Consider the following 54,918-nt stretch of genomic DNA (forward strand, 5'->3'; position numbering starts at 1 on the left):
TCCGGCGTGCTCGGCGACCCGACGACCGCGACGGCCGAGGACGGCGCCCGGCTCCTCGACGAGTTGATCGGCGATGTGGCCGGACGACTGTGCCCGCAGGAGGTGCGGCCGTGATCGACTCCAGCGGACGCGTCGCCCTCGTGACCGGGGCGGCCCGGGGGATCGGTGCCGCGACCGTACGGGCCCTGTGCGCCGAGGGGTATGGAGTGCTCGCGCTCGACGGGTGCGCGGGCAGCGGTCCGGACCGGGGCGCCGGAGTGGACTACCCGCTCGCCGACCGTGAGGAGCTGGAGAAACTCGGTGCGGAGTATCCCGGCCAGGTGCTCGTCGAGGTGGCCGACGTACGGGACCGGGACGCGCTGGACGCGGCGGCGGCCAGAGCGGTCGCACGCTTCGGGCGGTTGGACGCCGTGGTCGCCGCGGCGGCCGTCATCTGCGGTGGCGAACCCCTGTGGGAGATCCCGGAAGCGCATCTGCGGACCTTGTGGGACGTCGACGTCATGGGCGTGTGGAACACCGCCGCGGCCTGTGTGCCCCACCTGCTCGACGGACCCGCCCCGAGCGGCTGCCGGTTCGTCGCCGTCGCCTCGGCGGCCGGCACCCGCGGCCTGTTCCACCTCGGCGGCTACGGCGCCGCCAAGCACGCCGTCATCGGGCTGGTGCGTGGGCTCGCGGCCGACCTCGTCAACACCGGGGTGACAGCCGTGGCGGTCTCCCCGGGCTCCACGCGCACCGCCATGCTGGAGGCGACGGCCGCGCTCTACGGCCTCGACGACGTCGAGTCGTTCACCGACTCCCAGCTCACCGGCCGGCTGGGCGAACCCGAAGAGGTCGCCGCGCTCATCGCCTTCTGCTGTTCCCCGCAGGGCGCGGTCGCCAATGGCTCCGTCATGAGTGCGGAGGGGGGATTCCGGGGGTGAGCGCCACACTGCCGCACGGGTCCCTCGTCGAACTCGGGCCACAGGTAAGGGAGTACGACGCAGGCCGCATCCTGGTCGGTGGGGCGCCGCCCCGGCTTGTACGGCTCGGGGCGAGGGCCCTGCCGCTGCTGAAGAACCGCCGGATCCGCCTCGACGACCCGTCCTCCGTACGGCTCGCGGAGCGGCTCCTCGCCCTCGGGATGGCGCACCCGGTGACCGCCGAACTCCCGCCCTTCGACGCGTCACAGCTGACCGTGGTCGTGCCGGTCCGGGACCGGGCGCGTGAACTCGACCGGCTGCTGTCCGCCATCGGCGGCGGAACGCAGGTGATCGTCGTCGACGACGGCTCGTACGATCCGTACGCCGTGGTCCGTGTCGCCGCCCGGCACGGTGCCCGGATCGTGGTCCTCGACGTCAACCGGGGCCCGGCGGCGGCCCGCAACGCCGGTCTGCGGCAGGTCCGTACGCCGTATGTGGCCTTCGTGGACTCGGACGTCGTCCTCGGCCCGGACGCCTTGCTCGACCTGCTGCGGCACTTCCACGACCCACGGCTGGCCCTCGTGGCCCCGCGGGTCCTGGGCCTGGACGGCTCCGGTGGCTGGGCCGCGCGGTACGAGGCAGCGCGTTCCTCGCTGGACGTCGGGCCCGAACCCGCTCTCGTACACCCCCGTTCGCGTGTGTCGTGGATCCCGAGCGCCTGTCTGGTGGCCCGTGTCGACGCGCTGGGGCACGGGTTCGACGAGGGGTTGCGGGTCGGTGAGGACGTCGACCTGGGGTGGCGGCTGGCCGGCGAGGGGCGGCGGGTCCGCTACGACCCGTCCGTGACGGTCCGGCACGACCATCGCACCCGCGTCACCGACTGGCTGGCGCGCAAGGCCTATTACGGCTCCGGGGCACACGCGCTGGCCGTGCGGCACGGCTCCGCGATCGCCCCGGCCGCCCTGACACCCTGGGCGGCGGCGGTGGCGGCCGCATTGCTCGCCCAGCGTCGCTGGTCCGTGCCGGTGGCGGCGGCGGTGCTCGCGACGGTGTGCCGCGGGTACGCGCGCGATGTCACCGCCGGCAGCGCCGACCCGCGGCGGCTCGCCGTCTCGCTGACAGGGCTGGGGCTGGCCGCCACGGCGGGACAGACGTCGGCCCTGCTGCTGCGTCACTGGTGGCCGCTCAGCGCGGTGGGCTGCCTGGTGTCGCGCCGGGTGCGCAGAGCGACCCTGGTCGCCGCGGTCGTCGACGGGCTCCTCGAACACCGGCGCCTCGCCCCGGACTTGGACCCCGTCCGCTTCGTCCTGGCGCGGCGTCTCGACGACCTCGCATACGGCGCCGGGCTGTGGGCGGGTGCGGTCCGGGGGCGGTCGCCGCGCTGTCTCCTTCCCGAGATCCGCGGGCGCGTACGGTGAGCGAGGCTCCCGCCACGACCGTACGGCGATGGCTGCGCACCCTCGGCGACGTCGCGTACCCGACCGTCGGACCCACCGCCCCGGGGTGCCCGCTTCTGGACTGGGCGGCGTCCGGCGCCATGGCGCTGACCGGCGAGGCGGACGGCCCGCCCGTGCTGTCCCCGGGGCCGATGCTGTCCCTGGTGAGCGAGGTCGGCAGCGCGCTGCACCGGTTGACCGCCGGGTCCGGACGGCCGGTGCACGTCGGCTCCGCCCTGCTGCTCGGCGCACGTGCGGGCGCCCTGGGGCTGACCCGGCGCGGGCGTACCTCCGCAGGGGGCGCGACGCGGCTGCTGAAGTCGGCGGACGGGTGGTGTGCGGTGACCCTGAGCCGCCCGGACGACATCGACCTCGTGCCCGCGATGCTGGGCCGGGTGGACGTGAGCGACCCGTGGCAGGCGCTCGCGGCCGCCGCACACGACTCCGGGGCGAGCGAACTCGCCACGCACATAAGGATGTTCGGGGTCCCCGCCGCCGCTCTGCCGCAGGAGCCGCCCGTCGTCGACGTGCCGTGGCAGGTCTCGTCGCTCGCCGCTCCCGACCCGAACCCGCGGCTGGAGGGAGCCCTCGTCGTGGACTTCTCCTCCCTGTGGGCAGGCCCCCTCTGCGCGCACCTGCTGAGCCGGGCCGGCGCTCGGGTCATCAAGGTGGAGAGCACCCGGCGCCCCGACGGCGCACGGCGCGGGAACCGGCGGTTCTACGACTGGCTGCACGCCGGGCACGAGAGCGTCGCCGTCGACTTCACCTCGGCCGAAGCCCGCGCGAAGCTCGACCGGTTGGTCCGGGCCGCCGATGTCGTGATCGAGGCGTCCCGGCCGCGTGCCCTGGCCCAACTCGGGTTTGCGCCGGAGAAGTTGGAGCATCGTGCGGGCAGGGTGTGGGTCAGTGTCACGGGATATGGCCGCGCCCGGCCCGACCGGGTCGCCTTCGGTGACGACGCGGCGGTCGCCGGCGGGCTGGTCGGCTGGTCGAACGGCCGGCCGGTGTTCAGCGCCGACGCGATCGCGGACCCCCTGACCGGGCTCGTCGCCGCGCTGGCCGCGGTCGGCTCACTGGTCCACGGCGGCGGGCAACTGATCGACATCTCCATGCGCGACGTGGCGGCAGCGTTCGCCGGAAGCCCGCCGGTCGACCACGGACCACATCCCCTGCGGACGGACGCCGCCGGGCAGATGGTTGCCTGCCCGTCGCTCGGCCGCACCCAGGCGGTCCTCGCACCCCACGCGCCGGAGCCGGACGGTACGGCGGCCGCCATGGGCGCCGACACCGACCGGATCCTCAGGCGAGATTTTTCGTTCCGTGTATGACCTGTCCCTGGATGATGGTGGCGTGCACGTGGGTGGAGTGTGGCGTCCGTAGCGCGGCTGTCAGTGGCCGGTGGGGTGGGGCGAGGACTGCTGGTTGCCTCGCCGGTACCGGACGGTACGGCGGCCGCCATGGGCGCCGACACCGACCGGATCTTCAGGTGAGATTTTTCGTTCCGTGTATGACCTGTCCCTGGATGATGGTGGCGCGCACGTGGGTGGAGTCCGGTGTCCGCAGTGCCTCTGCCAGTGGCCCGTTGAGCAGGACCAGGTCCGCCGGTTGTCCTGGTGTGACGTGTCGCGGTGGGCCGCCGGGGTCGTGCAGGGGGGAGAGGAAGCCCCGTAGGACCGTCTCTGCCGGGGTTCGTTCGTCGTGGCCGAGGGTGCGACCGGACGGAGTCAGCCGTTCGGAGGCGGCGCGCAGGCACGCCCACGGGTCGGGGTCCCCGTACGGGGCGTCGCTGCTCGGAGCCACCGCTACGCCCGCCCGCAGCAGGCCGGCGTACCGCCACAGGTCCGGCCGGTCCCGGGGCTCGGCGCGCGCCCAGTAGTCGTCGCCGCGTCGGGCCGCCAGCGCCGGCTGGGTGACCACCCGGATGCCCCGCGCGGCCAGTTCCTCGGCGGCGGACAGGTCCGCGACGGCGCAGTGCTCCACCCGGTCGCCGTCCAGTGCGCCTGCCTGGTCGAACGCGGCCAGGGTCAGCGCCAGTGCCGTGCGGGTCACGCAGTGCACGGCCACGGGTCGGCCGCCGGTGTGCGCCCGTCGTATCCGCCGGGCCAGCTCGTCGAGGTCCGGAAGCGCATGGTCGGCGACCACCAGCTTCACCGGGCCGACGCTCAGCCGCCCACCACTGCCCGGCCCCGCCCCGTCGGCCATCACCATCACGTGCTGGGGCAGTTCCTCCCGCCGTACCGCGTCCGCGACGGCCTCGGCGGCACCCGCGTCGGGGGTCGCGTCCGCGACATGGGTGACGCCGAGGGCGGCCAGCCGTGCGCCCACCGGCCGCAGGGACGGCGGACGTCCGCCGAGGGCGTCGCGCAACCAGGCGTCGGCACGCCACAACCGCCCGGTCGGCCGTCCGGTGCCGTCGCGCTCGACGCCGTCGTGGGCGGCGGTCCGGGCCCCGAGGAGTTCCAGACCTGGAGAGTTGACCAGCCACAGGGCGCCGGAGCGGTGTTGCACCCGCACCGGCACGGCGCGGTTCCAACGGTCGAGGGCGTCCCGGTCCAGGCCGCCGTGGAGCACGTCGTCGTAGCCGACCGCTCGTACCCAGCCGTCGTCGCCGGTGGTGGCCCGTGCGAGGGAGGACGCGAGAGCGTCCCGGGACAGCGCGGACAGGTCGAGGGAGGTGTACAACGCTGCCATCGCCATCAGGTGCAGGTGATGATCGGCGAGGCCGGGCAGCAGTGCGCCGCCGTTCCCGCGTACGACGAACTCTTGGGGCTTCGCGCGCAGTTGGCGGCCGACTTCCGTGACGACACCGGCCGTGATCCGGCAGTCGACCGGTCCCCGTAGCCCCGCCAACTCCACGCCGTGCAGAAGCAGATCACCCGTCACCGGTCGTCGACCTCGTCCACCAGCCCCCACTCCAAGGCGGTGGCCGCGTCGACCCGGGCCCCGCTCAGCATCATCCACGCGGCCCGCCACCGGCCGATCCGCCGCGGTACGCTCACCGTTCCGCCGGCGCCCGGTACCAGCCCCATCTCCACCTCGGGCAGGTGGAAGAACGTCCCCGGCGAGGCCACCACCCGGCCGGCGAAAGCTGCCATCTCGACGCCCGCGCCCACCGCCGCGCCCTGCACCCGGACCGTCACGCTCTCCCGCATCCGGTCGATCAGCCGCCACGGCGCCCGGTCCAGCCGTACCAGGTACGCCGCCACGAGATCGCGTGCCGTACCGAACTCGGCGAGATCCCCGCCGCTGGAGAACACCGGTCCGGTACCGGCCAGTTCGACCCGGTCGATCGTGTCGTCGAGGGCGGCGAGTTCCAGGGCCTCGAACAGTTCCTCCCGCATCCGGAAGCTGAACGCGTTCCGCCGCTCCGGGTGGTCGAGCAGGATCGACAGCGTGCCACCGTCCCGCCGTACGCGGACGAGCGGCCGGTCCTCTGCGGCGGCGGCGCGGCGCGTGCCGCGAGTGGCCGGCCAGGCGGCGAACTCCGTCCCGCCGAGCAGCATCGAGTACGCGGCTGCCTCCGCTGCCAGCCCCTGAAGCGTGCCGAGCGTCGGTGTCTGACGCAGCAACTGGCCGAGAGTCAGGCAGGCTCGGGGGCGCCGCTCGACGACGTCGGCGAGCTCGGCGAAGGCCTTCTGCGGGTCGTCCACGCGCACGAGTTGCCGGGGCTGCCGCGAGGCGTGCGGTCCGGCCAGGGTGAGGGTGAGCGCCTCCAGCAAGGGGGCCAGCCGGTCCGGCATCGGCCGAGTCGCCACGCCGATGACCAGTGACAAGGAGTCCGTCACCCGGGCGACAGCGTCCGCGACGCTCTCCGGACCGGCGCGGTGCCAGTCGTCGAGGACCAGGCGGCGCACCGGATTTCCCGGCCGCCCGTCGGGGCCGAGCAACAGGCCCTCGTCGCTCTCCACCCGGCTCATCGGCCCAGGGTAACCACGCCTCGTGCCGCCGCTACCCCCGCAACCGTTCGGCTGCCGGCTCACGGAGATCGCTTGACTTGATCTTCGCGCTGCCGGTGAGCTTGCCCTTCCAGAAGAGCCGGTGTCGTCGAGATACCCGCCGTCACCGGTGGGGAAGAAGCCTTCGGCGTCGAGCGTCTCGTCGAGTGGTGTGCCGAGGTGGCCCAGCATGAGGGTGGGGCCCTTGACGCAGATCTCCCCGTGCTCGCCGCGAGGGACCATGGCGCCCGTGAGCGGGTCGATGATCTTGAGGGTCACGCCGGGCACGGTCTCCGTGTTGCCGTAGGCGTGGCCCGGCTCGTGCCACTTGGCCGAGACGGTGGGGTGGCGCGAGATCGGGGTGTTGAAGTCCGATTCTCCCCAGTGGTATTGGCATTCTCTTTTTCCGCAAGTAACGTAATCGAAGATGAATGACTTCGCCGAGACCTCGTCCGGCATCCCGCTCAAGCCGGTCTACGGACCGCAGGACCGGGGCGCCGAGCCGCCTGAACCGGGCACGTTCCCCTTCACGCGCGGCAACTACGCCACCGGTTACCGGGGGCGGCTGTGGACGTTGCGCCAGTACTCCGGCTTCGGCACGGCGGAGGAGTCGAACCGCCGCTACCGCTATCTGCTCGACCAGGGCGGCACCGGACTCTCGGTCGCCCTCGACCTGCCCACCCAGTGCGGTTACGACTCCGATGACCCGGAGGTGAGCGAGGAGGTCGGCCGGGTCGGGGTCGCCGTCGACACACTCGCCGACGCGGAGATCCTCTTCGAGGACATCCCCCTGGACCGGATCAGCACCAGCTTCACCATCAACGGGACGGCGGCGATCCTGCTCGCCTTCTACGTGGCGGCCGCCGAGCGCAGGGGAGTGCCCCGGGCCAAGCTCACCGGCACCATCCAGAACGACATCCTCAAGGAGTACGCCTCACGCGGCACCTGGATCTGGCCTCCTGAACCGTCCCTGCGGCTGATCGCCGACACCATCGAGTTCTGCGCGGCCGAGGTGCCCAGGTTCAACGCGATCTCCGTCGCCGGCGCGCACTTCCGTGACGCCGGGGCCAACGCCGTGCAGGAGATGGCGTTCACGCTCGCCGACGGAGTCACCTACGTCGACACCGTGCTCGCCCGGGGCCGTATGACGATCGATCAGTTCGCCCCGCAGGTCTCCTTCTTCTTCTACACGCACGGCGATTTCTTCGAGGAGATCGCCAAGTACCGGGCGGGCCGCAGGCGTTGGGCGACGATCGTCCGGGAACGCTACGGCGCGGCCTCCGACAAGGCCGCCATGTTCCGCTTCGGCTGCGTCGCCGGCGGCGCCTCGCTCTACGCCCCGCAGGCACGCAACAACGCCGTCCGGATCGCCTACGAGGCCCTGGCCTCCGTACTCGGCGGCGTCCAGTCGATGTTCACGGCCGCCTGGGACGAACCCTTCGCCCTGCCCAGCGAGGAGTCGGCGACCCTTGCGCTGCGCACCCAGCAGATCCTCGCCCACGAGACCGGCGTGGCCCGCGTCGCCGACCCGCTCGGCGGCTCGTACTTCGTGGAGGCGCTCACCGACGCCACCGAGGAACGCATCGCCGAGATCATGGACGACCTGGAACGGCACGGCGGCATGGTCCGGGCGATCGAGGACGGCTACCTCCAGGGGCTCATCGCCGACGAGGCCTACCGGCTCCACCAGGACATCGAGGCGGGTACCCGGCCGGTCGTCGGCGTCAACCGGTACGTCGCCGAGGACGAGCCGCCCCCCGACATCGCCACCTATGAACTCGACGCCAAGGGCCGCGAAGTGCAGCTGGAGCGGCTCGCCCGCGTCAAGGCCGACCGCGATCCGGCGACCGTCCGCGCCCGCCTCGCCGACCTGGCCCGCGCGGCGGAGGGCGACGACAACCTCATGCATCCACTGATCGACTGTGCGGGCGCCTACTGCACGGTGGGGGAGATGGTCACCGCCCTCAAGGACGTGTGGGGCGAGTTCCAGCAGCCGGTGGTGTTCTGATGGGAACCCGGATCCTGATCGCCAAGCCGGGTCTCGACGGCCACGACCGGGGCGCAAAGATCGTGGCACGCGCCCTGCGGGACGCGGGCTTCGAGGTCGTCTTCACCGGCATCCGGCAGCGCATCGACGACATCGTGTCGACCGCCGTCCAGGAGGACGTCGCCATGGTCGGTCTGAGCATGCTCTCCGGCGCGCATCTCGCGCTGACGGCACGGACCGTCGAGGGCCTGCGGGCCGCCGATGCGGGCGACATCAAGGTCGTCGTCGGCGGCACCATCCCGCCGGCCGACGTGCCGCGCCTCAAGGCCGCGGGGGCGGCAGCCGTGTTCCCCACCGGAACCCCCCTTGACGTCGTGGTGGCGGACGTTCGCGCCCTCACCTCACGCTGATCTGAAGGAGTGAACGTGCGGATCGGAGTGATGATCGGGCCCGAGCGGGGTGACTCCGCGCGGAAGGTCTCGCGCATGCTCGCCGACGTGGAATGGGCCGAGTCCGCCGGGATGGACACCGCCTGGGTGCCCCAAATACCCACGGACTTCGACGCGTTGACCGCCATAGCCCTGATGGGCACCCGCACCACCCGGATCGAGCTCGGCACCGCCGTCGTACCCCTCCAGGCCCAGCATCCGATCGCACTGGCCCGGCAGGCACTGTCCACGCAGGCCGCCACCGGAGGCAGACTGGCACTCGGCATCGGCCCCTCGCACCACTGGATCATCCGCGACATGCTCGGCCTCCCCTACGAGCGCCCGGCCGGCCTCACCCGCGACTATCTCGACGTACTGGACGCGGCCCGCAGCGGCCCCGGCCCCATCGACGTCGAGAACCGCACCTACACCGTGCACAATCCCGTCGACCTCGCCCCGGTCGCCCCCCTCCCGGTCCTGCTCGCCGCCCTCGGCCCGGTCATGCTGGCGCTCGCGGGGGAGCGGGCCGACGGGACCGTGCTGTGGATGGCCGACGAACGGGCCGTCGCCGACCACGTCGTCCCGCGGATCAGCAAGGCCGCCGAGGCGGCGGGACGTCCGGCGCCGCGGATCGTCGCGGGCATCCCGGTCTGCCTCTGCCGCCCGTCGGAGATCGACGCGGCACGCGAACGCGCCAACCGGATCCTCGGCGAGGCCGAGATCTCGCCCAACTACCAGCGCCTGCTGGAGTACGGCGACGCCAAGGACGTCGGAGACCTGTGCGCGGCCGGGGACGAGACGGCGATCGCGGCCCGCTTCCAGCGGTTCGCGGACGCCGGGGTCACCGATCTGTCCGTACGGCTGCTGCCGATCGGCAACGGCCGTGACGAACTCGTCGCCTCCAAGCGCCGTACCAGGGAAATGATCGCCGGACTCGCGGCGGAACTCCGATGAGCCCCGGCCCCCTCGCGGGGATTCGCATCCTCGAAGTGGGGCACATCCTCGCGGGCCCGTTCGCCACGATGCTGCTCGCCGACCTCGGCGCCGAGGTCACCAAGATCGAACCGCCCGACGGCGACCTCTCACGGCAGGTCGGCGACACCTACTTCGCCAGCCTCAACCGCAACAAGCGCAGCATCTGCCTCGACCTCACCTCGGAGGAGGGACAGGAGCACCTGGGCGAACTGGTCGCGGAGGCCCACGCACTGCTCGTCAACCTCAAGCCGTCGGTGATACGACGACTCGGGCTGACGTACGACAGCCTGCGCCGGCGGAACGAACGGATCGTCTGCGTCGCCCTGACCGGCTACGGCCTGGACGGCGGCGACGATCCGGCCTTCGACTACGTCATCCAGGCCACGACCGGCGTCGCCGCCCTCACCGGCGACCCCGACGCGCCGCCGACCCTGCCCGGATACTCGTCCATCGACAACTCGGCGGCACTGACGGCCGCGCTGGGCCTGCTCGCCCAGATCGTGTCCGGGCGCGGCGGCCAGGTGGACGTGGCGCTGCGGGACGTGATCCTGGCCCAGCTCAACTACCGCGCGTCGGCCTGGCTCAACGAGCGTGTCGAGCCGCGCCGCCTGCCGTACGGGGCGCACTCCTACTACGTGCCCGCCCAGTTGTTCCCCACGGCCGAGGGCCATATGGCGCTGTTCATCACGCACGACCGCTTCTGGAAGACCTTCGCCGACGAGGCCGGGATCGACGGCTTCCCGACGATGGCCGAGCGGGCGGCGCGCCGCGACGAGGTCCTCGCCGTCGTCACCCGAGCCCTCGCCGCCGACACGGCCGCGGGCTGGGAGGCGCGGCTGCGTCCGCTCGGTCTGGCCGCGGCGGCCGTACGCACCCTGCCCGAAGCGCTGGACGCCACCCCCGGGATGATCGTGGAGGCCGGTGACTTCCGGCTGGTCGGCAGCCCGGTACGGATCGCCGGGTACGAGCCCGAGTACCGGCCGCCGCCCCGCCTGGGCGAGCACGGCGGCATCCCGGTCGTGCCTCACTCGTAGTGCACCGTCACTCGTAGTTCACCGTCACTCGTAGTGGACGGTCACCGACCCCGCGTCCGGCACGCCCTGGCAGGTGAGGACGTATCCCTCTTCGACCTCGTCCTCGGTGAGGGCGTCGTTCACGCGCATGGTCGCGCTGCCTTCCGTCACCTTGGCCATGCAGGTGGCGCAGTTGCCCGCCTCGCAGGAGAACGGCGGGGTGAGACCGGCTCGGCGGGCGCTTTGCAGCAGGGTCTCGCCGGCGCGTTTGGGGACCGACACCCGCTGGTTGCCCAGCACGATCGTGACCGTGCCTGCGTCTTCCGGCTTGGCGCGGTCGGGCTCGGGCGGTGTCGCCGTACCGCCGAACCGCTCGCTGAACACCCGCCCCGGCCCCGGCAACGCGGACTCCACGAGTTCCATGAAGGGCTCCGGCCCGCACACGTACGCGTCCCCGGCCCCGTCCGCCCCGACGAACTCCCGCACGGCGTCGGCGGTGACCAGCCCCCGCTCGGCGTCCAGATGACGCACCACCGTCAACCGGCCGGGATACCGCGCCGCGAGATCCGACAGAGCCGACTCGAAGATCGCCGAAGAACGGTCGCGGTCGGCGCACAGCAGCCGGACGTCGCGGTCGGTGGTCGCGAGGGTGCTCTTGGCCAGGGACAGGACGGGGGTGATCCCGCTGCCGCCGCTGAACCCCAGCAGCGGGGTCTGCGCCGGACGAAGGCAGAACTTCCCCCTCGGCAGGGTCAGTTCGAGCTCGTCGCCCTCGGACACCTGGTCGTGCAGCCAGTTGGAGACCTTGCCGCCCGGCACCCGCTTGACGGTCGTCATCAGTTCGGCGTCGGTCTCCGGGGCACTCGACATCGAGTACGAGCGCAGCACGTCCCGGCCGTCGACCGAGACCCGGAAGACGCAGAACTGCCCCGCCTGGTAGGAGAACGGACCTTCGTGCGGGTCGAGCACGAAGGTCCGGGCGTCCTCGGTCTCCTGGACGATCTTGATGACGGTCGCGCGCTGGAACAGGGCGGGGATCGCCATGGACGCCCTCCTCTTGCTCTGGTATCAAGGTTCTGTTGCAGCGAGAATACTATTCTCGCCAGGGAGATGGGACCCTCTCCAATGGGTGGAGATGAGAGATGAGCGGACGGGCAGCCCTGGTCTTCGAGGGCAGGGAGTACAGCCTCGCCGAGCTCGACGCCCTCGCTGACGGGCTGGCCGGGACGCTGGCGCGGCGCGGGGTGCGGGCGGGAGACAGGGTCGCGCTCATGTCGTCCAACCGGCCCGAGTTCGTCGTCGCGGTGCGGGCCGTGTGGCGGCTGGGCGCGGCCGTCGTGCTGCTCAGTCCGGCGTGGAAACGCGCCGAGGTCGAACACGCCCTGGCGATCACCGAGCCGGCCCACGCGGTGGGCGACCACGCGGTGCTGGCGGAGCTGCTGCCCATGCTGCATCTGGACGAGCCGATCACGCCCAAGGGCGGCTCCTTCGCGCCGCCGGACCCGCGGGCCGATGCCGTCCTGGTGTTCAGCTCCGGCACGACCGGCATGCCGAAGGCGGTCCGGCACACCCACGCCTCGCTCGCCGCCGCCGTACGCCACTGGCGCGACGCCCTCCGCCTCACCGACCAGGACCGGATCCAGATCACGACGCCGCCCTCGCACATCCTGGGTCTGCTCAACATCGTCACGGCCCTGGAGGCGGGTGCCTGGCTGCGCCTGCACCGCCGTTTCGACCTGGACCGGCTGCTGCACCACATCGAACTCGACCGCGTCACCGTCGAGATGGCCGTGGCGCCGATCGCGCTCGCCCTCGCCTCCCATCCGAAGCTGGAGTCGTACGACCTGTCCTCGCTCCGTTTCATCATGTGGGGCGCGACGCCCGTCACGCCGAGCGTCGCCGAGACCGTCACCCGGCGCACCGGGATCGGCTGGGTGCCCGCCTACGGGGCCAGCGAACTGCCCGTCATCGCCGTCAATCCGCTCGACGGGGCCCGCCTGGACACCCCGGGGCGTGCCGTGCCCGGGGTGAGCGTGCGCGTGGTGTCGCTGGAGACCGGGGTGCCGGTGGGGAACGGTGAGACCGGGGAGATCGAGGTCCGTTCGGATTCCCTGATGGCCGGCTATCTGCCGGCCGAGGAGAGCGCGGACGCCTTCCACGACGGCTGGTACCGGACCGGTGACGTCGGCAGCGTGGACGCGGACGGCTGGCTGCAACTCACCGACCGCGCCAAGGAGATGATCAAGGTGCGGGCGTTCCAGGTCGCGCCCGCCGAGGTCGAGGCCGTGCTGTACGGCCATCCGGCCGTCGCCGACTGCGCGGTGTTCGGCGTCCCCGACCCGGCCGACGGGGAGGCGGTCGTCGCGGCCGTACGGGCCGGCCGGCCGGTCGAGGCGGCCGAGCTGATCGCACTGGTCGGTGACCGCCTCGCCTCCTACAAGCGGCCGAGCCGCGTGGAGTTCGTGGCCGAGATCCCCCGACTGCCGTCCGGGAAGGTGCTGCGCCGCGTACTCAGGGACCGGCTCCTTGCGGAGCTGAGCGGCCTGGGTGAAGCGCCCCAAAGGGGCGCGAGGAACGGCGCGACCAGCCACGACGACGCCGCAGACGATCGACGGCATTTCGCGGCTTCCCAAGCGGAGCGCTTGGTCAGGGAGGAGGGCCATGGACGTACGTCTGACGGCTGAACAGCGTCAACTGCGCGACGCGGCCGCCCGGTTGGCGTCCGCCCTCGGCCCGGGCTCGGTCCTCGACCTGGACGACGCCGACCGGATCGCCCGACTGGAGAAAGCGGTGGAGACGACCGGCTGGCGGACGCTCCGCTCCGACGGCGCGTCCGGGGTCGAAGTCGCCCTGGTCGTGGAGGAGTTCGGACGGGGGCTCGTCGATGTCCCGCTGCTCGGCCCGGTACTCGCCGATGACATCAGCCGGCACGTCGCAGGGGAGTGGGGGTCCGCAACCGTCGCCGTGGAGTCCGAAGCGGTGGACGCCCGAGGCATGCGCCAAGCCCTCTGCCTCGAAGGCGACCAGGTCCTGGCGGGCGACGTGGGATCGCTGACCGTCTGCGCAGACCTGACCCGACGTAGCGCCGAACTCCCCGGCCCCCTGCGACCGATCGGAACCCTCTCCACCGAAGCCGTCGCACGCAGGCAGGCGCTGGCGCTCGTCGCCACCACCGCCGACCTGCTGGGCACGGCCCGCGGCGCGCACGAACTCGCCTGCGACTACGCCAAGATCCGTGAGCAGTACGGCAGTCCGATCGGGTCGTACCAGGCCGTGGCCCACCCCCTTGCGGAAGGCCTGGCCCTGATCGAGGGCTCGGTGAGCGTGCTGCGGCACGCGGCCTGGGCGGTCGACGAACTCCCCGTCGCCGAAGCCCTCCGCGCCGCCCGCATAGCCAAGCTGTACTGCGCCCGCGCCGCCCGCACGGTCTGCGAGACGGCGGTGCAGGTGCACGGCGGCATCGGCAACACCTGGGAATGCCTGGCCCACCTCCACCTCCGGCGGGCCCTGACGTCCACCGACCTGTTCCCCGTGCGCCTGGAGGAGATCGACTGTGGACTTTCGTGACTCGACCGAGGAGGCCGCCTTCCGCGAGCGGCTGCGGGACTGGCTCACCGAGCGGGCCGGGACGTTCCCGGCCTCGGGAGACGAGTACTGGGCACGACAGGGCGACTGGCACCGGGCGCTGCACGCGGCCGGGTTCTTCGGCCTGTCCTGGCCGCGGGAGTACGGCGGACACGAACTGCCGCCCGTCTACGATGTCATCCTCGACGAGGAGCTGGCCCGCGCGGGCGCACCGCCCCGCCCCAGCCTCGGCTACCTGGTCCAGGGCCTCGGCCGGCACGGCGGCGAAGAGCTGCGACGCCGCTTCCTCCCCGGCATGGTCGACGGCACCGAACGCTGGTGCCAGGGCTTCAGCGAACCCGGCGCCGGCTCGGACCTCGCGTCCCTGACGACGACGGCCACCCGGGACGGGGACACGTACGTCGTCCACGGGCACAAGATCTGGACGAGCTACTCCGACGTGGCCGACTGGTGCCTGCTGCTGGCGCGCACCGAGCCGGACGCACCCCGGCATCGCGGTCTCTCGGCGTTCGTGATCTCGATGGACCAACCAGGCGTCGTGCAGCGCCCGTTGAAGATGATGAACGGAGTCACCCGGGAGTTCGGGCAGGTCCTCTTCGACGGTGCGCAGGTCCCCGCGGACCAGATGGTGGGCGCGCCGGGGGAGGGCTGGGCGCTGGCCATGACCGTCGTCGGACACGAGCGCGAGCCGGCGACGCTCGGCTACTCGGCCCGGTACGGCAAGCTCGTGCGCCAGCTGGCGTCCCGGGTACGGGGAGCCGCAACGCCGCCGGAACTCGCCTGGGCCGTCGTCGAGACCGAGATGCTGCGGCTGCACGTGCGGCGGCGGCTGTCCGAACAGCTCGACGGCGTCTCGCACGGCCCCGAGGGCTCCCTCGACAAGCTCCTCATGACCTGGACGGAACAGGCGGTCGGACACGCGGCCTTGGCGGTCGGCGGCACCCGCGACCCCGAGCTGCTGAACGCCTACCTCTACAGCCGGGCGCAGAGCGTCATGGGCGGCACCTCACAGATCCAGAAGAACATCATCGCCTCGCGGATCCTCGGACTGGGAGCCTGAAGTGACCGACACGCAGAGCCTGTACGGCATGCCGGACGAGATCGACGTCCGCGCGGACGGCCCCCTCAGGATCATCACCCTCAACCGTCCCGACGCGCTCAACGCCGTCAACGACGCGCTCCACACCGGTCTCGCCCGGCTGTGGCCACGGCTGAGTGAGGACCGGGACGCACGCGCGGCCGTCCTCACGGGCGCCGGCCGGGCCTTCTCCGCGGGCGGCGACTTCACCTACCTCGACGAGCTCAGGCGCGACCCCGTCCTGCGTGCCCGGAGCATCGCGCACGGCCGGGACCTCGTCCTCGGCATGGCGCGCTGCCGGGTGCCCGTCGTGGCCGCGGTCAACGGCCCCGCCGTGGGCCTCGGGTGCAGCCTGGTCGCGCTGAGCGACATCGTCTACATGGCGGAGTCCGCGTATCTCGCCGACCCCCACGTCCAGGTCGGCCTGGTCGCCGCCGACGGAGGCCCGCTCACCTGGCCCCTGCACACCAGCCTGCTGCTGGCCAAGGAGTACGCCCTCACCGGCGCCCGCATCCCCGCCGAACGGGCCGTGGCGGTGGGGCTCGCCAATCACGCGGTAGCAGACCCGGTCGCCGAGGCCCTCGCCTGCGCCAAGCGCATCGCGGGCCTGCCCCGGCAGGCGGTCGAGAGCACCAAGCGCGTGCTCAACATGCACCTGGAGCGCGCGGTCCTGGCCACCCTCGACTACGCGACCACCGCAGAGGAACAGTCCTTCCGGACCGAGGACTTCCGCGCCACGCTCGCCCGCCTCACGGCGCGAGACGACTGAGTCCACCCGGCCTTCACTTCGGCGGGAACCTCAACGCCCCGTCCAGGCGGATGACTTCACCGTTGAGGTAGTCGTTCTCACAGATGTGCTCGATGAGGGCGGCGTACTCGGGAGAGCGGCCCATCCGCCGGGGGTGCGGGACCTTCGGGCCCCAGTACGCCTCCAGTTGGTCCCCCGCCTTTCCGTACGCCGGGGTGAGGAACGTACCGGGCGCGACGGTGACGACCCGGATGCCCAGGGGGGACAGGTCACGCGCGGCCACCAGGGTCATGCCCACCACGCCGCCCTTGGCGGCCGCGTAGGGAAGCTGGCCGATCTGACCCTCGTACGCCGCGATCGACGCGGTGTTGACGATGACGCCCCGGCCGCCCTCCTCGTCCACCGGCTCCTGGCGGGCCATGGCGGCGGCGGCCAGGCGCATCACGTTGAACACCCCGGTCAGATAGATGTCGACGGTCTGCCGGAACCCGGCGAGGTCCAGGGGTTCGCCGTCCTTGCCGACGAGCCGTCCGCCGGTCGCGGGGCCGCCGTGCGCGTCCACCGAGATCCGCAGCGGGGCGAGCGCCTCCGCCTCCCCGACGGCGGCACGGACGCTGTCCTCGTCGGTGGCGTCGGTCCGTACGTAACGGACGCCCAGCTCCTTCTCCAGAGCCGTGCCCTTGTCGTCGGCGAGGTCCGCGACGACCACCGCCGCCCCCGCCGCGTGCAGCCGGCGTACGGTCGCCTCGCCCAGGCCGCCCGCGCCGCCGACCACGATCGCGGAACTCCCACCGATCCGCATCTGCGTCCCCTCCCTTGCGTATGCCATTCTAGTTTTGGGAGAGTAGCATTCTCATCGCGCGATGTGATCCTGTCCGACCGGCCGAGTTGGAGAGCCGTCCATGACCCAGGCAGTCATCGTGTCCGCCCTGCGCACGCCCGTGGGAACCGCCTTCAAGGGGACCCTGCGGGACACCACGGCCTTCGACCTGGCCCACCACATCGTCGGCGCCGCGGCGAAGGGCCTCGACCCGGACCGCGTCGACGACGTGATCCTCGGCGAAGGCCTCTACGGCGGCGGCGTCCTGGCCCGGCACGCGGCGCTGACCGCCGGACTCACCTCCGTCCCCGGGCAGGCCCTCAACCGGCACTGTGCGGCAGGCCTCGCCGCCGTGGCGGGCGCGGCCGCGAGCATCCGCGCCGGGATGGACGACCTCGTGATCGCCGGAGGCGTCAACTCGGCGTCCACGGCGCCCAAGTCGCGGTTCCGGATCGAAGGGGAGTGGGTGGAGCCCTGGATGCCGCCCACCCACCCCGACCGCCCGGACGCTCCCAACACAGACATGTCGATCACCATCGGCTGGAACGTCGCCCAGCGGGCCGGCATCAGCCGCGAGGACATGGACGCCTGGGCGCTGCGCTCGCACCGCAACGCCGTACGCGCCATCGACGAGGGCCGGTTCGACGCCGAGACCGTTCCCGTCGAGACCGTGCACGGACTGTTCTCCGTCGACGAACACCCGCGCCGCAACACCTCGTTGGAGAGGCTGGCCGGGCTCAAGGTGCTGCACCCGGAGATCGACGGGTTCAGCATCACCGCGGGCAACGCCTGCGGCGCCAACGACGGCGCCGCCGCTCTGGTGGTCGCGAGCGACAGCGCGGCGGACGGCACGGGCCTGCCCGCCCTGGCCACCGTACGATCCTGGGCGTCCGTCGGCGTCGATCCCGCCGAGACCGGGCTGGCGCCGGTGAAGGCGATCCCCAAGGCACTGGCACGGGCGGGACTTTCGACCACCGATGTCGATCTGTTCGAGATCAACGAGGCGTTCGCTTCGGTGGCCGTGGCCGCCGTCCGCCTCCTCGACCTCGACCCGGACCGTGTCAACGTCAACGGCAGCGGCTGCTCGCTCGGCCACCCCGTCGCCGCCACCGGCGCCCGCATGCTGGTCACACTCGTCCACGAACTGCGCCGACGCGGCGGCGGCATCGGCGTCGCGTCGATGTGCGCGGGCGGCGGGATGGGCTCGGCAATGGTCGTCGAGGTCCCGGCTCCCTGAGCGCGCACGCCGGGCTAGGTGCCTTGCTCGGGCTTGGCGTATTGCTCGGCCCGGCAGCGCCCCGAAGGGGCGCGGGGAACTGCGCGACCAGCCACGACGGCGCAGCAGACGACCGACGGCACATCGCGGCCCCGCGGCGGAGCCGCATATCGGACAGCCGGCGGAGCGCCCGGGTCAGCCCAGCGTCGCCGTGATCTGCGGCAGATCGAGGGAGGTGCGGATCCCGGGATCCGCCGCGCAGACGAACGGCACCGCGTTGACCGCCCGGTTCGCCGTGTACGACGGGGACACCTCGGCCATCCGGTCGAGCGGCACCGGCAGCCGCATGCCCACGTCGAGCGGCGCGTCGCCGTCGACCGTGAGGTGCCAGCCGGTGTCCCGAAGGTCCCAGGCCGGTTCGAGGTCGCGGGTGCAGTACCACGTCGCCCGGAAGCGCAGCAGCGGACGGCCCGCGCGCATCCCGGACACCGTGAGGCGCTGGGCCGCCACCGTGCCCGGCTCCAGCGTGCCGGCGGCGATGCCGGCCCGGTGGCGGGCGGTGGCGACCTCTCCGCCCGCCTCCAGTGCGTCGAGCGGCAGCCCGAGGGACTCGGCGATCAGCCGCAGCGAGGGGCCGAAGCTGGTCCGTGCCCGGGTGAGACGGCCTTCGTCGAACTCACCGGGCGTGACACCGAAGCCCATCACGCCGAACAGCAGGTCCGGCGAAGGGCGTTGGGAGAGATCGGCGAACTCGTCGATGGTGAGCGCGTCGATCCGCCGCGCGACGGACGTCAGGACGAGCGGCACGGCTTCGGTGATGAAGCCGGGGCTGCTGCCCGTGCTGTGGATCGAGGTGCCGCCGGCCTTGCAGGCGGTCCCGACCCGTTCGCGTACGACGGGATCCATGCTCCCCGGATGATGGAACTCGCCGCGCGTGGTCACGATGTTCGCGCCCGACTCCAGCAGTCGGCACACCTCGTCGACGTCGCAGACCAGCGGCATGTAGAGCACGCAGTCCGCGTCCAGCCCGAGGATGTGCTCGACGTCCCGGGTGGTGGTCACCCCGGTGCCCCCGCTGTCCCCGAGCCCGCAGAGCTCGCCCGCGTCCCGCCCGGCCTTGCCCGGCGTACGGACGTACACCCCGGCCAGCTCCAGGTGCGGGTGTTCGACGACCGCGCGCAGCGAGCGGGACCCGATGGTGCCGGTGGCCCACTGGACGACGCGGTACGGACGTCCGGCGCCGGTGTTCATCCCGCCGCCTCCGGTGCCATGCGCAGCAGGGCCTCCTGGGCGTAGGACGCGACCAGGGTGCCGTCCCAGGCGAACACGTCGCCCCGGCCGAAGCAGCGGCCGTGGGCGAGGATCGGGCTGTGCTGGCGCAGCAGCAGCCAGTCGTCGGCGCGGAAGGGCCGGTGGAACCACACCGTGTGCGAGGTGACGGCGGAGGTGAACGCCGTTCCGGCGTCCAGCTGGCTTATCCCGGCGAGCGGTCGCAGCGCCGTGCCGATGAGCGTCAGATCGGTGGCGTACGCGGTGAGGGCGGGCGCCAGTTCCCCGCCGGTCGGCGGGGTGCGCATCCACAGCTCGAACTCGGCGGGACCGGCGGCGGCGGAGTCGAGGTCGGTCGTGGTCCGGGTCTCCCAGGGCAGCAGTACCAGGTCGACGCCGTATTCCGGCCCCGGGAGAACGGGGGCCGCGGCGGCGGTCTGGTGGACCGGGCCCTCCTCGGGGGCGTGCAGCGACACCGAGACCGTGGCCACGACCCCCTTGGCCTGCCGGGCGACCACGCCCAGCGTGGCGAAGGAGCCGCCCTCGTGGTGGCGCTCCACCTCGTACCGCACGGGTTCGTCGGGCCGGCCCGCGCGCGGGAACAGGGCGTGCAGGGACTTGACGGGCTTGTCCGGGCAGGCGAGTTCCGCGGCCCGGAGCGACTGGGCCAGCAGCTGTCCTCCGAAGAGGCGGTGGTAGCCAAGGCGCTGGTTGAGCCCCTCGTAGCCGGTGCTCCCGGGAGGCGTGCGCAGGTCGAGACAGGCGAGCAGATCGTCCCAGAGTTCACTTGTGGCAAGCGGCATGCCTGGGAGGGTAAACTAAATTTCCGCCCATGAGAATGAGATTCTCCTACCTCCAGTGGTGGCGGTCAGCTGAGGGTGAACCCCTTCGCGCAGAAGTCCCAGATCTCTTCCGAGGTGATCGGGTGGGTGCCCTCCTGGCCGCTGGACTGCGCGTTGAACATGACGGTCTGCATCGTGAGCGCGGCCGCCCGGCGCGGTTTGAAGCCGGGGCGCAGCAGACCGGCGGTCTCCAGCTCCACCATCAGATCCGCGAACAGGGTGAGCAGCGGGGCGTTCGCGACCCTCATCTCGGCGGGGTGCGACACCAGCAGTCGCAGGGCGAAGTCGGTGAACAGCGGGCGCTGGGTGGCGTCCTGGGTGGGGCGGGAGCTGTCGAAGAGCGCCTGGACGACGACCCTGAGTCGGTCCAGCGGCGTGGCCTGCTCGGCCGCGATCGTACGAAACTGGTCGGCCGACTTGCTCATCGCGTCCTCGAAGAGGGCGAGCAGCAGCTCATGCTTCCCGTCGAAGTGCTGGTAGAAGCTGCGCAGCGACTGTCGGGAGCGGTCGACGACCTCCTGCACGGTGAAGTCCGTGGTGCCCTTCTCCGCCATGATCGCCTGCGCCGCGTCCAGGAACCGCTCCACGCGCTGTTCGGCCCGGCGCTTCGCCGCCTGGGTGGAACGCTCGACCGCGCGCTGCTTCCAGGCCGGTTCCTCGGTCGGGGTGCTCACGGGCTGGTCCGCCTTCTGTGCTGCCATGGGGAGAACATTACTGCAGTGTAGCGACAAGCTTGCCGCGCCAGTCTGGACACCTCGCGGGTCATGGATGAGACTCTTAATTCCCCATCGTGAGAATGTTGTTCTCATGCCCCTCGTCCGCACAGGGAGGCCGTTCATGGCACGCGACGTCATCGGAGGCTCCGATGCTGTTTGAGTTCGACGCCGAGCAACGGCTGTGGCAGGACACCGTGCACAAGGCGGTCCTCAAGGAGTGCCCGCCGACGCTGGTCCGCAGGATCGTGGACGACGGCGCCGGCCCGGCTCCGCTGTGGCGCGTCTACACCGGCCTGGGCTGGACCGAGCTGACCGACCCCGCCGACATGGTCGAGCTGGCGATCGTCCTGGAGGAACTGGGCCGGGCCACCGACCCGACGCCCTACCTGGCGACGATGACCCGGTTCACCCCCCTCGCACCGGGGTTCGGCGATCCGGAACACTCCGGCACCGCTGTCCACGACGGCGTCACCGCCCGCCCGGAGAGCGGCGGCTGGGTGCTGGAGGGCACCGCCCGCCACGTCCTGGACGGCGACCGGGCCGACCGGCTGGCGGTCGTCACGGCCGAGGGCGTCTTCGTCGTGCCCGCCGACCGGGTCACCGCCGTACGCACGCCCGCCTTCGACCCCGTCCTGCACCTCGCCGAGGTCTCCTTCCCGCAGGTACGGGTCACCGCGGAGGCCCGCTCCGGCGCCGACCTGGAGCGCGCCCGCCACCTCGCCCTCACGGGAACGGCCCTGACCATGGTCGGCGCCTGCCGTCGCGCCCTCGACATGGTTCTCGACCATGTCCGCACCCGGCATCAGTTCGACGCTCCGATCGGCTCGTTCCAGGCCGTGCAGCACAAGGCCGCCGACATGCACGTGGCCGTGGAACGCGCCCGGGCCCTCGCCTACTTCGCGGCCCTGACGATCGCCGAGGACGACCCCCGGCGCCGGCTCGCCGCCTCGATGGCCAAGGCCGCGGCGGGCGAGTGCCAGGCCCTGGTGTTCCGCAACGGGGTGCAGCTGTTCGGGGCGATGGGCCACACCTGGGAGAACGACCTTCAGTTCGCCATCAAGAGGGCCAAGGCGGGAGAGCTGATGCTGGGCGGCGCCGCCGAGCACCGGGCGCTGATAGCCGAGGAGTGCCATGCGACTGACCTTTGACGCCGACGTCGAGGCCTTCCGCGCCGAGTTCGCGGCGTTCCTGGAGGCCAACCTGCCCACCGAGGCGGAGGCCGGCGAGCGGTCCCGCTCCACCGGGCACATCCCCGAGTGGGCCAGGCGGTGGCAGCGGCTCCAGTTCGACGAGGGCTGGCTGCTGCCGGGCAACCCACCGGAGTTCGGCGGCCGGAACGCAGGCGTCATCCAGCGGTTCGTGCACTTGGAGGAGTTGTCCCGACGCCGTATCAACCACAGCTTCAACCCCCAGGGCGTAGGCATCATCGCAGCCTCCCTGCTCTCCTTCGGCACGGACGAGCAGAAGCACCGCTGGGCCGTGCCCATCCTGCGCGCCGAGATCACCGCCGCCCTCGGCATGAGCGAGCCCAGTGCCGGATCGGACCTCGCCTCCCTGCGGACCCGGGCCGAGCCGATCGGCGACCACTTCGTCGTCAACGGACAGAAGGTGTGGACCTCCGGCGCCCACGACGCGGACGTCCTGCTCACCTTCGTCCGCACCGACCCCGAGGCGCCCAAACACAAGGGGATCAGCGTGCTGCTGATCCCCACCGACACTCCCGGCGTCACCCGGCGGCCGTTCGCCTCGTACACCGCCGCCGGCGACAAGGACTTCAACGAGGTCTTCTTCGAGGACGTCCGCGTGCCCGCCGAGAACCTCGTCGGTCCCCTCAACCAGGGCTGGCGGGTGGCCAACGGATCCCTCGGACATGAGCGGACCCTGATGTGGCTGGGCGAGGCCGAACGGATGGCCCTCGTCGTACGGGACTTCCGTCCGTCCACGCCCCTCCAGAAGGACTGGTACGCCACGCTCGTCATGGACCTTCAGGCGCTGCGGCTGCTCGGCTCGGCGGCGCTGGGCCGAGCCGCCCGTGGTGAGCAGGACGTACCTGCCCTGTCTGTGCTGAAGGTGCTCGGCTCGGAGGGGTCGCAGCGGGCGCTGGAGCGGGTGCTTGAAGCGGCCGGGGCGGATGGGCTCGATTACCCGGCCCGGACCGCGCCGTACTCCCACATGAGTTTCGACGACGACTCCGCCAGCTGGTTCAACCGGTACGCACGCAGTTTCGGCGCGACCATCGCCGGGGGTACGTCGGAGATCCAACGCGGGATCATCGCCGAGCGCGTGCTGGGGCTGCCGCGTTCTGTCGGGTAGGCGGTTCGTCGTCTGCGGGCCGGTGGGGGCTGGTCGCGCAGTTCCCCGCGCCCCTTCGGGGGCGCTGTCAGGCCGCACACCAATTCGCACCCGTTCAGGAAACCCCCCAACAAGCCCTAGGAGCCGCCGTGCACATCCTCTACGAGGTGAAGGACCACATCGCGACCCTCACCCTGAACCGGCCCGAAGCCGCCAACGCCCAGACCATGGCCCTTCTCGACGAACTCGACGCCGCCTGGACGAAGGCCGCGGAGGACGAGGACGTGAAGGTCGTCGTGGTGCGCGCGGAGGGCAAGCACTTCTCCGCCGGGCACGACCTGAAGGACCGGTGGCCCGCCCCGAAGGAGATCACTCTGGAGTGGATCTACCGGGCGGAGAACCGCCGGTACCTGGAGTACACCCTGCGCTGGCGGAACGTCCCCAAGCCGTCGATCGCCGCCGTCCAGGGGCGCTGCATCGCCGGCGGACTGATGCTGTGCTGGCCGTGCGACCTGATCGTGGCCGCCGAGGACGCCCTGTTCTCCGACCCCGTTGTCACCATGGGCATCGGAGGCGTCGAATACCACGGTCACACCTGGGAGTTGGGGCCACGCAAGGCGAAGGAGATCCTCTTCACCGGCCGGCCCCTGACCGCCGAGGAGGCGGAACGCGTCGGGATGGTCAACCGGGTGGTGCCGCGCGAGCAGTTGGACGCCGAGACCCGCGAACTGGCCGAGCAGATCACGAAGATGCCTGCGTTCGGGCTGCGCCAGGCCAAGCGGGCCGTCAACCAGACGCTGGACGTGCAGGGTTTCTACGCCGCCGTCCAGTCGGTGTTCGACGTGCACCAGACCGGGCACGGCAACGCGCTGAGCGTGAGCGGGTACCCGATCCTGGCGAAGCTGGACGAGATGAAGGAGAAGCTCAAGTAGCCGAAGTGCACCCGAACTCAGAGGTGGACGAGTCGTGGCGCCGAGCCCTCCGACCGCAGAAGGGCTCCGGCCTCGCGGGTCAGCTCCCGTGAACTGCCCAGCAGACCGTCCAGTACGAGGGCGCGGCGGACGTGCCGGTGCAGAGGGTGTTCGGCGGTGAACCCGATACCGCCGAGTACCTGCTGGCAGTGCCGGGCCGCGGTCAGTGCCGCCCGGCCGGCCGCCGCTTTGGCCAGCAGCGAGCCGAAGGGGTCTTCGGCGGCCACGAGGGTGGCCTCGGCTCCCTCCAGGGCGACCAGGGTCTCCGCGAGGCGGTGCCGTACGGCCTGGAAGGCGGCGAGCGGACGCCCGAACTGGACCCGGTTCACGGCGTGCGTCCGGGCCAGCGTCAGCATGGCCCGCCCGGTGCCGACCAGCCACCAGCCGAGCGCCCGGCGGCCCGCGGACAAGGGCACTGGATCGCCCGCGGGGACGGCCCGCAACGGCAGTTCACCGTCCAGCACCGTGCCTGACCCTGCCCCGGCCCGCTCCCACACCACCCACGAGCCGCCCGTGTACGGCAACTCCGGCGCACCGCCGAGCGGACGGCCCGCCGCGTGCAGCACCACGTCATTGAGCAGCGCCGCATGCGCCCCGGTCTCGCCCAGCAACCCGAAGACGGTCGGAATCGCCACCTCCGGGAACTCCGCCAGCAGTTCGGGCCAGCCGAGCCCGGTCAGTGCCGACTCCAGGGCCGGGCCCGAGGCCGCCGTCATCGTCTTGCGGAGCGTGCCGGTGAGCAACTCCCGTTCCGCGGCGTCCACGGTCACTCCCTCCCGAGATCGAGCAGCCGGCGGGCGATGATGTTGCGCTGGATCTCCGCGGTGCCGCCGTAGATGGTCGCCGCCCGCGCGTACAGGTACTCGGACCGCCACGGGGTGTCGGTCAGCTCCAGCACACCGGGGAGCAAGTCCCTTGCGGTGTCGAACAGTTGCTGCTCCGCCGTGGCCAGCAGCACCTTGTCGACCGACGTCTCCGGCCCGAGCCGTGCTCCGTCCGCGAGCCGTCGCTGGGTCGCGTGGGAGCGGCAGCGGACGGTGTGCAGGGCCAGGTAGACGGCGCCGAGGGCCGCGTCGTCCGAGTCCGCCGTCTCCTCCAGCAGTCGGTCGAGCCGCGTGTACAGGTGGGCGACCCGGTGCCAGAAGCAGGTGGAGCGCTCGTGGGGCAGCAGGTCCATCGCCAGGCGCCAGCCGTCTCCGGGGCGGCCGAGCATCCGGTCGGCGGGGACGGCCACGTCGTCGAAGAACACCTCGGCGAACTCGTCGACGCCGTGCATCGTGCGCAGCGGCCGGACGGTGATGCCGGGGGTGTCCATGTCGACGAAGAAGGCGGTGATCCCGTCGTGGCCGGGTGCGGTGCGGGTGAGCAGGACGCAGCGGGCCGCGTACTGGGCGAGGCTCGTCCAGACCTTCTGGCCGCTGACCGACCAGGAGCCGTCGTCGCGGGGCGCCGCCCGGGTGGTCAGCGAGGCCAGGTCGCTGCCCGAACCGGGCTCGGAGAAGCCCTGGCACCACTGTTCGCGGCCGCTGAGCAGCAACGGCACCATGTCCGCGGCCAGTTGGGGACGGGCGTACGAGATCATCGTCGGTGCGAGCACCTCGACCATCGAGTAGATGCCCGGTTCGGCCAGGCCACGTGTGGCGACCTCCTCGCCGAGCACCGCGCGGAAGACGGCCGGCCCGCCGAGCCCCCTCACCTCGGCGGGCCAGCCGTAGCGCATCCAGCCCGCGTCGTACAGGGCCCGGCGTACCCGGCCCAGTTGTGCGACCTGCGCGTCCAGCGAGTGGTCGGGGCCGGGGGAGAGGTCGTGCTCCGCGAGCCAGGATTCCAGGGCGGAACGGAACTCCCCGGCGGTCCCGAAGGTGTTCATACGGCCGGGCGTTCGAAAGCGTGCGGCCGGCCCGAGTCGTGTGCCCCGCTGCGGCGGATGAACGTCATGGCCCGCGTGCGCAGCCGCCAGCCGTCCGCGGTGCGCACATAGGTGTCGTTGTAGTAGCCGATCCGCATGTCGTGCGTGGCCTGGTCGATGAAGCACAGGGGCTGGGTACCCGCCGCGGTGTTCTCGCCGGAGGACTCCACGACAGGTGTTCCGGTGAGGAACAGCCCTTTGGGCGCCGCCGCGACCAGCGCCGGGAACTCCGCGAGAGGATAGGTGTCGCCGAAGGCGCTGTAGCTGCCGTCGGGTGTGAACACGGCGAGGAGTCCGTCGATGTCGCCCTGGGTGATGGTCACCGCGTAGCGGGCGAGGAGCTGCTGGATCTCCACGAGGTCGTCGGTGGTCATGACCGCTCCCTTCCACAGATGCGTGCTACTCGTCGGGATCGGGCTGCACGCCGAACGTGTTGAAGGCCATCGCCAGCACGCCGTACGCCCCGATTGTGAACACCAGGTCCATCCGCTGCCGTTCGTCGAGGTGCTCGCCGAGCGTGGCCCAGGTGCGGTCCGAGAGGGTCGAGTCATCCTCGAGTTCGCCGACGGCGTCGAGCACCGCGCCGTCCAGCGGATCGACCGCCTTGCCCCGGCCCGCGGCCTCGATCTCGGCCTCCGTCAGCCCGGCCTCCCGCGCCATCCGCACGTGATGGGCCCACTCGTACGCGCAGTTCCGGCGGCTCGCCACCCGTAGCGTCGCCAGTTCGCGCAGCCGGGGCGGCAGCGTCGAGCGGAAGAGTACGTGCGTACTGAGGGGGAGGAAGGCCTTGGTCAGCTCGGGGTGGCGGACCAGCGTGGCCATCGCGTTGCCGGCGCCCCGCGCATTGCGCAGCCCCTTCGGGAGCAGGCCGGCCAGCGCGTCGCGCGTGTGGTCGTCCCATTGCTCGTCCGGCAGTGGCGGCAGGCGCGGGGTCATGCCGTGACTCCTGTCGTAGAGGCGAGAATGACAGAGATGAGAATGACATTCTCAGTGAATGGGCCTCAGATTTCCATCCCGTGCGCCGTCACGTCAACCGTCAGGTGCGCAGCTTGGTGAAGTCCCAGCTCACGATCGTCTCCGGGGTCAGGCTGAGCCAGCCGTGCCGGCCGTCGTACCGGAAGGCACCGCCGCGCATGTACTTGTCGGCGAAGAGGCGTTCGGGGGCGGTCAGTTCGTCGTGCGGCTCACCCGTGCGCGGCGCCTCGCCGACGGTGCGGGCGCTGCCCAGCAGCTCGACGCCGCGCAGCCGCAGGAAGTCGAAGCCGCCGTCGTCGACGATCACGCTGATCCTGTGACTTCGGCCGATGTCAGCCCATCGTCGGCTTTTTGTCAGGGAGTTGAGCCACAATGCGGAGCCGTCCCAGACGAACCAGAGCGCGCTGGTGTGCGGGTGTCCGTCCGGGCCGACGGTCGCGACCCGGCAGACCGGCTGGGTCTTCAGGAAGGCGTGCCGTTCCTCGTCGGTCATGGCGATCTTGGTGCCCCTGCGTTGACCGGGCATGATTCCTCCCGCTCTCGTATGAATGCCTAATTCTCCTGTGCGAATGGTTGCTTCTCATCTAGCGAGAAGCTACTTTCCACCGCAGGCAAGGCCGTGGCAAGCAGGTCCCGAGAGCCGCATCTGTGACTTCCAGAGAGATGGGGAGCCGTGAGTCTTTTCCATGAGGACCGGCTGTTGATCGACGGAGAACTGGTGCGCACCGACCGCACCTTCGAGACCGTCGATCCGTCCACCGGGAAGGTGCTGGGGACGGCGTCCGACGCGGAGGCGGCCCATGCGGAGGCTGCGGTCGCCGCCGCCCGCCGGGCGTTCGACACGACCGACTGGATGCGCGACGGCGACCTGCGGCTGCGCTGTCTGCGTCAGCTCTACGAGGCGCTGCTCAGGCATCGCGAGGAGCTGCGGGAACTGACCATCGCGGAGGTGGGTGCGCCCCGCTCGCTGACCCATGGGTCGCAGCTCGACGAGCCGATCGAAATCGTCAAGTGGTACGCCGATCTCCTCGAAGGCTACGACTTCCGTGAGGAACTGCCGATCCAGGAGAGCCGCGGGCGGCGGCACCGCAGGTGGGTGGAGAAGGAGGCGGCGGGAGTGGTCGCGGCCATCCTCCCGTACAACTTCCCCAACCAGCTGGCCCTCGCCAAACTCGCCCCCGCGCTCGCCGCCGGCTGCACCGTCGTCCTCAAGGGAGCGCCCGACACCCCGTGGACCACGCTGGCGCTCGGCAGGATCATCGCCGAGGAGACCGACATCCCCGCCGGCGTCGTCAACGTACTCACCTCGTCCGGAACCGGGACCGGCGAACTGCTCACCACCCACCCCGGCATCGACATGATCACCTTCACCGGGTCGACCCCGGTCGGCCGGGCGGTGATGGCGGCCGCGTCCGCCACGCTGAAGCGGGTGTTCCTGGAACTCGGCGGCAAGTCGGCCATGCTCGTGCTGGACGACGCCGACTTCACCCAGGCCGCGATGATGGCGGCGTTCACCGTCTGCACCCACGCGGGCCAGGGCTGCGGGATCACCTCGCGCCTCCTGGTCCCGCGCGAGCGCCACGACGAGGCGGTCCAGCTGGTCACGGCCATGCTCGGCCGGGTGGCCTACGGCGATCCCGCCGATCCGGCCACCCATATGGGGCCGCTGATCAGCGAACGGCAGCGGGCCAAGGTGCACGGACTGGTCGAACGCGCCGTCGCCGACGGAGCCCGGCTGGTGACCGGCGGCCGGCCCGTCGACCGCGAGGGCTACTTCTACGCGCCGACGCTGCTCGCCGACGTCGACCCGCGCTCCGAGATCGCCCAGGAGGAGATCTTCGGCCCGGTCCTGGTGGTCATCCCGTACGACGACGAGGACGGCGCCGTCCGGATCGCCAACGACTCGATGTACGGGCTGTCCGGCGCGGTGCTCAGCGCCGACGACGAGCGCGCGATCGCCGTCGCCCGGCGGATCCGCAGCGGGAGCTTCAGCATCAACGGGGGCCTCTTCTTCGGCCCCGACTCTCCGTTCGGAGGCTTCAAGCAGTCCGGCATCGGCCGGGAGATGGGTGTGGCGGGGCTGGAGGAATTCCTTGAGCTCAAGACCTTCGGCGTCGCGGAGAAATAACGCGCGCCCGCTGGGACCTACCAGCCATTCGGGGACGGCACACAGGAGGCAACCCCGTGAGAATCCAGACAATCCCCGCCGCCCTGGCGGCGGCCGCTCTGCTCGTCGTCGCCGGGTGCGGCAGCCATGACGACACCGCCGAGTCCGACGGCGAGGGCACCGCGACCAAGGCCGCCGGGCAGGCGGCGTCGGGTGACTTCGGCGATCTGAAGGACGTCTGCGGACCCGGCGACGCGAAGAGCGCGTCCGCCCAGGGTGTCACCGCCGACTCGATCAAGCTCGGGGTCTTCTCCGACGTGGGATTCACCAAGAAGTCCGAGTTCGTGGACGCCGCGAAGGTGTTCACCTCCTGGTGCAACGCGGCCGGCGGAATCAACGGCCGCAAGCTGGAGGCCACCACCCGCGACTCGAAGCTGATGGAGGTCCGCCAGCGCATGCTGGAGGCGTGCAAGGAGGACTTCGCCCTCGTCGGAGGCGGCGCGGCCTTCGACGCCCTCGGTGTCAAGGACCGGCTGACCTGTCTGCTGCCCGACTTCCCCGCGCAGGTGAGCCAGATCCAGAACCAGGGCTCGGACCTCCAGGTCGACGCGACGGGCGGCTCGTCCTACGACCGCTACGCGGGCTACTACGAGTGGCTGATCAAGGAGGCCTACCCGGAGTCGGCGGATGCCGTCGGCACCATCGCGGGCGACGCCGCGGTCAGCAAGGTCATCAACGCCCGGGCCGAGGAGAGCCTCAAGGCCGCCGGAGCGAAGATCACCTACAACGACCTCTACCCGGCGCAGGGCGTGTCGGACTGGACCCCGTACGCCCAGTCCATCAAGAGCAAGGGCGTCAAGGGCCTGGTGTTCCTCGGCGACTTCGGGAGCCTGTCCAAGCTCGAACAGGTACTGACCAGCATCGACTACAAGCTCGACTGGATCGACGCCAACAACAACGCCTACGGCCCGGCCTTCAGTCAACTCGCCGGTAAATCCCTGGACTTCCAGAACAATCTGGCCGACCTGAGCGGGGTCCACCCGCTGGAGAAGGCCGCCGACAACCCCGCGACCGAGCAGGTCGTCGACCTCTTCAAGAAGTACGCCCCCGAGGCACAGGTCACCCTGCCCGCGGTGCGCGGCTTCGCCTCCTGGCTGCTGTTCGCCAAGTCGGCGGCGAGCTGCGGCGACAACCTCACCCGCACCTGTGCGTACGAGGCGGCCCGCAAGGAGTCCGCGTGGACGGGCGGCGGCCTCCTGGCCCCCGTCGACCTGACCGAGGAAGACGCGCCGCTGAACTGCTTCAACATCGAGAAGGCCACGTCCAAGGGCTGGGAGCCCGCCGACTTCGAGCCCAACCAGGGCGCCTACCGGTGCGACGCGCCGGTCTACAAGTTCAAGGGCGATTACGGCAAGCCCCTCACCCTCGCCGACGTCGGCAAGACCATGAGCGACGTCAAGTGATCAAGTGAAGTGATGTGAGCTGATGGAGCAGTTCCTCACCTTCGGGATCGTCGGCCTGAGCACCGCCGCCATCTACGCCGTGATCGGCAGCGGACTGGTGCTCACCTATGTCACCACCGGCGTGTTCAACTTCGCGCACGGTGCGGCGGGCATGCTGGCGGCGTTCTGCTACTGGCAGTTCACCGTCGGCTGGGGCTGGCCGGTCCCGGTGGCCCTGGCCGTGGTGCTGCTGGTGCTCGCCCCGGGGTTCGGCCTTGCCGTCGAACGGGTCCTGATGCGGCCCGTGCAGCGGCTCGGCGAGGCCGAACGCCTGGTGATGACGGTGGCGCTGCTGAGCGGCGCCATCGCCGCCGCACGCTGGATCTGGGACCCCAACGTGCCCCGGCCACTGCGGGCCTTCTTCGCGGACCGGCCGGCCATCGACCTCGGACCGGCCACGGTCACCTGGCACCAGGCCCTCACCATGGCCGTCGCCGTGGCGGTCGCGGCGGGTTTGTGGTTCCTGCTGAACCGCACCCGCACCGGTGCGGAGATGCGGGCCACGGTCGACGACCGTTCCCTCGTCCAGCTCACCGGCGCCGACCCGGTCCGGGCCAGCCGCGTCGCCTGGATCCTCGGCACCCAACTCGCCGCGATCGGCGGCATCCTGATCGCCCCGACCGTCGCCCTCGACGCCTCCCAGCTCTCCCTGCTGATCGTCAGCGCCTACACCGCGGCCGTCTTCGGCAGGCTGCGCAGCCTGCCGCTGACCTTCGCGGGCGCGATCGTCGTCGGCTGCCTGGAGAGCTACCTCACCGGCTACCTCCCGCAGAACCCGTACCTGCCGGGCCTGCGCCTCGCCGCACCCGCCCTGCTGCTGTTCCTGGCCCTGCTCCTGTTCCGCCAGCCACGGCTGCGGGGCCGAGACCGGCGCCTGGTCCAGGTCCCGGCGCCGACGATGCGGGGCACGGTGGTCTTCGCGCTGTCGACCGTCACCTTCGGCGTGCTGCTCGCGACGGTGCTCGGCGAGGCCGACCTCATCACCTACGGGCCGATCTTCTCGCTCGGCATCGTCGCACTGTCGTACGTCCCCCTGGCCGGGTACGCGGGCCAGATCTCCCTGTGCCAGCTGAGCATGGCCGGGATCGGCGCCGTCGTCTGGGGGCACCTCGGCGCACACGGCGAGTGGTGGGCACTCGCCGCCGCCATCGCGGTGGCGGGTGCGGCCGGGGCGCTCATCGCGCTCCCCGCGCTGCGGTTCTCCGGCGTGTATCTGGCCCTGGGGACAGCGGCGGTCGCCGTCGTGCTCGACCGGTGGATCTTCACACTCCCGTCGTTCGAGGTGCTCGGCGTGCGGATCGCGCTGTTCGACCAGGGGTCGGTGGAGATGGCGGGGCCGCGGATCCTCGGACTGGGACTGGACTCCGCCGCGGAGCTGATGGTGCTCGCCGCGGTGTGCCTCGCTCTCGCCTCGCTCGCGGTCGCCTGGCTGAGGCGCAGCGGCTTCGGACGGCGGCTGATCGCGCTCAGGGACAGCGAGGCGGCGTACGCCACGCTCGGCGGCAACCTCCTGGCCGCCAAGGTGGCCGTGTTCGCGCTGTCTGCCGGGATCGCCGGGCTCGGCGGCGCGCTGTACGGGATGCAGCAACAGTCCATCACCGCCGAGCAGTTCAACCTCGTCGCCGGGCTCCCGATCTTCCTGGTCGCGGTGATCGGCGGCCTCGGCGCGGTGGGCAACGGCCTGTTCGCCGGGACCGCCTTCGTCGGGCCGAACGTCCTGATCGGCCTGGCCTCCTGGACGCAGAACGTCGTCAGCGCACTGCCGGCGCTCGCCGGGATGGGCCTCGGCCACAGCCCCGAGGGAATCGTCTCCCGGTTCCGGCGCGACTGGGAGCCCCTCGGACGCGACCGGATCGCCCTGCCCGTGCTGCTCGGCGCGCTGGCACTCGGCTGGGTGCTGAGGCTGGCGGACGTGATCAACGGCTGGACGCTGCTGGTCGGTTCGCTGGTGGTGGGCCTCGCGCTGCGCCGGTACGCGGCCGCACGGCAGGCCCCGAAGACCGAACCGGACGTCCCGGTCGAGTGGCGGGGCATACGGCGCCCCTGGCGTGCGTCGGACGAGGAGGTGCTGGCCCGTGGCACTGCTGGAAGTTAGCGGGGTGACGGTCGCGTTCGGCGGCAATCGTGCGTTGGACGGTGCGGGTCTGAGTGCGGAAGGGGGCCGGGTCACCGGGCTGATCGGGCCCAACGGGGCCGGAAAGAGCACCCTGTTCGACGTCGTGTCCGGGCTGCGCAGGCCGTCGGCGGGGCGGGTCGTGCTGGACGGCCGGGATGTCACCCGCCTCGGACCCGCCCGCCGCTGCCGGCACGGACTGGCCCGCACCTTCCAACGCCTGGAGCTCTTCGGCCGGTTGAGCGTTCGCGACAATCTGCTCGTGGCCGCGGAACTCGGCCCGGAGCGGCGGCGCGCGGGGCAGGTCGCGGACGACATCCTCGAACGGCTCGGCCTGACCGGCATCGCCGACAGCTCCGCCGACACCCTGCCCACCGGCGTCGCCCGCCTGGTCGAGGTCGGGCGCGCACTCGCCGTACGGCCCGCGCTGCTGCTGCTCGACGAGCCCGCCGCCGGTCAGGACGGCGAGGAGACCGAGCGGTTCGCGGCCCTGCTGCGCTCGCTGGCCGACGACGGGACGGCCGTCGTCCTGGTCGAACACGACATGGGCCTGGTGATGGGCGTGTGCGACCAGGTGTACGTGCTGGACCTGGGCAAGGTCATCGCCGTGGGACCGCCCGACGTCATCCGCAACGACGAGACCGTGCTGGCCGCCTACCTGGGAGACATCGCGTGAACCCGCTGCTCGAACTGCGCGCCGTACGCGCCGCCCACGAGGGCATCACCGTCCTGCACGGCGTGGACCTGAGCGTCGCGGCGGGGCAGGTGGTGGCGCTGCTCGGCCCGAACGGCGCCGGCAAGACGACCGCGCTGCGGGTCGCCGCGGGGATCCACCCGGCCCAGTCCGGTCAACTCCTGCTCGGCGGGCGGGACATGACCGGCGCGGATCCCCGGGACCTCGCCCGGGCCGGCGTCTGCCTCATCCCCGAGGGACGCGGCGTGTTCCCCAACCTTTCGGTCCGCGACAACCTCCTGATGATGACCTTCACGGGCCGCACCCGCGAGGAGATCGAGGAGACCGCCTTCAAGCGCTTCCCCGCCCTCGCCCACCGCGCGGCGCAGGCGGCCGGCACGCTCTCCGGCGGCGAACAGCAGATGCTCGCCCTCGCCCGCGGCCTGGCCACCGACCCGGCCGTCCTGCTCCTCGACGAACTGTCCATGGGCCTGGCCCCGCTGGTCGTCGCCCGGCTCTACGAGCAGGTCGCCGAGATCGCCCGGCAGGGCGTGGCGGTGCTGGTCGTCGAGCAGTTCGCGTCCGCCGTCCTCGGCATCGCCGACCACGCCGCCGTCCTCGTACGCGGCCGAATCGAACGGCAGGGCCGTCCCGACGCCGGACTCCGCGACGAACTGTCCGCCCTCTACCTGGGGAGTTCCGTATGACACCGACCGAGCCACGCGCGGACGTGGAACCGGACCTGACGTCCGCCGCCGAATCGCGCGCGGACCGTTTCGTCCGCGAGCTGGGGGAGCTCAAGATCCCCGACCCGGCCGCCGCGCGGGCCGGCCTGTGGCTGCGCCTCGGCGTCACGTTGATGGCCGTCGGCCTGGTGCTGGGGCTGTCGGCGTACTTCGTCACACACAACACCCAGAACCCCCTCGACCAGCGCGACGGCCTCGCCCTCGGCCTCGGCGGGATCGCCGTGAGCGTCGTGGGCGCCGCACTGTTCCTGCGCTACTCGCTCACCGGCTTCCTGCGGTTCTGGATGGCCCGCCAGTCCTACGACCTCGCCGTGCTCGCCGACCGCCTGCGTGAAAGGGACCCCCAGCAATGACCTCACCAGCACGGACGCTGCGCCCGGGTGACCAGCTCGCCGACACGGCGTCCACCACCCGCGTGGTCGTCGTCCGCGCCCCCGCCGACCGGCAGCCGACGATCACCTGCGGAGACAGGCCGATGGTGCCCGCCGCAACCGCACCGCCCGCGCCCGCGACGGACGCCGACCCGGTCACCCTCCTCGGCAAGCGTTACGTCGACGCCGACGGGACGCTCGAACTGCTCTGCACCGCGGCCGGTACCGGGGAACTCGCCTGCGACGGCGCCCCCATGACCCTGAAGGCCGCCAAACCCCTCCCCGCCTCCGACTGAACCGACGTGTGACTGAAGGGACTTCGCATGAACAAGAACGACTTGATCCTGATCAGCGTCGACGACCACATCATCGAGCCGCCGGACATCTTCGTGCACCACCTGCCCAAGCAGTACCTGGACGACGCACCCAAACTCGTCCACCGCGAGGACGGCAGCGACGTCTGGCAGTTCCGGGACAACACCGTCGGCAACGCCGCGCTCAACGCGGTCGCCGGCCGCCCCAAGGAGGAGTACGGCCTGGACCCGCAGGGCATGGACGAGATCCGGCCCGGCTGCTACGACGTCCACGAACGCATCAAGGACATGAACGCGGGCGGGGTCCTGGCCCAGATGAACTTCCCGTCCTTCCCCGGCTTCTCGGCCCGCATGTTCGCCACCGAGGACGCCGACTTCTCGCTCGCCCTGGTGCGCGCGTACAACGACTGGCACATCGACGAGTGGTGCGGGGCGTACCCGGGACGGTTCATCCCGATGGCGCTGCCCGCGATCTGGGACGCCGAACTCTGCGCCGCCGAGATACGGCGCGTGTCCGCCAAGGGCTGCCACTCCATGACGTTCCCGGAGAACCCCGCCGCCCTCGGCTACCCGAGCTTCCACGACCCGTACTGGAACCCGGTGTGGCAGGCGGCGTGCGACACCGACACGGTCCTGTCGGTGCACATCGGCTCCTCCGGCCGGCTCGCCATCCCGGCCGTCGACTCGCCGCCCGACGTGATGATCACGCTTCAGCCGATCAACCTGGTCCAGGCCGCGGCCGACCTCCTGTGGTCGAGGACCATCAAGGAGTACCCCGACCTGAAGGTCGCCCTGTCGGAGGGCGGCACGGGCTGGATCCCGTACTTCCTGGAGCGGGTCGACCGCACCTTCGAGATGCACTCCACCTGGACCCTCCAGGACTTCGGCGGCAAGCTGCCCAGCGAGGTGTTCCGCGAGCACTTCCTGACCTGCTTCATCACCGACAGGCTCGGGGTGCGGCTGCGCAACGAGATCGGCATCGACAACATCTGCTGGGAGGGCGACTACCCGCACAGCGACTCCCTGTGGCCGGACGCCCCCGAGCAGCTGCACGACGTCCTCACCGACTGCGCCGTGCCGGATTCGGACATCGCGAAGATGAGCTACGAGAACGCGATGCGCTGGTACTCGTTCGACCCCTTCGCCCACATCCCGCGCGAGCAGGCCACGGTGGGCGCGCTGCGCAAGGCGGCCGAGGGACACGACGTCAGCATCCGCTCCCGCAGCCGGCAGCTGAAGGAGCCGGTGGACAAGCTGGAGGCCTTCCGCGCCCGGGCGCGCGCGGCCGTCGCCGCGGCGGGCAGGTAATGGCGTACGAGAACGGGCTGTTCGACCTGACAGGACGGTCGGCGCTGGTCACCGGCGCCGCGGGCGGCATCGGTGCCGCCGTCGCCCACGCCCTCGCGCGGGCGGGCGCGGCCGTCCTCGTCACGGACGTCGACGGTGCGGCCGCCGCGACCGTCGCCGGGAAGATCACGGCGGCGGGCGGTACGGCGGACAGCGCACCGCTGGACGTACAGGACCGGGCCGCCGCCGACGCCGCCGTGTCGCGCGCGGCGGCCCTGGCCGAGGGGACCTTGCACGTGCTGGTGAACAACGCCGGCGTGACCGCGCCGGCGATGTTCGCGGACCTCCAGGAGGAGAGCTTCCGCCGGCTCCTCGACGTCCATGTGCTGGGCACCTTCACCTGCTCCCAGGCCGCACTGCCGTTCCTGCCGACCGACGGCACCGGCCGCATCATCAACGTCACCTCCTCGGCGGGCCTCACCGGCACCCTCGGCCAGGTGAACTACTCGGCCGCCAAGGCAGCGGTCATCGGCATGACGAAGTCCCTGGCCAGAGAGCTGGCCCGGAGACAGATCAAGGTCAACGCCCTGGCGCCGCTGGCCGCGACCCCCATGACGGAGACCATCCGTACGAACGAGAAGTTCGCGGCCGGCATGCTCGCCCGCATCCCGCTGGGCCGCTGGGCCGAGCCCGACGAGGTCGCGGGCGCCTTCGTGTTCCTCGCCTCGGACGCCGCCTCCTTCGTCACCGGCCAGGTGCTGCCGGTCGACGGCGGCCTGGTGATGTGATGCCCGGAGCTCCGCTGGCGGGCGTCACCGTCGTCGCCCTGGAACAGGCCGTCTCCGCGCCCCTGTGCACCCGGGCCCTGTGCGACCTCGGGGCCCGGGTGATCAAGGTGGAGAACCCGGACGGCGGCGACTCGGCCCGCCACATCGACGACGTGGTGAACGGCCTCGCCGCGCACTTCGTGTGGGTCAACCGCGGCAAGGAGTCGGTGGCCCTCGACCTGAAGTCCGAGGCAGGCATGCGTGCCCTGCACCTTCTGCTCGACCGCGCCGACGTCCTCGTCTCCAACCTCACCCCCGGCACCACCGCCAGGCTCGGCATCGCCCCCGACGACCTGGCGAGAAGTCATCCCGACCTGATCGCCGTGGAGATCGACGGCTACGGACAGGGCGGCCCGCTCTCCCACAAGCGGGCCTACGACCTGCTCGTCCAGGCCGAGTCCGGCGCCTGTGCGATCACGGGCCACCCGGGCGCCCCGGCCAAGCCGGGCCCGCCCATGGCGGACGCGAGCACCGGCCTGTATGCCGCGCTGTCCATCGTGGCGCTGCTGTTCGCGGGGGAGCGGCGCGCGGTCGCGGTGAGCCTGTTCGACACCATGACCGAGCTGATGGGGTACGCGCTCACCTACACCCGCCACTCGGGAGTGGACCAGCAGCCGCGCGGCATGGGCTCGCCGGCCGTGGCACCGTACGGTGCCTACCGCACCGCCGACGGACAGACGGCTGTCCTCGGCACCACCAACGACCGGGAATGGCAGCGCCTGGCCCGTGATCTGCTGGGGCGCCCGGACCTGGCGGACGACGAACGCCTGCGGACCAACCCGGGCCGTGTCGAACACCGTGATCTGCTGGACGCGGAGATCGGGGAATGGTGCGCCCGGCACGACCTGGCGTATGTGCAGCGGCGCGCGGACGAGGCGGGCATCGGCAACGCCCGCTACAACACGCCCGGCGACGTCCTGGACCACCCCCACCTCAAGGCGCGCGACCGCTGGCGCTCCATCGCCACCCCGGCCGGACCGGTCCCGGCGCTGCTGCCCCCGCCGGTCATCTCCGGGTACGACCCGCCGATGGGCGCCGTGCCCGGACTCGGTGAGCACACCGACAAGGTCCTGGCCGAACTCGGCCTCACCGACGGGGAGATCGTGGAGTTGCGGGGGAGGAGCGGGTGACCGACGAGCCCGTACTGCTGGCCGGCGACACGCAGGGGGTACGGACTCTGACCCTGAACCGTCCGCACCGCAGGAACGCGATCGACGCCGAGCTGTGGGCAGCACTGCGGCACGCCCTCACCGAGGCAGCGAACGACGACGTACGCGCCCTCGTCCTCACCGGCGCCGGGGGAGCCTTCAGCTCCGGCGCCGACATCAGGGCCGACGACACCAGGGACCCGCTGACAAAGATGCGTGACCTGAACGACGTCACCCTGCTGCTGCACGAACTCCCGCTCCCCACCGTCGCCAAGGTCACCGGGGTGGCCGTCGGCGCGGGCTGGAACCTCGCGCTCGGCTGCGATCTGGTCGTGGCCACGCCCGGGGCGCGTTTCTCGCAGATCTTCGCCCGCCGCGGACTGTCCCCGGACTGCGGCGGCACCTGGCTGCTGCCGAAGCTCGTCGGACTGCAACAGGCGAAACGGCTCGCCCTCCTTGCCGAGACGATCGACGCCGAGGAGGCGCGGTCACTGCACCTGGTGACCTGGGTGGTCCCGGACGAGCGGATCGACGCCTACGTCACCGATCTGGCCGCCCGCCTGGCAGCCGGCCCGCCCGTCGCCCTCGCGCAGACCAAGGCGCTGCTCCACGAGAGTTCCGGCCGCAGCTTGCGCGAGGCCCTCGCCGCCGAGGCCAGCGCACAGGCGGTCAACTTCGCGACGACGGACGTACCCGAGGCGTACGCCGCGTTCGTCGAGAAACGCGAGCCGCACTTCACCGGCGACCGGCACCGACAGCCCCCTTCCAAGGCACCCAAGGACACGTCATGCGTGAAGCAGTGATCGTCGAGGCCGTCCGCACGCCGGTCGGCAAACGCAACGGCGGCCTCGCCGGAATGCACGCGGCCGACCTCTCCGCCGTGGTCCTCACCGAGCTGGTCCGCCGTACCGGCATCGATCCGGCGCTCGTGGACGACGTGGTGTGGGGCTGTGTCTCCCAGGTCGGGGACCAGTCGGGCAACATCGGCCGCTACTCCGTCCTCGCCGCGGGCTGGCCGGAGCACATCCCCGGAACCACGGTCAACCGGGCGTGCGGGTCCGGCCAGCAGGCCCTCGACTTCGCCGCGCAGGCGGTCATGTCGGGGCAGCAGGACGTCGTTGTCGCGGGCGGCGTGGAGGTCATGAGCCGGGTGCCGCTGGGCGCGGCGCGGGCGACCGGAACGCCGTACGGGCCCCAAGTCCTCGCCCGCTACGACGGGTTCTCCTTCAACCAGGGTGTGTCCGCCGAGAAGATCGCGCAGAAGTGGGGTTTCACGCGGACGCAGTTGGACGAGTTCGCCGTCGTGTCCCATGAGCGGGCCGCCGCGGCCCAGGACGACGGCGCCTTCGACGCGCAGATCGTGCCCGTCTTCGGGGTGACGGCCGACGAGGGCGTACGGCGGGGCACCACGGCCGAGAAGCTCTCCGCCCTCAAGCCGGCCTTCCTCGACGACGGCGTGATCCACGCGGGCAACGCCTCCCAGATCTCGGACGGCGCGGCCGCGCTCCTCGTCACCACACCTGAAAAGGCACGGGAGTTGGGGCTCACCCCGATCGTCCGCTATCGCGCGGGCGTGGTCACCGGCGCCGACCCGGTCCTGATGCTCACCGGCCCGATCCCCGCGACCGAGCGGTTGCTCCGCCGGACGGGTGTCGGTCTCGCCGAGATCGGCGTCTTCGAGGTGAACGAGGCCTTCGCGCCCGTACCGCTGGCCTGGCTGGCCGAGACGGGAGCCGACCCGGCGCGTCTCAACCCCCTCGGCGGCGCCATCGCACTCGGCCATCCGCTCGGCGCCTCGGGTGCCGTCCTGATGACCCGCATGATCCACCACATGCGTGGCCACGGCCTCCGCTACGGCCTCCAGACCATGTGCGAGGGCGGCGGCACCGCCAACGCCACGCTCGTCGAACTCGCTGTGTGAACCGGGGGCATCGTGCGCAGAGAGGTCTTCACCGCCGATCACGAGGAATTCCGCAAGCTGGTAAGGGAGTTCGTGGCCAAGGAGGTGGTCCCGAACTACGCCTCCTGGGAACGGGCCGGCCGTCTGCCCCGCCCGCTCTTCGAACAGCTCGGCTCCCTGGGCCTGTTGGGCATGGCCCTCCCCGAGGCGTACGGAGGAGCCGGACTCGACGACTACCGCTACAACGTCGTCCTCCAGGAAGAGGCAGCCCGCGCCCTCGTCACCCTCGGCACCGTCCGTACCCAACTCGACGTCGTCCTGCCGTACTTCCTCTCCTACGCCGACGAGGCGCAGCGCCGGCGCTGGTTCCCCGGCCTCGCGGCGGGCAAGCTGCTCACCGCCGTCGCCATGACCGAACCCGGCACGGGCTCCGACCTCGCCGGTATCCGCACCACCGCCGTGCGCGACGGGGAGACGTACGTCCTGAGCGGTGCCAAGACGTTCATCACCGGTGGCCTGCTCGCCGATCTGGTGATCGTGGTCGCCCGTACGTCGAGCGATCCCGGCAACCGGCGCGCCGGCCTGACCCTGCTGGTCGTCGAGGACGGCATGCCCGGGTTCACCAGGGGGCGCGTCCTCGACAAGATGGGCATCAAGGTGCAGGACACGGTGGAGCTGGCCTTCGACGACGTACGCGTACCGGTGGCCAACCGGCTGGGGGAGGAGGGGGCGGCCTTCGGTTACCTCGGCCACAACCTGCCGCAGGAGCGGATGACCGTCGCGGTCGGCTCGGTCGCGCAGGCGCGGGCCGCTCTGGAGACGACGATCGAGTACGTCAAGGAGCGCGAGGTCTTCGGGAAGCCGGTGGCGTCCTTCCAGAACACGAAGTTCGAACTCGCCGCCGTCGCCGCCGAGATCGAGGCCGCGCAGGCCATGCTCGACCGCGCGGTCCTCGACCTCGTCGACGGCGAACTGGCGGGCGCCGACGCCGCCAAGGTGAAGCTGTTCTGCACCGAGATGCAGGCCCGCGCCGTCGACCGCTGCCTGCAACTCTTCGGCGGCTACGGCTATATGGCGGAGTACCCCGTATCCCGGCTGTACGCGGACGCGCGCATCACCCGCATCTACGCGGGCACGAGCGAGGTCATGAAGGTCATCATCGCCAAGTCGCTGGGGCTGTGAGCCCGGCGGTCACGTCCCGTACCGGGTCGTCTCCGCCAACTCCGCCGCGCCCCTCATGAGTTGCAGCACCAGCGGCCCGAAGGCCTGCAACTTCTCGTTGTCCCCTGCGCGCTGGAAGCCCTGTTCGAGGACGACGGCCAGTTTCCACTGGGCGAGGACGTCGTAGTAGTCCATGTCGTCGACCTGGCGGCCCGACACCTCGGCATAGTGCTGGACGAGCTGATCGCGTGACGGCATGCCCGTCAGGTCGACGTACAGGGTGGTGGCCGCCTCCGGGGCGTCGGTGTCCTCGGGCCAGCCGCGGAGCATCCAGGCCAGGTCCAGCTTGGGGTCGCCTACGGTGCCCATCTCCCAGTCGACGATGGCGGCCAGCCGGGCCGGGGCGCCGTGGCGGTACATCACGTTGGCGAACTGGTAGTCGCCGTGCATCAGGCCGGTGACGTAGTCCAGCGGCCGGTGGGCGCGCAGCCAGGCGGCGGCGACGTCGAAACCGGGCAGCTCGCGGCCCTTGATCCGGTCCAGATAGCGGCTCCAGCGGTCGACCTGGCGCTCGTGGAAGCCGTCGGGGCGTCCGAGGTCGCCCAGTCCCTTGGCCCGCCAGTCGACCCGGGACAGCAGGGCGATGCCCTCGGCCAGTTGGTACGACAGCCCCCGCCGGGCCGTGAGGTCCTCGTCGAACGGCGCCGGCCAGCCGTCCGTTCCCATCGGGGACCAGCCGTCGACGAACTCCATCAGGTAGAACGTGCGGCCCAGTACGGCGGTGTCGGTGCAGACGGCGACGGCCTCGGTGTGCGGGACGTCCGTGCCGTTCAGCGCCTCGGTGATCCGCCACTCGCGGAGGATGCCCTCGTCACGGGCGGCCGGTGCGGTGGCCGGCGGGATGCGCAGGGCGCAGTGCAGCTCGCCGCGGCGGATCTCGTAGATCTCGTTCTGCGCGCCGCCCGAGATGTAGTGGTGCTCGACTGGCTCGCCCTTCCCGGGGAGCCCGGACTCGTCCAGCCAGGCGGCCAGCCGCTCGACGTCGATCACCGCTGCCCCACCTCGTCCGCCAGGAACTCGGCGTACTTGACGCGCGCCGCGTCGAGGCGCCTGGGCAGATACTCGCTCGGCCACAGGTCGTCGCTCGGCTTGTAGTCCCGCAGCAACTGCCGGGCGACCGTGACCTTGTGCACCTCGGTCGGCCCGTCGGCGATGCCGAGGACACTGGCGCCCAGCAGCATCCGGAACAGCGGCATGTCACCGCTCACCCCGAGTGCGCCGTGGACCTGCATCGAGCGGTGGGCGATGTCGTGCAGCACACCGGGCAGCAGCACCTTGACCATCGCGATGTCCTTGCGGACCTTGCGGTAGTCGTTGTGCTTGTCGATCTTCCAGGCGGTGTGCAGCACGGTGAGCCGGAACTGGGTGAGCTGCGCCCAGGAGTCGGCTATGTGCCCCTGCACGAACTGCTTGTCGGCGAGCACACCGCCCTGTGTGTGGCGGCTCAGGGCGCGCTCGCACATCATGTCGAAGGCCTTCTGCGCCAGCCCGATCGTCCGCATGGCGTGGTGGATCCGCCCGCCGCCCAGCCGGGTCTGCGCGATCACGAACGCCTGGCCCGCACCACCGAGCAGCGCGTCGGCCGGGACCCGTACGTCCTTGTAGTGGACGAGCGCGTGCGAGCCCTCTTTCCCGGGTTCGTGGGCCAGGGCGACGTTGCGCTCGATGACGATGCCGGGGGTGTCGGCCGGGACCAGGAGCATCGACATGCTCTTGTACGGGTCGCCGTCCGGGTCGGTCACCGCCATCACGATGAAGAAGGCCGCGGTCTTCGCGTTCGACGAGAAGTACTTCCAGCCGTTGATGACCCACGAGTCGCCGTCCCGTACCGCCCGGGTCGTGAACTCCTTGGGGTCGGAGCCGGCCTGGGGCTCGGTCATCGAGTAGCAGGAGAAGATCTCCCCGTCGAGCAGCGGGCGCAGATAGCGGTCCTTCTGCTCCGGGGTCCCGTAGTGGGCGAGGATCTCGGCGTTGCCCGTGTCCGGGGCCTGGCAGCCGAAGACGATCGGGGCCCATGAGGAGCGGCCGAGGATCTCGTTGAGCAGGCACAGCTTGACCTGCCCGTGCCCCTCACCGCCGAGTTCGGGTCCGAGGTGCGTGGCCCACAGTCCGTGGCCGCGCACCTCCTTCTTGAGCGGGTCGAGGACCCGGCGGAGATTGTCGTCGGGCGGGGTGAACTGTAGGCCGTCCCACAGGAGATCGAGGGGCTCGACCTCCTCCCGCACGAACTGGTCGGCCCAGTCCAGCTGTGCCTGGAATTCCGGTTCGGTTTCGAAGTCCCACGACATTGTGTCTCCTTCCGGCGGCTGTCAGAATAGCGTTCTCATGAAGGAGAACACAATTCCCCTGTCACAGAACGACGTTGCGGACCGCATCGCGCAACGGGCCCTGGAGAGCCAGGGAGCCCACTACGCGAGCGAGGTGCGGGCGCTCCTCGATGCCGCGCGGGCGGTGATGCGTGACTGCGGTACGGCGTCACGGCCGAGAGTCGCCGACATCGTGGCGGCGGCCGGCTTGTCGAACGAGGCGTTCTACCGGCACTTCCGGTCCAAGGACGCCCTGGTCGCCGCGATCATGGAGGACGGCGCCGAGCGGCTCTGCGGCTACCTCGCGCACCAGATGGCCAAGGAGCCCACACCCGAGGGCAAGGTGCGCCGCTGGGTCGAGGGCGTGCTCTCCCAGGCCATGGACGACGACACCGCGGCGACGACGCTCGCCGTGATGTGGAACGCGGGAAGCGTGGCGGAGGGGTTCCTCGCGGGACCCCCGTCGGTCGCGGGCATGCTGGCGACGCTGCTGCATGCGCCGTACGCCGAACTCGGCAGCGAGAACCCGGACCTGGACGCGTCCCTGGCCGCCCACGCCACCGTGGGCAGGCTGGCGGACCACCTGTGGCGACGGGAGCGGCCCACAACGGCCGACGTCGACCACATCACGCGATTCCTGCTGCGTACCGTCGATCAGGAGGTGGGCCCATGAAGGCCGCCGACCAGTTCCATGTGGGTCTCGTCGTCGACGATCTCTCGGCTGCGGCGGCCGAGTTGTCCGCGTCGTTCGGGTACGAGTGGTCCGCGGAGATGGGCGCTGCCGTACGGGTGACGCTGCCGGCCGGGGACGCGGTGCTGGACCTCCGGTCCGTGTACTCGACGACCTCGCCCCGGTTGGAGCTCGTCAGGAGCGTTCCCGGATCGCTCTGGCAGCCCGCCGACTCCGGTGTGCATCACCTGGGTTACTGGTCGGACGACGTGGCCGCCGACTCGGCGGAACTCGCACGCCGGGGTTCCGCCCTCGAAGCCCTCGGGAAACGGCCGGACTCCACTCCGTACTGGGCCTTCCACCGCAGCGGGACCGGCCCCCGCATCGAGCTCGTGAGCCGCGAACTCCACCCCGTGCTGGAGCAGTTCTGGACGACCGGAGGGACAGCGTCGTGAAGGTGGGGATCGCGACCGGTGCCGGCCGCGGGATGGGGCTGGAGTGCGCACGCAGGATGACCGGCGTAGTCGACCGGCTGCTCCTTGTCGACCTGGATGAGAAGACCGTGAACGCCGCGGCCGACGACCTGGGGGCCGCCGGCCACGGAGCGGTCGTCGAACCGTTCGTCGTCGACATCACCGACGCCGACGGTCTTGCCCGGCTCGCCGCCCGCACCGCAGAACTCGGCACGCTCAGGGCCGTGGCCCACGCCGCCGGTATCTCGCCGACCATGGCCGACTGGCGCCGCATCCTCAGGGTCGACCTCGTCGGTACGGCGATGCTGGCCGAGGCGCTGCGTCCGCTCGTCACCCAGGGGACGGCGATGGTGTGCTTCGCCTCGATGGCGGCCCTGTTCGGGAACACCGGCCCCCACCCCGCGGCCGAGGCGGCGCTCGCCGATCCCCTCGACGAGCGGTTCCTCGACCGTGTTCGGGACGCCGTCGGGCCGGACATCGAGGACCCGGGCGTGGCGTACACCTGGGCCAAGCGCGGCGTCCACCGCTTCGTACAGCGGGAGGCGGTGCGGGTCGGGCGGCTCGGGGCCCGGGTGTGCTCGGTGTCGCCCGGCATCGTCGCCACGCCTCAGGGGCGGCAGGAGGCGGCGCAGCACCCCTCCATGAAGGCGCTCGTGGAGGGGTCGGCGCTGGGCCGCGAGGGTCGTGCCGACGAACTCGCGGCCGTCGTCGCCTTCCTGCTGTCGGACGACGCGTCGTTCCTCACCGGGGTCGACGTTCTCGTGGACGGCGGGGTGCGGGCGGCGCTGTCACTCGGGTCGTGACGGTGTTCCGAAACCGGTCACGATGACGGCGTTGGTGTCGGCGGCCGCGTGCCGCAGGGGCTTCGCCTTCTCGTATGCGGCCGACTCGTACCAGGCCCGGGCCGCCTCGACCGACGCGAATTCGAGGACCACGGTCCGGTCGCCGTGCCACTCGCCTTCGAGGAGCTGCGGCTGTGCGTCGACGGCCAGGACCGAGGCGCCGCCCTCGGCGATCGAGGACGCGGCGGCCCGGCCGTAGGCGGCCATGCCGGCCGGGTCCCTGACCGCCTCGGTCAGGATGACGTACGCCTTCGGCATGGCTCTCCTCAGTTGACGACGGTGATGGCGTGCTCCGGGCACAGGCCGGCCGCGGAGCGGACGGTGTCCTCGAACTCCTCGGGCACGTCCGGGGTTTCCACCACGGCGTAGCCGTCGTCGCTCAGGTCGAACACCTCGGGGCAGAGATCGCAGCAGATCCCGTGTCCGCGGCAGCGGTCGTCGTCGACGCTGACCTTCATCGCGTCTCACCCTCGACCGGCGTGAACTCCAGGTGCAGATCGATCAGCCCGCGCAGGATGAACGTCGGGACGTACTGGTAGCGCCGGGCGTCCGCGGGGCCGTGGACGCGCTCGGAGATCCTGATGTCGGACGTGCGGTCCAGCAGCCGCTCGATGGTGACCCGCGCCTCGGCCCGGGCGAGCGGCGCTCCCGGACAGGCGTGGACCCCGCGGCCGAACGCGAGATGACGGCGGACGTTCGTCCTGCGGGCGTCGAAGGCCGTCGGGTTCTCGAACTGGCGCGGGTCGTGGTTGGCGGCGCCGTTCAGCACCATGAGGGTGGTGCCGGCGGGGATGTCGACCCCGCCGACCGTGGTCGGCACCTTCGCCATCCGGAAGTCGCCCTTGATCGGACTCTCGATGCGCAGGCTCTCCTCGATGAAGGCCGGTATGCGCTCGCGTTCGGCGCGCAGCAGTTGTTGCACTTCGGGTTGCTCGGCCATGGTCTTGAGGGCGGAGCTGAGCAGCCGGACCGTGGTCTCCTGGCCCGCCGCGAAGAGGTTGGCGGCGATGCGGACGACATCGGCGACCTCGGGGACCGACCCGTCGGGGAAGGTCGCGGTGGCCAGGCCCGTGAGCACGTCCTCGCGGGGCTCGCGGCGGCGGTCCTCGACGTAGGTGGTGAACCGCTTGTAGAGGTACTCCAGCGGCGAGTGGTGCAGCGTGTCGTCGCCGGTGCTGCCGACGCCGGCCTCGTCCTGCGGCCGGCGCTGGAGGTTCTCCATGAGCCGCGGACGGTCCTCCTCGGGCACGCCGAGCAGGTCGGCGATGACGAGCAGGGTGAAGGGCCCGGCGAACCCGCTGATGAACTCGCCCTCGCCGGGGGCGAGATAGGTGTCCAGCAGACCGTCGGCGAGGTGCCACATGGACGCCTCGTTCTCCTTGAGGCGCTTCGGGGTGATCAGCCGCATCAGCAGGGCGCGGTGGTCCGTGTGCTGGGGCGGGTCCATGGTCGGGAGCTGATCGCTCATCGGGAGCTGGTCACGGTACTGCTCGATGATGTCGCTCACGTCGTCGCCCTCGAGCGGCACCGGGAATCCGGGGAAGGGGCCCGTGACCGAGATGCACGAGGAGAAGGTGTCGGTGTCGTTGTACACCTCCAGGGCCTCGTCGTACCCCGTCACCATCATCACGTCGTGGTGGTTCTCGCGGCCTACGGGGCACTGTCCTCGTAGTGCGTCGAAGTAGGGATAGGGATCCGCCACGAGACTCTCGTCGCGGAAGAAGTCGATCGCCTCGAAGTCGGTCACGGTCCCGGCCGCCTCCCTCTCGGTACGCCCTGGTCGACGAGGGACGCTAGCACAGTTCTCGGGTTGTCGGAATTGATGCTGGTCGATTGCGAGAGCCGGATTCTCGCCCTGTAGACGGCCAAGTTGTGGGCCTCTCGCGACCTCTCGTGACCACTCCCTGACGGCTGCCTGACAACTTGCTGACTTGACGGACGATCGTGTGCGAGAATAGCATTCTCATTCACGAAGACCTGGATTATCGCGCTCTGCGTGCAGCCGACTGGAGGACCAGAGTCCATGGCGCACTTCAAGAAGCCCGAAGCGGGGAGCTGGACCGAGCACCTCAAGATCGACACGGAACCGGTCTCGTACGAGGACTCCATCTCGCCCGAGCACTACGAACGCGAGCGGGACGCCATCTTCCGCCGGACCTGGCTGAACGTCGGGCGCATCGAGCAACTCCCCAAGCGGGGAAGCTTCTTCACCAAGGAGCTGGACGCGGCGCGTACGTCGGTCATCGTGGTGCGGGGCACGGACGACGAGGTACGCGCCTTCCACAACGTGTGCCGGCACCGCGGCAACAAGCTGGTGTGGAACGACTTCCCGCGCGAGGAGACCAGCGGCGTCTGCCGCCAGTTCACCTGCAAGTACCACGCCTGGCGCTACGACCTCGAAGGCAAGTTGGCCTTCGTCCAGCAGGAGGGCGAGTTCTTCGACCTCGACAAGTCGCAGTACGGGCTCAAGCAGGTCCACGCGGAGGTGTGGGAGGGGTTCGTCTTCGTGAACCTCGACCCCGGGAACACCACCCCGCTCAGGGAGTACCTGGGCGAGTTCGCCAAGGGCATCGAGGGCTACCCGTTCCACAAGATGACCCAGGCCCACAAGTACCGCGCCGAGGTCGGCGCCAACTGGAAGCTGTTCATCGACGCGTTCGCCGAGTTCTACCACGCGCCGATCCTGCACGCCGGCCAGTACGTGTCCGACGAGGCCCGCAAGATCCAGAAGTACGGGTACGAGGCGCTCCACTACGACATCGACGGCCCGCACAGCATGGTGTCCTCCTGGGGCGGCATCGCCCCGCCGCACGACCGCACGATGGTCAAGCCCATCGAAGGGGCGCTGCGCAGCGGCCTGTTCGGCCCTTGGGAAGCGCCCGACATCGGACTCGCCACGGAGGACCTGCCCCCGGCCGTCAACCCGACCCGGGACAAGCGCTGGGGCATGGACTCGTTCGTCTTCTTCCCCAACTTCATGGTGCTGATCTGGCGGCCGAACTGGGTGCTCACCTACCACTACTGGCCGACCTCGTACAACACCCACATCTTCGAGGCGACCTGCTACTTCGTCCCACCCGAGAACGCCTTCCAGCGGCTCCAGCAGGAGCTGGCCGCCGTGTCGTTCAAGGAGTACGGCCTCCAGGACGCCAACACCCTGGAGGCGACGCAGTCGATGCTCGAAACGCGCACGGTGGAGAGGTTCCCGCTGAACGACCAGGAAGTGCTCCTGCGCCATCTGCACCAGACGGCCCGCCAGTACGTCCGCGACCACGAGCAGCGCACCGCGTGAGGAGCCCGAGCATGGCTGCTGTCTTTCCGCCCGAGTTCGCCGGCCTGGAGCCGTTCGCCGACTGGGCCGTCCCCACGGAGAAGGCCCGCTACGCCAAGCGGATCGCGAGCACGATGGATGAGCTCGACGCCTTCTACAACACGGCGTTCCCCCTCCTGAAGTCCGGCACGGAGTACCTCCAGCACGTCTCCATGGACGACATCTCCGAACCCGACAAGCACCTTCTCTGGCTGTTCTGCGCGCTGGTGACCGTCGCCTTCCCGGTGGAGGCGTGGCGCCAGCCCAAGGTGCCCGACACCGGGGCCGCCAGCATCGACGCCGTTCTCGAACCGGCCGTCTGATGTCACGCCCGCGCACACCACAGCCCCCCGTCCACCTCCGCGCCGCCCGCATGCTCGACGTGGCGAAGGGCGAACTGGTCGAGCCCGGCGAGCTGTTGATCCAGGACGAGCACATAGTCGAGGTCGCGCCCGCGTCCGTTCCGTCCGACGCGACGGTGATCGACCTCGGCGATGTCACCCTCCTGCCCGGCCTGATGGACATGGAGGTCAACCTGCTCCTCGGCGGGCCCGACCACCGCAGTCCCCTCAACCCCGTGCAGGACGACCCCGCGGTCCGCACCCTGCGCGCCGTCGCCAACGCCCGCCGAACGCTGCGCGCGGGCTTCACGACCGTACGGAACCTCGGTCTGTTCGTGCAGACCGGAGGGCTCCTGCTCGACGTGGCGCTGAAGAAGGCGATCGACCACGGCTGGATCGAAGGGCCCCGGGTCGTCCCCGCCGGGCACGCCATCACGCCGACCGGCGGGCACCTCGATCCCACGATGTTCCAGGCGTTCGCGCCGCACATCATGCCCCTCACCGTCGAGGAGGGCATCGCCAACGGCGTCGACGAGGTACGCAAGGCGGTCCGCTACCAGATCAAGCACGGGGCACGGGTCATCAAGGTCTGTGCCTCGAACGGCGTCATGTCGCACACCGGCCCGGCCGGCGCCCAGCAGTACTCCGACGACGAGTTGCGGGCGATCGTCGACGAGGCGCACCGCGCGGGGCTCAAGGTGGCCGCCCACTGCATGGGGGAACAGGCGCTGCGGGCCGCGCTCGACGCGGGCATCGACTGCATCGAGCACGGGTTCCTCGCCAGTGACGAGGCCATCGAGCTGATGGTCGAACGCGGGACGTTCCTGGTGGCGACCACGTATCTCACCGAGGGCATGGACGTGACGAACGCCGCGCCCGAGCTTCAGGCCAAGGCCGCCGAGGTGTTCCCCCGCTCCCGGGCCACGATCAGCAGGGCCATCCAGCGCGGGGTCCGCATCGCCTGCGGCACGGACGCGCCCGCCATCCCGCACGGCCGCAACGCCAAGGAACTGCTGGCCCTCGTCGACCGCGGCATGACCCCGCTGGCGGCGATCCGGGCCGCGACGACCGTCGCCGCCGAACTCGTCGACGCCGACGACCGGGGCCGTCTGGAGGCCGGACTGCTGGCCGACGTCATCGCCGTCCCCGGCGACCCGCTGACGGACATCGGGGTGACGCAGGACGTCCGGTTCGTGATGAAGGGCGGTCAGGTGTACCGCCATGAGGACGCGGCGGCCTGACCGGGGCGGCTTCCGAGACAGGGGTTGGCTTGGAGGCCGGTTTGTTCGGTGATGTCATCGCCCGTCCCCGGTGATCCGTTGACGGATGTCGGGGTGACGCGGGACGTCCGGTTCGTGATGAAGGGCGGGCTGGTGTATCGCCACGAGGATGCGGGGGTCTGACGGAGGCGGCTTCCGAGACAGGGGTTGGCTTGGAGGCTGGTCTGTTCGGTGGGGTCATCGCCCGTCCCCGGTGATCCGTTGACGGATGTCGGGGTGACGCGGGACGTCCGGTTCGTGATGAAGGGCGGGCAGGTGTATCGCGACGAGGATGCGGCGGCCTGACCGGGGCGGCTTCCGAGACCGGGGGCCGCCCGGTCGTGTCACACCTTGCGTGTGATCCCGCCGTCCACGCGGACGATCGCCCCGGTCGTGAAGCTCGACGCCGCGCTCGCGAAGTGCAGGGCCAGCGGAGCCACGTCCTCGGGCTGCCCGAGCCGGCCCAGCGGCACGAACGAGGGGTCGAAGTCCTCGGCCGCCCACTCCTTGTGGGCCCCGGTGAGGACGGGGCCGGGCAGGATGGCGTTGACGCGTACCTTCGGCGCGTACGCCTCCGCCAGGCCCACGGTGAGGGCGTTGAGGCCCGCCTTCGCACAGGCGTAGGGCAGTTCGTGGACGCTGGCCAGCAGGGACCCGGCCGTACCGATGTTGATGACCGATCCGCCGCCGTGGTCCGCCATGTGCTTCGCGGCGAGGACCGTCAGCCGGAACGGGCCCTTGAGATTGACGGCGAGGGTCTTGTCGTAGAGCTCCTCGCTGACGGCGTCGAGGCTCTGGTACGGGGGCGACATACCGGCGTTGTTGACCAGGACGTCGAGCCCGCCGAGCTCCTCGAGCGTCTCGGTGACGAGCCGCTCGCAGTCGCCCCAGCGGCCGACATGACAGGCGATGCCCACCGCCCGGCGTCCGGTCGACTCCCGCACCTCCGCGGCCGCTGCCCGGCACGCCTCGGCCTTGCGCGAGGCGATGACGACATCGGCACCCGCCTCGGCCAGCGTCTGCACGATGGCCCGGCCGATACCGCGCGAGCCCCCGGTGACCACCGCCACCTTGCCCGTCAAGTCGTGGAGTTTCGCGAAGGACGTCACGTACCTCAGCCTTTCGGTAGCGCGGTCGACAGCTCGCGCCGCAGGAGCTTCCCCGTGGGCGTGTACGGCAGTTCGTCACGGAAGACGACCAGGTCGGGCGTCTTGGAGCCGCGCAGCCGGGTACGGACCCAGGCGCGCAGTGTCTCCGCGTCGACGCTTCGGCCCGTGTGCGTGACGACGAAGGCGGCGATGCGCTCGCCCCACTCCTCGTCCGGGACCCCCACGACGGCGGCCTCGCGCACCGCGTCGTGCCGCAGCAGGACGTCCTCGACCTCGGCGGGGGCGATGTTCTCCCCGCCGCGGATGATGGTGTCGTCGGCGCGGCCCTCGATGAACAGATAGCCGTCGGCGTCGAAGTGGGCGAGATCCCGGGTGTGGAACCAGCCGTCCGCGTCGAGCAGGGCGGCCGCCCCCCGGTACTCCCCGGACACCTGCGAACCGCGCACCCACAACTCGCCGGGGACACCCTCAGGCAGCTCGGCGCCGGACGCGTCCTGGATGCGGGCCTCCACACCCGGGACCATGCGTCCGGCCGAGCGGAGCCGGGCACGCACCGCGGGATCGCCGGAGGAGAGCGCCGCGCGGTGGTCCTCCGGTCCCAGCAGGGCGATGGTCGAGCTGGTCTCGGTGAGGCCGTAGGCGTTGGTGAAACCGGCGTCGGGGAAGGCCCGCAGGGCCGCCTCCAGCACGGTGTGCGGCATACGGGCGCCGCCGTACGCCAGCGAACGCAGCGTCGGCACGCCGGCCGGCCGGCCCGCCAGGTGATCGATGAGGCGGGCCAGCATGGTCGGTACGACCATCGCGGAGGTCACGCCCTCGGTGCGGACCAGCCGCAGCCAGTCCTCGGGGTCGAACGTGCCCAGGTGCACCATGCGGCGGCCGGCGTAGAGGTTGCTGAGCACCGAGCCGACGCCCGCGACGTGATAGGGCGGAACGCTGGTCAGGACCGCGTCGTCCGGCCCGGCGGAGGCGAACTCGACCGTCTGGAGGATGTAGCTGGTCAGATGCCGGTGGCGCAGAACGGCCGCCTTGGGCGCCGCCGTGGTCCCGCTGGTGAACAGCAGCACCGCCGGATCGTCCGCGGAACCCTCCAGACCGACGGCGGGTTCCGCGTCGAGTCCCTCTTTGAGCAGCTCCTCGGGCGTGCGGACGGTGAGCCCGGCCGAGGCGAACACACCGGCGAACGCCTCGTCGGCGACCACCATCGGCTGCTCGGTGTGGGCCAGCAGATCGGTCAACGCCTCTGCGGACAGCCGGTAGTTGACGGGTACGAGCGGCACGCCGGCCAGCGCCGCGCCGAACAGCAGCACGGGGAATGCCGGGCCGTTGACCCCGGCGAACACCAACTCCCGTGCGCCCGACCGGTGGACGAGGGCCGCCACTCCGGCGGCGGTCCGGTGCAGACGCGCGCAGGTGACACCGGAGCCGCGCGGACCGATCGCCACCCGGTCCGGGGAGCCGGCCACTGCCATGTCGAGCAACGTCGCGATGTTCAAGACAGGGTCTTCCTTTCTCGACGGGCGCGAACGGTATTCTACTTACCAGGAAACGTCATTCTCCAGGGAGTTGCCGTGGATTTCGAGCTGACCGAGCAACAGGAGGACATCCGGGCCGGAGTCCATGAACTGGCGGCCTCCTTCGGCCCCGAGTACTGGGCCGAGCAGGACGAACGGGCCGAGTTCCCCTGGGCCTTCTACAACGCCTTCGCCAAGGCCGGCTGGCTGGGCATCGCCGTTCCCGAGGAGTACGGCGGTGGAGGCCTCGGCGTCCTGGAGGCGTCCTTGCTGCTCGAAGAGGTGGCCGCCTCCGGGGCCGGGATGAACGGCTGTAGCAGCATGCACCTGACCATCTTCGGTCTGAACGTCCTCGCCCGGCACGGCAGCGAGGAACTGCGCCGCGAGGTCCTGCCGCACGCCGTCTCCGGTGAACTCCACGTCTGCTTCGGGGTCACCGAACCCGACGCCGGCACCGACACCACCAGCATCTCCACCTTCGCCCGCCGCGACGGCGACCACTACGTCATCAACGGCCGGAAGATCTGGATCACCAAGGCGGGCGACTCGCAGAAGATGGTCCTCCTGGCGCGCACGACCCCGCGCGAGGAGGTCGACAAGCCGACCAAGGGGATCTCCGTCTTCCTCGTCGACGTCGACCGCTCGGCCATGGACATCCGTCCGATCCCCAAGATGGGCCGCAACGCCGTCGCCTCGAACGAGATCTTCATCGACGACCTCCGTGTCCCGGCCCGTGCCCGGATCGGCGAGGAGGGCGAGGGCTTCCGCTATCTGCTCGACGGTCTGAACCCCGAGCGGATCCTGCTCGCTCACGAAGCACTGGGCCTCGGCCGGGCCGCGCTGGACGTGGCGACCCGTTACGCCAATGACCGGGTCGTCTTCGGCCGCCCCATCGGGCAGAACCAGGGCATCGCCTTCCCGCTGGCGGAGTGCCTGACCCGGCTGGACGCGGCGCGGCTGATGGCCCGGAACGCAGCCTGGCGTTACGACCGTGGCCTGAAGTGCGGGCGCGAGGCGAACATGGCCAAGTTCCTGTGCGCCGACGCGGGTTTCCAGGCCGCGGACCGCGCCGTGCAGACCCTGGGCGGTATGGGCTACGCCCGCGAGTACCACGTGGAGCGGTACTTCCGTGAGTCCCGGCTGCTGCGACTGGCCCCGATCAGCCAGGAGATGGTGCTCAACTACGTTTCGCAGCATGTGCTGGGGCTGCCGAGGTCGTACTGAGGCTGAGGCCCGGTCGGGCCCGGCACGACAGGTGCCGGGCCGGCCCGCGGAGCCCCTGATCCCCGGTCAGGACCGGCGGCCGGGATGGCACAGCACCATGACCGCGCGGGCGACGAGTTCGCCGGCACCGCCGAGTTCCTCGCGGTAGCGGGTCGTCATCTCCTGTACGGTCTGCGCGAAGTCGGGGTCGACCACTCGGGGGAGGGCCGGCGCGGGGAGTTCCTGAGTCATCGCACGGCGACGCGCGAGGAGCGCGATGATCTCGTCGTCGAGACGCTCTATCTGGGTCATCGACTGCTTCGCCGTCAGGCCCGCCACGTTGTTCGTCGTCGTCACGAGGATCTCCGTTCTCCTGCGGGAGCCGGGGAGGCCCCTCTCCCGCTCGCTCTCAACGCAGTTGGTCCTTCATCACTTTGCCCGTGGCGTTCAGCGGCAATGCCTCGCGGAACGCCACGGAACGGGGCACCTTGAAACCGGCCATCCGCGCATGGCTCCAGGCGATGAGCTCCGACTCCGTCACCGGTCCCTGCCGGACGACGAAGGCCTTGCCCACCTGACCCATGCGCG

The 54,918-nt window shown here is 71.2% G+C and carries 57 protein-coding genes (2 of these 57 cut by a window edge); 36 read left to right on the plus strand and 21 right to left on the minus strand.

The annotated features are described in order from the left end of the window. The 4 genes in view from mftE to KCH87_RS25180 are tightly spaced (each overlapping or abutting the next) and all read left to right on the plus strand, a layout consistent with a single transcriptional unit that may run on beyond the window. Nucleotides 1–114 carry the final stretch of a mycofactocin biosynthesis peptidyl-dipeptidase MftE gene (mftE, locus tag KCH87_RS25165; protein ID WP_210588508.1) on the plus strand. Its footprint begins 567 nt before the window's first position, so only the last 114 of its 681 coding nucleotides appear in the window; its start codon lies off the left edge, out of view; its stop codon occupies nucleotides 112–114. After that, nucleotides 111–920, plus strand: a complete 810-nt coding sequence (locus tag KCH87_RS25170; protein WP_308298904.1) for a mycofactocin-coupled SDR family oxidoreductase — start codon at nucleotides 111–113, stop codon at nucleotides 918–920. Before mftE ends, KCH87_RS25170 begins: the two co-directional genes overlap by 4 nt. Next, nucleotides 917–2,317: a mycofactocin biosynthesis glycosyltransferase MftF gene (gene mftF, locus KCH87_RS25175; protein ID WP_210588509.1), complete on the plus strand. Its 1,401-nt coding sequence runs from the start codon at nucleotides 917–919 to the stop codon at nucleotides 2,315–2,317. The genes KCH87_RS25170 and mftF overlap by 4 nt, the downstream gene beginning before the upstream one ends. Further along, a complete protein-coding gene (locus tag KCH87_RS25180; protein ID WP_308298905.1) occupies nucleotides 2,314–3,663 on the plus strand; it encodes a CoA transferase in 1,350 nt (449 codons plus the stop codon). Before mftF ends, KCH87_RS25180 begins: the two co-directional genes overlap by 4 nt. Before the next feature lie 154 nt (nucleotides 3,664–3,817). On the opposite strand, the gene KCH87_RS25185 is transcribed toward KCH87_RS25180, so the two are convergent. Both KCH87_RS25185 and KCH87_RS25190 read right to left on the minus strand, forming a co-directional pair. Beyond that, entirely contained in the window at nucleotides 3,818–5,218 is a 1,401-nt protein-coding gene (locus KCH87_RS25185) for an amidohydrolase family protein (protein ID WP_210588510.1), read from the minus strand. Beyond that, a complete protein-coding gene (locus KCH87_RS25190; RefSeq protein WP_282612985.1) occupies nucleotides 5,215–6,729 on the minus strand; it encodes an enoyl-CoA hydratase/isomerase family protein in 1,515 nt (504 codons plus the stop codon). The genes KCH87_RS25185 and KCH87_RS25190 overlap by 4 nt, the downstream gene beginning before the upstream one ends. Here KCH87_RS25190 and KCH87_RS25195 point away from each other — a divergent pair. Genes KCH87_RS25195 through KCH87_RS25210 form a run of 4 tightly spaced genes read left to right on the plus strand, consistent with a single transcriptional unit; the run spans nucleotide 6,698 to nucleotide 10,694 of the window. Beyond that, a complete protein-coding gene (locus KCH87_RS25195) occupies nucleotides 6,698–8,278 on the plus strand; it encodes a methylmalonyl-CoA mutase family protein (protein WP_210588512.1) in 1,581 nt (526 codons plus the stop codon). The genes KCH87_RS25190 and KCH87_RS25195 overlap by 32 nt on opposite strands. Continuing rightward, entirely contained in the window at nucleotides 8,278–8,667 is a 390-nt protein-coding gene (locus KCH87_RS25200; RefSeq protein WP_210588513.1) for a cobalamin B12-binding domain-containing protein, read from the plus strand. Before KCH87_RS25195 ends, KCH87_RS25200 begins: the two co-directional genes overlap by 1 nt. A 15-nt stretch (nucleotides 8,668–8,682) precedes the next feature. After that, nucleotides 8,683–9,639: an LLM class F420-dependent oxidoreductase gene (locus tag KCH87_RS25205; protein WP_210588514.1), complete on the plus strand. Its 957-nt coding sequence runs from the start codon at nucleotides 8,683–8,685 to the stop codon at nucleotides 9,637–9,639. Beyond that, complete coding sequence (locus KCH87_RS25210; protein ID WP_210588515.1) at nucleotides 9,636–10,694, plus strand: CaiB/BaiF CoA-transferase family protein; 1,059 nt, start codon at nucleotides 9,636–9,638, stop codon at nucleotides 10,692–10,694. Before KCH87_RS25205 ends, KCH87_RS25210 begins: the two co-directional genes overlap by 4 nt. 24 nt (nucleotides 10,695–10,718) lie before the next feature. Here KCH87_RS25210 and KCH87_RS25215 read toward each other — a convergent pair whose 3' ends face one another. Continuing rightward, a complete protein-coding gene (locus KCH87_RS25215) occupies nucleotides 10,719–11,717 on the minus strand; it encodes a ferredoxin--NADP reductase (RefSeq protein WP_210588516.1) in 999 nt (332 codons plus the stop codon). Between the two features lie 98 nt (nucleotides 11,718–11,815). On the opposite strand from KCH87_RS25215, the gene KCH87_RS25220 reads away from it, so the two are divergent. Genes KCH87_RS25220 through KCH87_RS25235 form a run of 4 tightly spaced genes read left to right on the plus strand, consistent with a single transcriptional unit; the run spans nucleotide 11,816 to nucleotide 16,105 of the window. Next, nucleotides 11,816–13,357: a class I adenylate-forming enzyme family protein gene (locus tag KCH87_RS25220; protein ID WP_210588517.1), complete on the plus strand. Its 1,542-nt coding sequence runs from the start codon at nucleotides 11,816–11,818 to the stop codon at nucleotides 13,355–13,357. Next, nucleotides 13,335–14,240, plus strand: a complete 906-nt coding sequence (locus KCH87_RS25225; RefSeq protein ID WP_210588518.1) for an acyl-CoA dehydrogenase family protein — start codon at nucleotides 13,335–13,337, stop codon at nucleotides 14,238–14,240. Before KCH87_RS25220 ends, KCH87_RS25225 begins: the two co-directional genes overlap by 23 nt. Then, nucleotides 14,227–15,318, plus strand: a complete 1,092-nt coding sequence (locus tag KCH87_RS50465) for an acyl-CoA dehydrogenase family protein (RefSeq protein ID WP_210588519.1) — start codon at nucleotides 14,227–14,229, stop codon at nucleotides 15,316–15,318. Before KCH87_RS25225 ends, KCH87_RS50465 begins: the two co-directional genes overlap by 14 nt. A gap of 1 nt (nucleotide 15,319) precedes the next feature. Further along, nucleotides 15,320–16,105 (plus strand): enoyl-CoA hydratase/isomerase family protein, encoded by a 786-nt coding sequence (locus tag KCH87_RS25235; protein WP_308298906.1) that lies wholly within the window; start codon nucleotides 15,320–15,322, stop codon nucleotides 16,103–16,105. Between the two features lie 13 nt (nucleotides 16,106–16,118). Here KCH87_RS25235 and KCH87_RS25240 read toward each other — a convergent pair whose 3' ends face one another. After that, a complete protein-coding gene (locus KCH87_RS25240) occupies nucleotides 16,119–16,886 on the minus strand; it encodes an SDR family NAD(P)-dependent oxidoreductase (protein ID WP_210588638.1) in 768 nt (255 codons plus the stop codon). 100 nt (nucleotides 16,887–16,986) lie between these two features. Here KCH87_RS25240 and KCH87_RS25245 point away from each other — a divergent pair, with 100 nt between their 5' ends. Continuing rightward, nucleotides 16,987–18,141, plus strand: coding sequence for a thiolase family protein (locus KCH87_RS25245; protein ID WP_210588520.1), 1,155 nt, complete (start codon nucleotides 16,987–16,989; stop codon nucleotides 18,139–18,141). Nucleotides 18,142–18,315: 174 nt separating this feature from the next. Here KCH87_RS25245 and KCH87_RS25250 read toward each other — a convergent pair whose 3' ends face one another. The 3 genes from KCH87_RS25250 to KCH87_RS25260 all read right to left on the minus strand — a co-directional run bounded on the left by KCH87_RS25250 (nucleotide 18,316) and on the right by KCH87_RS25260 (nucleotide 20,932). Then, nucleotides 18,316–19,371 (minus strand): dihydrodipicolinate reductase, encoded by a 1,056-nt coding sequence (locus KCH87_RS25250; protein ID WP_210588521.1) that lies wholly within the window; start codon nucleotides 19,369–19,371, stop codon nucleotides 18,316–18,318. Further along, a complete protein-coding gene (locus tag KCH87_RS25255; protein WP_210588522.1) occupies nucleotides 19,368–20,192 on the minus strand; it encodes an acyl-CoA thioesterase II in 825 nt (274 codons plus the stop codon). The genes KCH87_RS25250 and KCH87_RS25255 overlap by 4 nt, the downstream gene beginning before the upstream one ends. 65 nt (nucleotides 20,193–20,257) lie before the next feature. After that, entirely contained in the window at nucleotides 20,258–20,932 is a 675-nt protein-coding gene (locus tag KCH87_RS25260; protein ID WP_210588523.1) for a TetR/AcrR family transcriptional regulator, read from the minus strand. A gap of 164 nt (nucleotides 20,933–21,096) precedes the next feature. On the opposite strand from KCH87_RS25260, the gene KCH87_RS25265 reads away from it, so the two are divergent. The 3 genes from KCH87_RS25265 (at nucleotide 21,097) to KCH87_RS25275 (ending at nucleotide 24,171) form a co-directional block, all read left to right on the plus strand. Next, on the plus strand, nucleotides 21,097–22,095 hold the full coding sequence (locus tag KCH87_RS25265) for an acyl-CoA dehydrogenase family protein (RefSeq protein ID WP_210588524.1): 999 nt from the start codon (nucleotides 21,097–21,099) through the stop codon (nucleotides 22,093–22,095). Then, on the plus strand, nucleotides 22,079–23,260 hold the full coding sequence (locus KCH87_RS25270; protein ID WP_210588525.1) for an acyl-CoA dehydrogenase family protein: 1,182 nt from the start codon (nucleotides 22,079–22,081) through the stop codon (nucleotides 23,258–23,260). The genes KCH87_RS25265 and KCH87_RS25270 overlap by 17 nt, the downstream gene beginning before the upstream one ends. Before the next feature lie 128 nt (nucleotides 23,261–23,388). After that, nucleotides 23,389–24,171: an enoyl-CoA hydratase gene (locus KCH87_RS25275; RefSeq protein WP_210588526.1), complete on the plus strand. Its 783-nt coding sequence runs from the start codon at nucleotides 23,389–23,391 to the stop codon at nucleotides 24,169–24,171. Nucleotides 24,172–24,188: 17 nt separating this feature from the next. On the opposite strand, the gene KCH87_RS25280 is transcribed toward KCH87_RS25275, so the two are convergent. From KCH87_RS25280 to KCH87_RS25300, 5 genes are all read right to left on the minus strand, one after another. After that, nucleotides 24,189–24,974: an acyl-CoA dehydrogenase family protein gene (locus tag KCH87_RS25280; protein ID WP_210588527.1), complete on the minus strand. Its 786-nt coding sequence runs from the start codon at nucleotides 24,972–24,974 to the stop codon at nucleotides 24,189–24,191. A gap of 2 nt (nucleotides 24,975–24,976) precedes the next feature. Continuing rightward, nucleotides 24,977–26,080 carry an acyl-CoA dehydrogenase family protein gene (locus KCH87_RS25285; RefSeq protein WP_210588528.1) on the minus strand — a complete coding sequence of 368 codons (1,104 nt, stop codon included), beginning with the start codon at nucleotides 26,078–26,080 and terminating at the stop codon, nucleotides 24,977–24,979. Beyond that, nucleotides 26,077–26,493, minus strand: coding sequence for a nuclear transport factor 2 family protein (locus KCH87_RS25290; RefSeq protein WP_247196767.1), 417 nt, complete (start codon nucleotides 26,491–26,493; stop codon nucleotides 26,077–26,079). The genes KCH87_RS25285 and KCH87_RS25290 overlap by 4 nt, the downstream gene beginning before the upstream one ends. 25 nt (nucleotides 26,494–26,518) lie before the next feature. Next, the gene (locus tag KCH87_RS25295; protein WP_210588529.1) at nucleotides 26,519–27,055 is read right to left on the minus strand and encodes a carboxymuconolactone decarboxylase family protein; all 537 of its coding nucleotides are present in this window, start codon (nucleotides 27,053–27,055) and stop codon (nucleotides 26,519–26,521) included. A 100-nt stretch (nucleotides 27,056–27,155) separates the two neighbouring features. Further along, nucleotides 27,156–27,620, minus strand: coding sequence for a pyridoxamine 5'-phosphate oxidase family protein (locus KCH87_RS25300; protein WP_210588530.1), 465 nt, complete (start codon nucleotides 27,618–27,620; stop codon nucleotides 27,156–27,158). 147 nt (nucleotides 27,621–27,767) lie between these two features. Here KCH87_RS25300 and KCH87_RS25305 point away from each other — a divergent pair, with 147 nt between their 5' ends. From KCH87_RS25305 to KCH87_RS25365, 13 genes are read left to right on the plus strand one after another with little or no spacing between them, the layout of a single operon-like run. Then, nucleotides 27,768–29,222 carry an aldehyde dehydrogenase family protein gene (locus KCH87_RS25305; protein WP_210588531.1) on the plus strand — a complete coding sequence of 485 codons (1,455 nt, stop codon included), beginning with the start codon at nucleotides 27,768–27,770 and terminating at the stop codon, nucleotides 29,220–29,222. Nucleotides 29,223–29,278: 56 nt separating this feature from the next. After that, nucleotides 29,279–30,664 carry an ABC transporter substrate-binding protein gene (locus KCH87_RS25310; protein WP_308298907.1) on the plus strand — a complete coding sequence of 462 codons (1,386 nt, stop codon included), beginning with the start codon at nucleotides 29,279–29,281 and terminating at the stop codon, nucleotides 30,662–30,664. Between the two features lie 22 nt (nucleotides 30,665–30,686). Next, nucleotides 30,687–32,798, plus strand: coding sequence for an ABC transporter permease (locus KCH87_RS25315; RefSeq protein WP_210588532.1), 2,112 nt, complete (start codon nucleotides 30,687–30,689; stop codon nucleotides 32,796–32,798). Then, the gene (locus KCH87_RS25320) at nucleotides 32,779–33,492 is read left to right on the plus strand and encodes an ABC transporter ATP-binding protein (RefSeq protein ID WP_210588533.1); all 714 of its coding nucleotides are present in this window, start codon (nucleotides 32,779–32,781) and stop codon (nucleotides 33,490–33,492) included. The genes KCH87_RS25315 and KCH87_RS25320 overlap by 20 nt, the downstream gene beginning before the upstream one ends. After that, nucleotides 33,489–34,196: an ABC transporter ATP-binding protein gene (locus KCH87_RS25325; protein ID WP_210588534.1), complete on the plus strand. Its 708-nt coding sequence runs from the start codon at nucleotides 33,489–33,491 to the stop codon at nucleotides 34,194–34,196. Before KCH87_RS25320 ends, KCH87_RS25325 begins: the two co-directional genes overlap by 4 nt. After that, nucleotides 34,193–34,588 (plus strand): hypothetical protein, encoded by a 396-nt coding sequence (locus KCH87_RS25330; protein WP_210588535.1) that lies wholly within the window; start codon nucleotides 34,193–34,195, stop codon nucleotides 34,586–34,588. The genes KCH87_RS25325 and KCH87_RS25330 overlap by 4 nt, the downstream gene beginning before the upstream one ends. Next, the gene (locus tag KCH87_RS25335; protein WP_210588536.1) at nucleotides 34,585–34,902 is read left to right on the plus strand and encodes a hypothetical protein; all 318 of its coding nucleotides are present in this window, start codon (nucleotides 34,585–34,587) and stop codon (nucleotides 34,900–34,902) included. The genes KCH87_RS25330 and KCH87_RS25335 overlap by 4 nt, the downstream gene beginning before the upstream one ends. Nucleotides 34,903–34,929: 27 nt before the next feature. After that, complete coding sequence (locus KCH87_RS25340; RefSeq protein WP_210588537.1) at nucleotides 34,930–36,228, plus strand: amidohydrolase family protein; 1,299 nt, start codon at nucleotides 34,930–34,932, stop codon at nucleotides 36,226–36,228. After that, nucleotides 36,228–36,995, plus strand: a complete 768-nt coding sequence (locus tag KCH87_RS25345; protein WP_210588538.1) for an SDR family NAD(P)-dependent oxidoreductase — start codon at nucleotides 36,228–36,230, stop codon at nucleotides 36,993–36,995. Before KCH87_RS25340 ends, KCH87_RS25345 begins: the two co-directional genes overlap by 1 nt. Next, complete coding sequence (locus tag KCH87_RS25350) at nucleotides 36,995–38,164, plus strand: CaiB/BaiF CoA-transferase family protein (RefSeq protein ID WP_210588539.1); 1,170 nt, start codon at nucleotides 36,995–36,997, stop codon at nucleotides 38,162–38,164. The genes KCH87_RS25345 and KCH87_RS25350 overlap by 1 nt, the downstream gene beginning before the upstream one ends. Further along, a complete protein-coding gene (locus KCH87_RS25355; protein WP_210588540.1) occupies nucleotides 38,161–38,985 on the plus strand; it encodes an enoyl-CoA hydratase/isomerase family protein in 825 nt (274 codons plus the stop codon). The genes KCH87_RS25350 and KCH87_RS25355 overlap by 4 nt, the downstream gene beginning before the upstream one ends. Beyond that, nucleotides 38,970–40,103: a thiolase family protein gene (locus tag KCH87_RS25360; RefSeq protein ID WP_210588541.1), complete on the plus strand. Its 1,134-nt coding sequence runs from the start codon at nucleotides 38,970–38,972 to the stop codon at nucleotides 40,101–40,103. The genes KCH87_RS25355 and KCH87_RS25360 overlap by 16 nt, the downstream gene beginning before the upstream one ends. A 12-nt stretch (nucleotides 40,104–40,115) precedes the next feature. Next, the gene (locus KCH87_RS25365) at nucleotides 40,116–41,264 is read left to right on the plus strand and encodes an acyl-CoA dehydrogenase family protein (protein WP_210588542.1); all 1,149 of its coding nucleotides are present in this window, start codon (nucleotides 40,116–40,118) and stop codon (nucleotides 41,262–41,264) included. Nucleotides 41,265–41,273: 9 nt separating this feature from the next. On the opposite strand, the gene KCH87_RS25370 is transcribed toward KCH87_RS25365, so the two are convergent. Further along, on the minus strand, nucleotides 41,274–42,293 hold the full coding sequence (locus KCH87_RS25370) for a phosphotransferase family protein (RefSeq protein WP_308298908.1): 1,020 nt from the start codon (nucleotides 42,291–42,293) through the stop codon (nucleotides 41,274–41,276). Next, entirely contained in the window at nucleotides 42,290–43,591 is a 1,302-nt protein-coding gene (locus KCH87_RS25375; RefSeq protein ID WP_210588543.1) for an acyl-CoA dehydrogenase family protein, read from the minus strand. The genes KCH87_RS25370 and KCH87_RS25375 overlap by 4 nt, the downstream gene beginning before the upstream one ends. A gap of 37 nt (nucleotides 43,592–43,628) precedes the next feature. Here KCH87_RS25375 and KCH87_RS25380 point away from each other — a divergent pair, with 37 nt between their 5' ends. The 3 genes from KCH87_RS25380 to KCH87_RS25390 are packed head-to-tail and all read left to right on the plus strand — an operon-like array spanning nucleotide 43,629 to nucleotide 45,555. After that, on the plus strand, nucleotides 43,629–44,282 hold the full coding sequence (locus KCH87_RS25380; protein ID WP_210588544.1) for a TetR/AcrR family transcriptional regulator: 654 nt from the start codon (nucleotides 43,629–43,631) through the stop codon (nucleotides 44,280–44,282). Beyond that, nucleotides 44,279–44,734: a VOC family protein gene (locus tag KCH87_RS25385; RefSeq protein ID WP_210588545.1), complete on the plus strand. Its 456-nt coding sequence runs from the start codon at nucleotides 44,279–44,281 to the stop codon at nucleotides 44,732–44,734. Before KCH87_RS25380 ends, KCH87_RS25385 begins: the two co-directional genes overlap by 4 nt. 2 nt (nucleotides 44,735–44,736) lie before the next feature. Continuing rightward, on the plus strand, nucleotides 44,737–45,555 hold the full coding sequence (locus tag KCH87_RS25390) for an SDR family oxidoreductase (protein ID WP_210588546.1): 819 nt from the start codon (nucleotides 44,737–44,739) through the stop codon (nucleotides 45,553–45,555). Here KCH87_RS25390 and KCH87_RS25395 read toward each other — a convergent pair. The 3 genes from KCH87_RS25395 to KCH87_RS50470 are packed head-to-tail and all read right to left on the minus strand — an operon-like array spanning nucleotide 45,541 to nucleotide 47,341. Continuing rightward, on the minus strand, nucleotides 45,541–45,852 hold the full coding sequence (locus tag KCH87_RS25395; RefSeq protein WP_210588547.1) for a DUF1330 domain-containing protein: 312 nt from the start codon (nucleotides 45,850–45,852) through the stop codon (nucleotides 45,541–45,543). The genes KCH87_RS25390 and KCH87_RS25395 overlap by 15 nt on opposite strands. Before the next feature lie 8 nt (nucleotides 45,853–45,860). Next, nucleotides 45,861–46,052, minus strand: coding sequence for a ferredoxin (locus tag KCH87_RS25400; RefSeq protein WP_210588548.1), 192 nt, complete (start codon nucleotides 46,050–46,052; stop codon nucleotides 45,861–45,863). Continuing rightward, nucleotides 46,049–47,341 (minus strand): cytochrome P450, encoded by a 1,293-nt coding sequence (locus tag KCH87_RS50470; protein WP_210588549.1) that lies wholly within the window; start codon nucleotides 47,339–47,341, stop codon nucleotides 46,049–46,051. Before KCH87_RS50470 ends, KCH87_RS25400 begins: the two co-directional genes overlap by 4 nt. A 276-nt stretch (nucleotides 47,342–47,617) precedes the next feature. Between KCH87_RS50470 and KCH87_RS25410 the strand changes: the two genes are divergently transcribed. Genes KCH87_RS25410 through KCH87_RS25420 form a run of 3 tightly spaced genes read left to right on the plus strand, consistent with a single transcriptional unit; the run spans nucleotide 47,618 to nucleotide 50,486 of the window. Next, nucleotides 47,618–48,886: an aromatic ring-hydroxylating dioxygenase subunit alpha gene (locus KCH87_RS25410; protein ID WP_210588550.1), complete on the plus strand. Its 1,269-nt coding sequence runs from the start codon at nucleotides 47,618–47,620 to the stop codon at nucleotides 48,884–48,886. An 11-nt stretch (nucleotides 48,887–48,897) separates the two neighbouring features. Continuing rightward, nucleotides 48,898–49,227: a hypothetical protein gene (locus KCH87_RS25415; protein WP_210588551.1), complete on the plus strand. Its 330-nt coding sequence runs from the start codon at nucleotides 48,898–48,900 to the stop codon at nucleotides 49,225–49,227. Then, the gene (locus tag KCH87_RS25420) at nucleotides 49,227–50,486 is read left to right on the plus strand and encodes an amidohydrolase family protein (RefSeq protein WP_210588552.1); all 1,260 of its coding nucleotides are present in this window, start codon (nucleotides 49,227–49,229) and stop codon (nucleotides 50,484–50,486) included. The genes KCH87_RS25415 and KCH87_RS25420 overlap by 1 nt, the downstream gene beginning before the upstream one ends. Nucleotides 50,487–50,848: 362 nt before the next feature. Here the strand turns inward: KCH87_RS25420 and KCH87_RS25425 are convergent, their stop codons facing one another. Both KCH87_RS25425 and KCH87_RS25430 read right to left on the minus strand, forming a co-directional pair. Further along, a complete protein-coding gene (locus tag KCH87_RS25425; RefSeq protein ID WP_210588553.1) occupies nucleotides 50,849–51,613 on the minus strand; it encodes an SDR family NAD(P)-dependent oxidoreductase in 765 nt (254 codons plus the stop codon). A 5-nt stretch (nucleotides 51,614–51,618) separates the two neighbouring features. Then, entirely contained in the window at nucleotides 51,619–53,109 is a 1,491-nt protein-coding gene (locus KCH87_RS25430; RefSeq protein WP_210588554.1) for a class I adenylate-forming enzyme family protein, read from the minus strand. Between the two features lie 75 nt (nucleotides 53,110–53,184). Here KCH87_RS25430 and KCH87_RS25435 point away from each other — a divergent pair, with 75 nt between their 5' ends. Continuing rightward, the gene (locus KCH87_RS25435; protein WP_210588555.1) at nucleotides 53,185–54,351 is read left to right on the plus strand and encodes an acyl-CoA dehydrogenase family protein; all 1,167 of its coding nucleotides are present in this window, start codon (nucleotides 53,185–53,187) and stop codon (nucleotides 54,349–54,351) included. Nucleotides 54,352–54,417: 66 nt separating this feature from the next. Here KCH87_RS25435 and KCH87_RS25440 read toward each other — a convergent pair whose 3' ends face one another. Next, nucleotides 54,418–54,687: a hypothetical protein gene (locus KCH87_RS25440; protein WP_210588556.1), complete on the minus strand. Its 270-nt coding sequence runs from the start codon at nucleotides 54,685–54,687 to the stop codon at nucleotides 54,418–54,420. Nucleotides 54,688–54,739: 52 nt separating this feature from the next. Then, a protein-coding gene (locus KCH87_RS25445; RefSeq protein WP_210588557.1) for a FadD3 family acyl-CoA ligase crosses the window boundary here: on the minus strand, nucleotides 54,740–54,918 show its final stretch. Its footprint extends 1,255 nt past the window's final position; the window shows 179 of its 1,434 coding nt (coding positions 1,256–1,434); its start codon lies off the right edge, out of view; its stop codon occupies nucleotides 54,740–54,742.

The sequence above is a fragment of the Streptomyces sp. GESEQ-35 genome, from assembly GCF_017948485.1.
Classification (GTDB): domain Bacteria; phylum Actinomycetota; class Actinomycetes; order Streptomycetales; family Streptomycetaceae; genus Streptomyces.

What these genes read in the sequence shown, in the direction of transcription:
- KCH87_RS25195 (WP_210588512.1), top strand. Translation starts at nt 6,698, where the DNA reads ATGAATGACTTCGCCGAGACCTCGTCCGGCATCCCGCTCAAGCCGGTC.
- KCH87_RS25190 (WP_282612985.1), bottom strand. Translation starts at nt 6,729, where the DNA reads ATGCCGGACGAGGTCTCGGCGAAGTCATTCATCTTCGATTACGTTACT.
- KCH87_RS25200 (WP_210588513.1), top strand. Translation starts at nt 8,278, where the DNA reads ATGGGAACCCGGATCCTGATCGCCAAGCCGGGTCTCGACGGCCACGAC.
- KCH87_RS25210 (WP_210588515.1), top strand. Translation starts at nt 9,636, where the DNA reads ATGAGCCCCGGCCCCCTCGCGGGGATTCGCATCCTCGAAGTGGGGCAC.
- KCH87_RS25215 (WP_210588516.1), bottom strand. Translation starts at nt 11,717, where the DNA reads ATGGCGATCCCCGCCCTGTTCCAGCGCGCGACCGTCATCAAGATCGTC.
- KCH87_RS25220 (WP_210588517.1), top strand. Translation starts at nt 11,816, where the DNA reads ATGAGCGGACGGGCAGCCCTGGTCTTCGAGGGCAGGGAGTACAGCCTC.
- KCH87_RS25225 (WP_210588518.1), top strand. Translation starts at nt 13,335, where the DNA reads ATGGACGTACGTCTGACGGCTGAACAGCGTCAACTGCGCGACGCGGCC.
- KCH87_RS25240 (WP_210588638.1), bottom strand. Translation starts at nt 16,886, where the DNA reads ATGCGGATCGGTGGGAGTTCCGCGATCGTGGTCGGCGGCGCGGGCGGC.
- KCH87_RS25245 (WP_210588520.1), top strand. Translation starts at nt 16,987, where the DNA reads ATGACCCAGGCAGTCATCGTGTCCGCCCTGCGCACGCCCGTGGGAACC.
- KCH87_RS25250 (WP_210588521.1), bottom strand. Translation starts at nt 19,371, where the DNA reads ATGAACACCGGCGCCGGACGTCCGTACCGCGTCGTCCAGTGGGCCACC.
- KCH87_RS25255 (WP_210588522.1), bottom strand. Translation starts at nt 20,192, where the DNA reads ATGCCGCTTGCCACAAGTGAACTCTGGGACGATCTGCTCGCCTGTCTC.
- KCH87_RS25260 (WP_210588523.1), bottom strand. Translation starts at nt 20,932, where the DNA reads ATGGCAGCACAGAAGGCGGACCAGCCCGTGAGCACCCCGACCGAGGAA.
- KCH87_RS25265 (WP_210588524.1), top strand. Translation starts at nt 21,097, where the DNA reads ATGCTGTTTGAGTTCGACGCCGAGCAACGGCTGTGGCAGGACACCGTG.
- KCH87_RS25270 (WP_210588525.1), top strand. Translation starts at nt 22,079, where the DNA reads ATGCGACTGACCTTTGACGCCGACGTCGAGGCCTTCCGCGCCGAGTTC.
- KCH87_RS25285 (WP_210588528.1), bottom strand. Translation starts at nt 26,080, where the DNA reads ATGAACACCTTCGGGACCGCCGGGGAGTTCCGTTCCGCCCTGGAATCC.
- KCH87_RS25290 (WP_247196767.1), bottom strand. Translation starts at nt 26,493, where the DNA reads ATGACCACCGACGACCTCGTGGAGATCCAGCAGCTCCTCGCCCGCTAC.
- KCH87_RS25295 (WP_210588529.1), bottom strand. Translation starts at nt 27,055, where the DNA reads ATGACCCCGCGCCTGCCGCCACTGCCGGACGAGCAATGGGACGACCAC.
- KCH87_RS25300 (WP_210588530.1), bottom strand. Translation starts at nt 27,620, where the DNA reads ATGCCCGGTCAACGCAGGGGCACCAAGATCGCCATGACCGACGAGGAA.
- KCH87_RS25315 (WP_210588532.1), top strand. Translation starts at nt 30,687, where the DNA reads ATGGAGCAGTTCCTCACCTTCGGGATCGTCGGCCTGAGCACCGCCGCC.
- KCH87_RS25330 (WP_210588535.1), top strand. Translation starts at nt 34,193, where the DNA reads ATGACACCGACCGAGCCACGCGCGGACGTGGAACCGGACCTGACGTCC.
- KCH87_RS25335 (WP_210588536.1), top strand. Translation starts at nt 34,585, where the DNA reads ATGACCTCACCAGCACGGACGCTGCGCCCGGGTGACCAGCTCGCCGAC.
- KCH87_RS25340 (WP_210588537.1), top strand. Translation starts at nt 34,930, where the DNA reads ATGAACAAGAACGACTTGATCCTGATCAGCGTCGACGACCACATCATC.
- KCH87_RS25345 (WP_210588538.1), top strand. Translation starts at nt 36,228, where the DNA reads ATGGCGTACGAGAACGGGCTGTTCGACCTGACAGGACGGTCGGCGCTG.
- KCH87_RS25350 (WP_210588539.1), top strand. Translation starts at nt 36,995, where the DNA reads ATGCCCGGAGCTCCGCTGGCGGGCGTCACCGTCGTCGCCCTGGAACAG.
- KCH87_RS25360 (WP_210588541.1), top strand. Translation starts at nt 38,970, where the DNA reads ATGCGTGAAGCAGTGATCGTCGAGGCCGTCCGCACGCCGGTCGGCAAA.
- KCH87_RS25375 (WP_210588543.1), bottom strand. Translation starts at nt 43,591, where the DNA reads ATGTCGTGGGACTTCGAAACCGAACCGGAATTCCAGGCACAGCTGGAC.
- KCH87_RS25380 (WP_210588544.1), top strand. Translation starts at nt 43,629, where the DNA reads ATGAAGGAGAACACAATTCCCCTGTCACAGAACGACGTTGCGGACCGC.
- KCH87_RS25385 (WP_210588545.1), top strand. Translation starts at nt 44,279, where the DNA reads ATGAAGGCCGCCGACCAGTTCCATGTGGGTCTCGTCGTCGACGATCTC.
- KCH87_RS25395 (WP_210588547.1), bottom strand. Translation starts at nt 45,852, where the DNA reads ATGCCGAAGGCGTACGTCATCCTGACCGAGGCGGTCAGGGACCCGGCC.
- KCH87_RS25400 (WP_210588548.1), bottom strand. Translation starts at nt 46,052, where the DNA reads ATGAAGGTCAGCGTCGACGACGACCGCTGCCGCGGACACGGGATCTGC.
- KCH87_RS25410 (WP_210588550.1), top strand. Translation starts at nt 47,618, where the DNA reads ATGGCGCACTTCAAGAAGCCCGAAGCGGGGAGCTGGACCGAGCACCTC.
- KCH87_RS25415 (WP_210588551.1), top strand. Translation starts at nt 48,898, where the DNA reads ATGGCTGCTGTCTTTCCGCCCGAGTTCGCCGGCCTGGAGCCGTTCGCC.
- KCH87_RS25420 (WP_210588552.1), top strand. Translation starts at nt 49,227, where the DNA reads ATGTCACGCCCGCGCACACCACAGCCCCCCGTCCACCTCCGCGCCGCC.